This window comes from Methylobacterium crusticola (genome assembly GCF_003574465.1).
GTDB lineage: Bacteria > Pseudomonadota > Alphaproteobacteria > Rhizobiales > Beijerinckiaceae > Methylobacterium > Methylobacterium crusticola.
On sequence record NZ_QOWC01000026.1, the window covers coordinates 1 to 52,283 of the forward strand.

The 52,283-nt window shown below is 74.0% G+C and carries 44 protein-coding genes and 1 pseudogene; 28 read left to right on the forward strand and 17 right to left on the reverse strand.

Features of this window, described 5'->3' with window-relative positions; all coding sequences use genetic code 11:
* Nucleotides 1-336 (forward strand): annotated as a pseudogene (locus DT057_RS35490) (hypothetical protein); the annotation flags it as partial.
* 157 nt (nt 337-493) lie between these two features.
* Here the strand turns inward: DT057_RS35490 and DT057_RS14210 are convergent.
* Nucleotides 494-715 (reverse strand): hypothetical protein, encoded by a 222-nt coding sequence (locus DT057_RS14210; RefSeq protein WP_128562757.1) that lies wholly within the window; start codon nt 713-715, stop codon nt 494-496.
* Between the two features lie 393 nt (nt 716-1,108).
* Here DT057_RS14210 and DT057_RS14215 point away from each other — a divergent pair, with 393 nt between their 5' ends.
* Nucleotides 1,109-2,344, forward strand: a complete 1,236-nt coding sequence (locus tag DT057_RS14215) for an adenylate/guanylate cyclase domain-containing protein (protein ID WP_162501410.1) — start codon at nt 1,109-1,111, stop codon at nt 2,342-2,344.
* A 138-nt stretch (nt 2,345-2,482) separates the two neighbouring features.
* On the opposite strand, the gene DT057_RS14220 is transcribed toward DT057_RS14215, so the two are convergent.
* Complete coding sequence (locus DT057_RS14220; protein ID WP_128562759.1) at nt 2,483-2,716, reverse strand: hypothetical protein; 234 nt, start codon at nt 2,714-2,716, stop codon at nt 2,483-2,485.
* Nucleotides 2,717-3,152: 436 nt separating this feature from the next.
* On the opposite strand from DT057_RS14220, the gene DT057_RS14225 reads away from it, so the two are divergent.
* From DT057_RS14225 to DT057_RS14235, 3 genes are all read left to right on the forward strand, one after another.
* Nucleotides 3,153-4,262: an NAD-dependent epimerase/dehydratase family protein gene (locus tag DT057_RS14225; protein WP_128562760.1), complete on the forward strand. Its 1,110-nt coding sequence runs from the start codon at nt 3,153-3,155 to the stop codon at nt 4,260-4,262.
* A gap of 43 nt (nt 4,263-4,305) precedes the next feature.
* On the forward strand, nt 4,306-5,607 hold the full coding sequence (locus tag DT057_RS14230; RefSeq protein ID WP_128562761.1) for a TetR/AcrR family transcriptional regulator: 1,302 nt from the start codon (nt 4,306-4,308) through the stop codon (nt 5,605-5,607).
* 167 nt (nt 5,608-5,774) lie between these two features.
* Nucleotides 5,775-7,025, forward strand: a complete 1,251-nt coding sequence (locus DT057_RS14235; protein WP_128562762.1) for an acyl-CoA dehydrogenase family protein — start codon at nt 5,775-5,777, stop codon at nt 7,023-7,025.
* 75 nt (nt 7,026-7,100) lie between these two features.
* Here the strand turns inward: DT057_RS14235 and DT057_RS14240 are convergent, their stop codons facing one another.
* The 4 genes from DT057_RS14240 to DT057_RS14260 all read right to left on the reverse strand — a co-directional run bounded on the left by DT057_RS14240 (nt 7,101) and on the right by DT057_RS14260 (nt 13,038).
* A complete protein-coding gene (locus DT057_RS14240; protein ID WP_128562763.1) occupies nt 7,101-8,249 on the reverse strand; it encodes an acyl-CoA dehydrogenase family protein in 1,149 nt (382 codons plus the stop codon).
* A 45-nt stretch (nt 8,250-8,294) separates the two neighbouring features.
* Entirely contained in the window at nt 8,295-9,503 is a 1,209-nt protein-coding gene (gene pimC / locus DT057_RS14245) for a pimeloyl-CoA dehydrogenase large subunit (protein WP_128562764.1), read from the reverse strand.
* Nucleotides 9,504-9,700: 197 nt separating this feature from the next.
* Complete coding sequence (locus DT057_RS14255; protein ID WP_128562766.1) at nt 9,701-11,779, reverse strand: 3-hydroxyacyl-CoA dehydrogenase NAD-binding domain-containing protein; 2,079 nt, start codon at nt 11,777-11,779, stop codon at nt 9,701-9,703.
* Between the two features lie 56 nt (nt 11,780-11,835).
* Nucleotides 11,836-13,038, reverse strand: coding sequence for an acetyl-CoA C-acyltransferase (locus DT057_RS14260; RefSeq protein WP_128562767.1), 1,203 nt, complete (start codon nt 13,036-13,038; stop codon nt 11,836-11,838).
* A 231-nt stretch (nt 13,039-13,269) separates the two neighbouring features.
* Here DT057_RS14260 and DT057_RS14265 point away from each other — a divergent pair, with 231 nt between their 5' ends.
* Nucleotides 13,270-14,037: an SDR family oxidoreductase gene (locus DT057_RS14265; RefSeq protein ID WP_128562768.1), complete on the forward strand. Its 768-nt coding sequence runs from the start codon at nt 13,270-13,272 to the stop codon at nt 14,035-14,037.
* 50 nt (nt 14,038-14,087) lie between these two features.
* A complete protein-coding gene (locus tag DT057_RS14270) occupies nt 14,088-15,827 on the forward strand; it encodes a class I adenylate-forming enzyme family protein (RefSeq protein ID WP_128562769.1) in 1,740 nt (579 codons plus the stop codon).
* A 59-nt stretch (nt 15,828-15,886) separates the two neighbouring features.
* Here DT057_RS14270 and DT057_RS14275 read toward each other — a convergent pair whose 3' ends face one another.
* Together DT057_RS14275 and DT057_RS14280 are read right to left on the reverse strand one after the other, a co-directional pair.
* Nucleotides 15,887-17,398 (reverse strand): ATP-binding protein, encoded by a 1,512-nt coding sequence (locus tag DT057_RS14275; RefSeq protein ID WP_128562770.1) that lies wholly within the window; start codon nt 17,396-17,398, stop codon nt 15,887-15,889.
* 109 nt (nt 17,399-17,507) lie between these two features.
* Nucleotides 17,508-18,197, reverse strand: coding sequence for a glutathione S-transferase family protein (locus DT057_RS14280; RefSeq protein ID WP_128562771.1), 690 nt, complete (start codon nt 18,195-18,197; stop codon nt 17,508-17,510).
* A gap of 219 nt (nt 18,198-18,416) precedes the next feature.
* Here DT057_RS14280 and DT057_RS36155 point away from each other — a divergent pair, with 219 nt between their 5' ends.
* Nucleotides 18,417-18,593 carry a hypothetical protein gene (locus tag DT057_RS36155; RefSeq protein WP_203236278.1) on the forward strand — a complete coding sequence of 59 codons (177 nt, stop codon included), beginning with the start codon at nt 18,417-18,419 and terminating at the stop codon, nt 18,591-18,593.
* A gap of 230 nt (nt 18,594-18,823) precedes the next feature.
* Here the strand turns inward: DT057_RS36155 and DT057_RS14285 are convergent, their stop codons facing one another.
* Nucleotides 18,824-20,167, reverse strand: coding sequence for a globin-coupled sensor protein (locus DT057_RS14285; protein ID WP_128562772.1), 1,344 nt, complete (start codon nt 20,165-20,167; stop codon nt 18,824-18,826).
* Between the two features lie 242 nt (nt 20,168-20,409).
* Between DT057_RS14285 and DT057_RS14290 the strand changes: the two genes are divergently transcribed.
* The 3 genes from DT057_RS14290 (at nt 20,410) to DT057_RS14300 (ending at nt 23,203) form a co-directional block, all read left to right on the forward strand.
* On the forward strand, nt 20,410-20,829 hold the full coding sequence (locus DT057_RS14290; protein ID WP_128562773.1) for a CopG family transcriptional regulator: 420 nt from the start codon (nt 20,410-20,412) through the stop codon (nt 20,827-20,829).
* 137 nt (nt 20,830-20,966) lie between these two features.
* On the forward strand, nt 20,967-22,160 hold the full coding sequence (locus DT057_RS14295; RefSeq protein ID WP_128562774.1) for an extracellular catalytic domain type 1 short-chain-length polyhydroxyalkanoate depolymerase: 1,194 nt from the start codon (nt 20,967-20,969) through the stop codon (nt 22,158-22,160).
* 68 nt (nt 22,161-22,228) lie between these two features.
* Nucleotides 22,229-23,203: a quinone oxidoreductase family protein gene (locus DT057_RS14300; RefSeq protein ID WP_128562775.1), complete on the forward strand. Its 975-nt coding sequence runs from the start codon at nt 22,229-22,231 to the stop codon at nt 23,201-23,203.
* A 13-nt stretch (nt 23,204-23,216) separates the two neighbouring features.
* On the opposite strand, the gene DT057_RS14305 is transcribed toward DT057_RS14300, so the two are convergent.
* Both DT057_RS14305 and DT057_RS14310 read right to left on the reverse strand, forming a co-directional pair.
* On the reverse strand, nt 23,217-24,554 hold the full coding sequence (locus DT057_RS14305) for a sigma-54-dependent transcriptional regulator (protein ID WP_128562776.1): 1,338 nt from the start codon (nt 24,552-24,554) through the stop codon (nt 23,217-23,219).
* Nucleotides 24,551-26,353, reverse strand: coding sequence for a sensor histidine kinase (locus tag DT057_RS14310; protein ID WP_407068114.1), 1,803 nt, complete (start codon nt 26,351-26,353; stop codon nt 24,551-24,553). The genes DT057_RS14305 and DT057_RS14310 overlap by 4 nt, the downstream gene beginning before the upstream one ends.
* Nucleotides 26,354-26,705: 352 nt before the next feature.
* Here DT057_RS14310 and DT057_RS14315 point away from each other — a divergent pair, with 352 nt between their 5' ends.
* Nucleotides 26,706-28,046, forward strand: a complete 1,341-nt coding sequence (locus DT057_RS14315; RefSeq protein WP_128562778.1) for a dicarboxylate/amino acid:cation symporter — start codon at nt 26,706-26,708, stop codon at nt 28,044-28,046.
* 48 nt (nt 28,047-28,094) lie between these two features.
* On the opposite strand, the gene msrB is transcribed toward DT057_RS14315, so the two are convergent.
* The 3 genes from msrB to DT057_RS14330 all read right to left on the reverse strand — a co-directional run bounded on the left by msrB (nt 28,095) and on the right by DT057_RS14330 (nt 30,629).
* Nucleotides 28,095-28,517, reverse strand: a complete 423-nt coding sequence (msrB, locus tag DT057_RS14320) for a peptide-methionine (R)-S-oxide reductase MsrB (protein WP_128562779.1) — start codon at nt 28,515-28,517, stop codon at nt 28,095-28,097.
* Between the two features lie 101 nt (nt 28,518-28,618).
* Complete coding sequence (locus DT057_RS14325) at nt 28,619-29,782, reverse strand: YihY/virulence factor BrkB family protein (protein WP_128562780.1); 1,164 nt, start codon at nt 29,780-29,782, stop codon at nt 28,619-28,621.
* 190 nt (nt 29,783-29,972) lie between these two features.
* Nucleotides 29,973-30,629, reverse strand: coding sequence for a GntR family transcriptional regulator (locus tag DT057_RS14330; RefSeq protein ID WP_128562781.1), 657 nt, complete (start codon nt 30,627-30,629; stop codon nt 29,973-29,975).
* A 163-nt stretch (nt 30,630-30,792) separates the two neighbouring features.
* Between DT057_RS14330 and dctP the strand changes: the two genes are divergently transcribed.
* From dctP to DT057_RS14355, 5 genes are all read left to right on the forward strand, one after another.
* Nucleotides 30,793-31,812, forward strand: a complete 1,020-nt coding sequence (dctP, locus tag DT057_RS14335) for a TRAP transporter substrate-binding protein DctP (protein WP_128562782.1) — start codon at nt 30,793-30,795, stop codon at nt 31,810-31,812.
* Nucleotides 31,809-32,534, forward strand: a complete 726-nt coding sequence (locus DT057_RS14340; protein WP_128562783.1) for a TRAP transporter small permease — start codon at nt 31,809-31,811, stop codon at nt 32,532-32,534. Before dctP ends, DT057_RS14340 begins: the two co-directional genes overlap by 4 nt.
* Nucleotides 32,531-33,883, forward strand: a complete 1,353-nt coding sequence (locus DT057_RS14345; protein ID WP_128562784.1) for a TRAP transporter large permease — start codon at nt 32,531-32,533, stop codon at nt 33,881-33,883. The genes DT057_RS14340 and DT057_RS14345 overlap by 4 nt, the downstream gene beginning before the upstream one ends.
* A gap of 187 nt (nt 33,884-34,070) precedes the next feature.
* Nucleotides 34,071-35,504, forward strand: coding sequence for a malonyl-CoA decarboxylase (locus tag DT057_RS14350; RefSeq protein WP_128562785.1), 1,434 nt, complete (start codon nt 34,071-34,073; stop codon nt 35,502-35,504).
* A gap of 31 nt (nt 35,505-35,535) precedes the next feature.
* Complete coding sequence (locus DT057_RS14355; RefSeq protein ID WP_128562786.1) at nt 35,536-37,059, forward strand: malonate--CoA ligase; 1,524 nt, start codon at nt 35,536-35,538, stop codon at nt 37,057-37,059.
* Between the two features lie 26 nt (nt 37,060-37,085).
* Here DT057_RS14355 and DT057_RS14360 read toward each other — a convergent pair whose 3' ends face one another.
* Nucleotides 37,086-37,331 (reverse strand): hypothetical protein, encoded by a 246-nt coding sequence (locus tag DT057_RS14360; protein ID WP_128562787.1) that lies wholly within the window; start codon nt 37,329-37,331, stop codon nt 37,086-37,088.
* 98 nt (nt 37,332-37,429) lie between these two features.
* On the reverse strand, nt 37,430-38,050 hold the full coding sequence (locus tag DT057_RS14365; protein WP_128562788.1) for a ParB-like protein: 621 nt from the start codon (nt 38,048-38,050) through the stop codon (nt 37,430-37,432).
* Between the two features lie 468 nt (nt 38,051-38,518).
* Between DT057_RS14365 and DT057_RS14370 the strand changes: the two genes are divergently transcribed.
* From DT057_RS14370 to DT057_RS14380, 3 genes are read left to right on the forward strand one after another with little or no spacing between them, the layout of a single operon-like run.
* Nucleotides 38,519-39,835: an efflux RND transporter periplasmic adaptor subunit gene (locus tag DT057_RS14370; RefSeq protein WP_128562789.1), complete on the forward strand. Its 1,317-nt coding sequence runs from the start codon at nt 38,519-38,521 to the stop codon at nt 39,833-39,835.
* A gap of 25 nt (nt 39,836-39,860) precedes the next feature.
* Nucleotides 39,861-43,001, forward strand: coding sequence for an efflux RND transporter permease subunit (locus tag DT057_RS14375; RefSeq protein ID WP_128562790.1), 3,141 nt, complete (start codon nt 39,861-39,863; stop codon nt 42,999-43,001).
* Between the two features lie 51 nt (nt 43,002-43,052).
* The gene (locus DT057_RS14380; protein WP_308220153.1) at nt 43,053-44,636 is read left to right on the forward strand and encodes an efflux transporter outer membrane subunit; all 1,584 of its coding nucleotides are present in this window, start codon (nt 43,053-43,055) and stop codon (nt 44,634-44,636) included.
* On the opposite strand, the gene DT057_RS14385 is transcribed toward DT057_RS14380, so the two are convergent.
* Nucleotides 44,593-44,997 (reverse strand): winged helix-turn-helix transcriptional regulator, encoded by a 405-nt coding sequence (locus DT057_RS14385; protein ID WP_128562792.1) that lies wholly within the window; start codon nt 44,995-44,997, stop codon nt 44,593-44,595. The genes DT057_RS14380 and DT057_RS14385 overlap by 44 nt on opposite strands.
* Before the next feature lie 154 nt (nt 44,998-45,151).
* Between DT057_RS14385 and DT057_RS14390 the strand changes: the two genes are divergently transcribed.
* From DT057_RS14390 to DT057_RS36810, 8 genes are all read left to right on the forward strand, one after another.
* A complete protein-coding gene (locus tag DT057_RS14390) occupies nt 45,152-45,784 on the forward strand; it encodes an FMN-dependent NADH-azoreductase (protein ID WP_128562793.1) in 633 nt (210 codons plus the stop codon).
* A 198-nt stretch (nt 45,785-45,982) separates the two neighbouring features.
* Complete coding sequence (locus tag DT057_RS14395) at nt 45,983-46,921, forward strand: pirin family protein (RefSeq protein ID WP_128562794.1); 939 nt, start codon at nt 45,983-45,985, stop codon at nt 46,919-46,921.
* A gap of 173 nt (nt 46,922-47,094) precedes the next feature.
* Complete coding sequence (locus DT057_RS14400) at nt 47,095-47,412, forward strand: Dabb family protein (protein ID WP_128562795.1); 318 nt, start codon at nt 47,095-47,097, stop codon at nt 47,410-47,412.
* Nucleotides 47,409-48,470 (forward strand): maleylacetate reductase, encoded by a 1,062-nt coding sequence (locus DT057_RS14405; protein WP_238313678.1) that lies wholly within the window; start codon nt 47,409-47,411, stop codon nt 48,468-48,470. Before DT057_RS14400 ends, DT057_RS14405 begins: the two co-directional genes overlap by 4 nt.
* Nucleotides 48,471-48,588: 118 nt before the next feature.
* Nucleotides 48,589-49,464: an intradiol ring-cleavage dioxygenase gene (locus DT057_RS14410; protein ID WP_128562797.1), complete on the forward strand. Its 876-nt coding sequence runs from the start codon at nt 48,589-48,591 to the stop codon at nt 49,462-49,464.
* Between the two features lie 122 nt (nt 49,465-49,586).
* Nucleotides 49,587-50,873, forward strand: a complete 1,287-nt coding sequence (locus tag DT057_RS14415; RefSeq protein ID WP_128562798.1) for an MFS transporter — start codon at nt 49,587-49,589, stop codon at nt 50,871-50,873.
* 35 nt (nt 50,874-50,908) lie between these two features.
* On the forward strand, nt 50,909-51,778 hold the full coding sequence (locus tag DT057_RS14420; RefSeq protein WP_128562799.1) for an NAD(P)-dependent oxidoreductase: 870 nt from the start codon (nt 50,909-50,911) through the stop codon (nt 51,776-51,778).
* Between the two features lie 12 nt (nt 51,779-51,790).
* A partial coding sequence (locus DT057_RS36810) for a YciI family protein (RefSeq protein WP_244937380.1) occupies nt 51,791-52,283 on the forward strand: 493 nt, incomplete at its 3' end.

Below are 52,283 nucleotides of genomic sequence, written 5' to 3' on the forward strand. Positions count from 1 at the left end.
GAGGTCGCCAGGACGGCGCGGCGCGAGCCCGCGATCCGGCCCCGGCCGGTGGCCCGCGCGGCTCCCGCCCCGCGGCTCGCCGCGGCGGCGCGGGCGCGGAGCCGGCTGGCGGCGATCCAGCCGTTCCCGCCCCATCCCCTGATGATGCGGGCGATGCCCCGGGCGATCCCCGTCGCGGTCCGGCCCTGGCCCGGGCACGCCTGGAGCGACGAGCGGGCGATGCGGCTCCAGCAGGCGCGGGAGGCCGGCTTCCTGGTGATGCGCAGGACCACCTGGGAGGACCTGGACGGGCGCCGGATCCACACGCTGCGCCCCTTCGACGACGACGAGGAGTGAGGCCCCCCGCGGGCGCGGGCCGAGCCCGATGACGCGGGGCCTCCGGCGCCGGACCTGCCGCGGCGCGCACGCGCCGCCGGGCGATCAGGCCGGGAGCGAGCCCCTCGCGGGGTCCGCCTCCCGCGGGGTCCGGGGCCCCGTCGCGGCCGAGGGCGCCTCAGTCGCGGCCAGCGAGGTCCCGCAGCATCGTCTCGACGCTCGGCAGGGCCCGGGCGGGCTCGGGGTGGTCCGGCTCGACGGCGAGGACCCGCGGGCCGACGGACGCGTCGACCGGATGCCCCTCCAGCAGCAGGCCTGCCGCCAGGATCGCGAGCGCGATCGCCGCGTGGCCGAGGGCGCCGGGACCACCGGCCTGCGCGGGTTCGCTTCGCCGGGTCATGGCGACCTCCCTGGTTCGTGACTGAGGCCAGATCTTCGTGGCTGAGGCCAGCTTGCGGACCGGGGCAGGTCCCCACAAGCCGTAAGGCGCGAACCGAACCTTCGCGCCGGCCGAAGGCCCGGGCGGTCAAGCGGCCCGGCCTGCGGGGGCGCCATCTCCACGCCGGGGCGATTGCCGGGCGCCGGGGCTTCTCTATAACCGGGGGACGCTCAGCCATGACCGGCCGCCACTCCGCCCAGCGCGGGGACGCCCCGACTGGACGATCGGCCTTCTGGTGGAACCGGCGGAGTGCGATCCGGCATGGGCGGCGGGACAGATCCGGCGCGGGGGCGCCCCTGGTTTCCGGCGCTGCGCCGACGCGACGGGCGGCGGCCGTGGCCCGGCATCCAGAGGATGCGCGCGAGCTTCGCCCTCACGGCGGTCGGCGCGGTCCTGCTGCTCCTCGTCGGCTCGGCCAACGCCCTGCTGCTGATCTGGCAGAATACCGTGCAGGAGCGGATCGCGCGCACGCTGGCGGTGGACGGCCACCTGATGGAGATCCTGTCGGGCCTCCAGGACAGCGAGACGGGGCAGCGCGGCTTCCTCCTCAGCGGGGACCCGAGCTTCCTGGCACCCGCGGCCGAGGGCCGGGCCCGGGTCGTGGCCGACCTGCCCCACCTCGAGGCGGAGACGCAATCCGATCCCGGCCAGCAGGCGCGGCTCGCCGCGCTGCGACCGGCCATCGGCCTCAAGCTCGCGGAGCTGGACCGGACCCTCGACCTCGACCGCCAGGGCCGCCGGGACGAGGCCGTCGCCCTCGTGCGCGCGGGCGACGGCAAGGCGACGATGGACGAGATCCGGCGGATCATCGGGGCGATGCGGCGGGAGGAGGACGCCCTCCTCCTGACGCACCAGCGGCACGCCCACCGCATCGAGGCCCTGGTCGGCGTCGGCACCGCCCTGTCGACCGGGGTGATGGCGCTGCTGGCGGTCCTGGCCCTGCGGGAAGCCGGGCGGCGGGCGGCGCTGTCGCGCTTCCTTCCCGCCGAGGTGGCGCCGCTCCTCGAGCGCGGCGGCAGCCTGCGCCTCGGTCAGCGCCGGCGCGCCGCCATCGCGTTCGTGGACATCCGCGACTCGACCCTGATCGCCGAGCGCTCGGACCCCGAGGCGGTCGCGCTCTTCGTCACGGAGTTCCGGCGCTGCGTCGCCCAGGCCGCGCGGGCGACGGGCGGCGTCATCGACAAGTTCATCGGCGACGGCGCCCTGGTGGTGTTCGGCATCCCGCAGGCGCAGGACGACGACGCCGCCAAGGCGGTCGACTTCGCGCTCGCCCTCGAGCAGCGCGTCGCGCAGTGGAACCAGCGCACGGGCCGGGAGCCCCAGGTGCGCATCGGCATCGGGGTCCATTGCGGCGACGTGTTCGTCGGGGTGGTGGGGGACGACGACCGGCTCGAATTCACGGTGCTGGGCGATGCCGTCAACGTCGCAGCGCGCCTCGAGCAGGCCACCAAGGCGTTCGGCGCGACGACGCTGATCTCGCAGGCCGTCCTCGACGCCGCGCGGGTTCCGGCGGCGGAGTGGCGCGAGGTGAGCCGCGCCGCCCTGCCGGGCCGGCGCGAGGCGTTCCCGGTCTATGCCCGCGAAGGCTGACGCCGCCTCAGGCCCCCGGCCGGCGCGTGGGGCGGTGCCGGCCGGCTGATCGTCTGACCGCGGACGCAGGTTCGACGCGGCACGGTCCGGGCGGGCGCGTGGAGACCCGGGCGCGCGGGGTCCCGGGCCGGCCGCCCGCTAGCGCAGCCGACCCGGGCGGGTCGGCTCGAAGACGATCTTGCGGTGGAAAGCGCACCAGCTCTTGCCGTCCGGCACCGGGGCACCGCAGCACACCGCGCGGTCGTTGGGCTCGCCGATGATGAACTTGCAGACGAACGCCCCGGACTGCGCGAACGGGACGCGCAGCTTGGGGGAGGGTTCCTCGACGGCATCGGCGGCATAGAGATGCGACATGCGCACGAGCTGGTTCATCAGGAGCTGACTCGCTGGCCTTCCATCACCCTCGACGCGTAGGGCACCGGGCCGGTTTGGGGGTTCGACAGGGTTCGCCGCCCATGCGACCCAAGCGTACACGGGTCGCAGGGGCGGCGCGATCGTACAAATCTGGGGAGAGGAATGGCAGAACGCAAGCCCCTTAGGCATTTACACCGATTATTTCCCGGCCGGCAGCCGCCCCGGGACGCGGCCGCGGATCCGGCGCGCCGCCCCGCGCGGAACATCGCCCGGCGCGGAACGTCGCCGCCTGAGGCTCCCGGAGATCCGCGCGCCTCCCGGGCGCGCGACGTCCGGAGCGGGCGTTCCCGGGTGCGTCCGCGGGGGCTGGCGGGCGGGCGCCCGGGCGTGTAACCGCCCGGGGCGCGGGGGCGGCGCACGGCCCCCGCCGGAGACCTGCGCGGAGACCTGCCCCATGCGCTTCCTCGTGACAGGCACGGCCGGCTTCATCGGCTTCCACCTCGCCCGGCGCCTGCTGGAGGCGGGCCACACGGTCGCGGGCGTCGACGGCGTCACGGACTACTACGACGTCGGGCTCAAGCAGGCCCGGCTGGCGCGCCTCGCCGCCGCGCCGGGCTTCTCGGAGCACCGCTTCATGCTGGAGGAGCCCGGCGCCTTCGCGGCCCTGATGGCCGAGGCGCGGCCCGACGTGGTCGTGCACCTCGCCGCCCAGGCGGGCGTGCGCTACAGCCTGGAGCATCCGGAGGCCTACGTCGCGGGCAACATCGTGGGCACCTTCCAGGTGCTCGAGGGCTGCCGGGCGTACCCGGTGCGCCACCTCCTGTTCGCCTCGACCTCCTCGGCCTACGGCGGCAACCGCACTGTGCCGTTCCGCGAGACCGACCGGGCCGTGTCGCCCCTCACCATCTACGCCGCCTCGAAGCTCGCCGGCGAGGCGATGGCGCATTCCTACGCCCATCTCTGGCGCATCCCGACGACCGCGTTCCGGTTCTTCACCGTCTACGGGCCCTGGGGCCGGCCCGACATGGCGCTGTTCCTGTTCACGCGCAGGATCCTGGCGGGCGAGCCGATCGAGGTGTTCGACCACGGCCGGGCGGTGCGCGACTTCACCTACGTGGACGACCTCGTGGAGAGCATCGCGCGGCTCATCGACGTGCCCCCTCCCCCGCCGGGCGCGGCGCCGGTCTCGGCGGCCGACACCCTGAGCAGCGTCGCGCCCTACCGCCTCGTCAACATCGGCGGCGGGCGGCCGGTCACGGTCGCGGCGATGCTCGACACGCTCGAGGCCGCGCTGGGCCGGCGCGCCGTGCGCCTCCTGCGCGACCTGCCGCCCGGCGACGTGGAGCGGACGGAGGCCAGCACGGACCTCCTGCGCGACCTCGTCGGCTACGTCCCGGCGACCCCGATCGAGACCGGGATCCCGGCCTTCGTGCGCTGGTACCGGGGCCACCACGGTGGTGATCCGGATCACCACGGTGCCGATGCGGATCACCACGGTGCCGGTCCGGATCGCCACGGTGCCGATCCGGCGCGGGAGGGCGCCGATCCGGGCTCCTCGCCCTGACGGGCGGCTTGTCAGGCGCGGCGGGACGGTGCTCAATCCCCGCATGCCCCACCGCCTCGACACCGTGGACGATCCCGTGCCGCCGCCCGCCCGCGCGGCCGAGGCCGCGCCGCGCCAGACCCGGCGCTACGCCCAGAAGCGGGACGCGATCCTGCACGCCGCCGCCGCGCTGTTCAACGAGGCGGGCGTGAAGGGCACGACCCTGACCGACGTCGCCCGCAGCGTCGGGCTGATGACGAACAGCGTCACCTACTATTACCGCCGCAAGGAGGACCTGGCGGCCGCCTGCTTCCTGCACACGATCGGGGTGCTCGACGGCCTCGTCGCCCAGGCCGAGGAGGCCCCGACCGCGCCCGCCCGCCTCCAGCGCCTCCTCGATCTCGCGGTCGCCCACCGGGCCGCCCTGGCGGCCGGCGCGGAGCCCGACATCGCCGTCCTCAACGACGTGCGGGCCCTGCCGGCGCCCCAGGCCGAGAGCGTGTTCCGCGCCTACAACGCCCTGTTCCGGCGCCTGCGCGGCCTGTTCGACGACGGCGCCCTCGACCGGCAGGACCGCAACGCCCGCACCCACCTGCTGCTCTCGGTGCTCCACTCGACGCGGCTCTGGATCGGCCGCTACGAGCCGCGGGACTACGCCCGGGCGGCGCAGCGCATGGGCGACCTCCTGATCCACGGCATGACGGCGCCGGGATCCGCCTGGAACCCGCGCCTCCTGCCGGAGCCGGCCCGGCCCGAGGAGAGCGAGGTCTCGCCGGAGGCCTTCCTGCGGGCCGCCACCATCCTGATCAACCAGCAGGGCTACCGCGGCGCCTCGGTGGAGAAGATCTCGGGGCTGCTCAAGGTCACCAAGGGGTCGTTCTACCACCACAACGACAACAAGGACGACCTCGTCGCCAACTGCTTCGCCCGCAGCTTCGCGCAGATCCGCGCCGTGCAGGACGCCGCCGCCGAGGCGGGCGGCAGCGGCTGGGAGCGGATCTGCACCGCCTCGGCGACGCTCGTGCGCAACCAGCTCGGCCCCGGCGGCCCCCTGCTGCGGGTCACGGCCTTCAGCGCCCTGCCGGAGGCGCTGCGCACCGAGACCCGGCGCACCATGAACCGGCTCACCGAGCGCTTCGGCTTCTGCCTCGTCGACGGCATGGCGGACGGCTCGGTGCGCCCCCTCGACGCCGGCATCGCGGCCCAGCTCGTCTCCAGCATGGTCAACGCCGCCGCGGAGCTGCCCGCCTGGGTCCCGGGCATCACGCCCGAGACGGCGGCCGGCCTCTACGCCCGCCCGCTCTTCCTCGGGCTGTTCGCGCCGGCGGCCGTCGCGGCGCAGGCCGGGACGGCGCCGCGATCGTAGAACCGGTACGGTGCCCGGATGCGCCGTCCCGGCCGGGCGGAAGGGGCGCGGAGGCGGGGGCCCGGCGCCGTTTTCGAAGAGACGGTTTTGCTCCGCGCCGGTTGGCGCTAGGGTCCGCGGATGGGCGATGCCGGGGCGCGAGACCTCGGCCAAGGGAGGACGCAGGCATGGACTTCACCCTCTCCGAGCGGCAGCGGCACTGGCGCGACCGGGTCAAGGCCTTCATGGACGCGCATGTCCGCCCGTCCGTGCCGGTCTACCGGGACGAGATGGAGGCGTTCGGCACCGACCGCTGGCAGCCGGTGCCGGTGATCGAGCGCCTGAAGCCGATGGCCCGCGCGGAGGGCCTGTGGAACCTCTTCCTGCCCCCTTCCGGGCAGCACGACGACGGCGACTTCCACGGCGCCGGCCTGACCAACCTCGACTACGCGCTCTGCGCCGAGGAGATGGGCCGCATCTCCTGGGCCTCCGAGGTGTTCAACTGCTCGGCGCCCGACACCGGCAACATGGAGGTGCTGCACCGCTACGGCTCGCCGGCCCAGAAGGACCGCTGGCTGCGGCCCCTGATGGCGGGCGAGATCCGCTCGGCCTTCCTGATGACCGAGCCCGACGTCGCCTCCTCGGACGCGACCAACATCGAGACCCGGATCCGGCGCGACGGCGACCACTACGTCGTCAGCGGGCGCAAGTGGTGGTCCTCGGGCGTCGGGGACCCGCGCTGCGCCATCGCGATCGTCATGGGCAAGACCGATCCCGGCGCGGCCCTGCACCAGCAGCAATCGCAGATCCTGGTGCCCCTCGACACGCCCGGGGTCGAGGTGGTGCGGATGCTGCCGGTCTTCGGCTACGACGACGCCCCCCACGGCCACGCCGAGGTGATCCTCAACGACGTGCGGGTGCCGGCCGGGAACCTGCTCCTCGGCGAGGGCCGCGGCTTCGAGATCGCGCAGGGGCGCCTCGGGCCGGGGCGCATCCACCACTGCATGCGCACCATCGGGGTCGCCGAGGAGGCGCTGGAGAAGATGGCCCGGCGGCTGCTCTCGCGGGTGGCGTTCGGCAAGCGCATCTCCGACCACTCGGTCTGGGAGCAGCGCATCGGCGAGGCCCGCACCGACATCGAGATGACGCGGCTCCTGTGCCTGAAGGCCGCCGACATGATGGACAAGGTCGGCAACAAGGGCGCGAAGCTCGAGATCGCGATGATCAAGGTCGCCGGCCCCCGCATGGCCCTGAAGGTCATCGACGACGCCATCCAGGCCCACGGCGGCGCCGGCGTCAGCAGCGATGCGGGCCTCGCCTACGCGTACGCGCGCATCCGCACCCTGCGCCTGGCCGACGGCCCCGACGAGGTCCACAACCGCTCGATCGCCCGGCTGGAGCTCGCGCAGTACGGGAACAAGGAGCGGGCGAAGGGCTGAGCGCGGCGCAACCCGCGGACCCGGTCCGGCGACCCGGGTCCCCGGGGGCTCACCGCCCCGCGGTCCGGACGGGGTTCAGGCGGCGATCAGGCCGCCCATCCGGGCCACCCGGGCGAGGTGGTGGTCGGCGTCGCCGAAGAGCGCGTCGATCATCGTCACGCGCTTGAAGTAGTGGCCGACGCTGTACTCCATGGTCACGCCGACGCCGCCGTGGAGCTGCACCGCGCCCTGGCCGACGAGGCGGCCCGAGCGGCCGATCTGCACCTTCGCGCCGGAGATCGCGCGGGGGCGCTCGCCGGCATCGTCCTCGCCCGACATCATGGTGGCGAGGAACGACATCGAGCGGGCCTGCTCCAGGGCGACGAACATGTCGGCGGCCCGGTGCTGGAGCACCTGGAACGACCCGATCGGCACGCCGAACTGCTTGCGGGTCTTCAGGTACTCCACGGTCTGCCGGTGCATCTGGTCCATCGCCCCGACCGCCTCGGCGCAGAGCGCCGCGATGGCCTCGTCGGCGACGCGCTCGATCGCCGGCAGCGCGTCCTCGGCCGAGCCGATCACCGCCTCCGGGCCGATCCGGACCGAGGACAGGGAGACCTCGGCCGCCCGCATCCCGTCCTGGGTCGGGTAGCCGCGGCGCGAGACGCCCTCGGCGCCGGCATCGACCAGGAACAGGCCGATGCCGCCCCGGTCGCGGCGCGAGCCGGCGGTGCGGGCCGACACGATCAGCCGGTCGGCGCTGTCCCCGTGCAGGACCAGCGACTTCTCGCCCTCGAGCACGTAGCCGTCGCCGTCGCGCCGGGCCGTGACGCCGACGTCGGCGAGGTCGTAGCGGGCCTGGCGCTCGCCGTGCGCGAGGGCGTAGCGCGTCTCGCCGCCGATGAGGCCGGGCAGCCACGCGGCCCGCTGCCCGGGGCTCGCGGCGTGGCGCATGACGCCGCCCGCCAGCACCACCGTGGCGAGATAGGGCTCCAGCACCAGGGCGCCGCCGAACGCCTCCATGACGATCATCGTCTCGACCGGGCCGCCGCCGATCCCGCCCTCGTCCTCCGCGAACGGCACCGCCAGGAGGCCCTGCTCGGCGTAGGCGCTCCACATCGCCCCGGAGAAGCCCGCGGGCTCCCGGGAGGCGCGCCGGCGCGTCTCGAAGTCGTAGCGGTCGGCGAGGAGCCGCTCGACGCTGTCCTTGAGGAGGCTCTGCTCCTCGCTCAGATCGAAATCCATGGGGTCGCTTCCGTTCCAGCCGGGCGCTCGACGGTCCGGGGCTCGTCAGAGCCCCAGGATCGCCTTCGCGATGATGTTCTTCTGGATCTCGTTCGAGCCGCCGTAGATCGAGATCTTGCGCCAGTTGAAGTAGGTCGGCGCCGCCGGCGCGGCCCAGTCGGGGCCGATCGGGGGCTCGTTCGAGGGGTGCTCGGCCTCGTCCTCCTCGGGCGCGAAGGGCAGCACGTAGGGCCCCACCACCTCGAGCAGCAGCTCGGTGGTCGCCTGCTGGATCTCCGAGCCCTTGATCTTGAGGATCGAGGAGGCCGGGTCCGGCTTGCCCTTCTCGCGCTTGCGCTCGGCCGCGACGACGCGCAGCTGCGTCATCTCGAGGGCCTTGAGCTCGATCTCCAGGGCGGCGAGCTTCTCGCGGAAGCGCGGGTCCTCCAGGATCGGCGTGTCGCCGACCCGCTCCAGGGCCGCGAGTTCCTTGAGGCGCCGAATGCGCTGCTTGGAGACGCCGACGCGGGCGATGTTGGTGCGCTCGTTGCCGAGCAGGAACTTGGCGTAGTCCCAGCCCCTGTTCTCCTGGCCGACGAGGTTCTCGACCGGCACGCGCACGTCGTCGAAGAACACCTCGTTGACCTCGCGGCCGCCGTCGATGGTCTGGATCGGCCGCACCGTGATGCCGGGCGTCGTCATGTCGATGAGCAGGAAGCTGATGCCCTCCTGCTTCTTGACCGTGGTGTCGGTGCGCACGAGGCAGAAGATCCAGTCGGCGTACTGGCCGAGCGTGGTCCAGGTCTTCTGGCCGTTGACGACGTAGTGGTCGCCGTCGCGCACCGCGCGGGTCTTCAGCGAGGCGAGGTCCGAGCCGGCCCCGGGCTCGGAGAAGCCCTGGCACCACCAATCGTCGAGGTTGGCGATGCGCGGCAGGTAATGCGCCTTCTGCGCCTCGTTGCCGAACTGGGCGATCACCGGCCCGACCATGTAGACGCCGAACTGCAGCGGCGAGGGCGCCGGGAAGCTCTGCAGCTCGTCGAGGAAGATGTACTGGCGCACCGGGTCCCAGCCCGTGCCGCCCCACTCGACGGGCCAGTTCGGCACCGCCCAGCCCTGTCTGTTGAGGATCTTCTGCCAGGTGACGATGTCGTCCTTCGACGGGTGGCGCCCGTCGACGAGCTTCTGGCGGATCTCGTCCGGCAGGTTCTCCTTGAAGAAGCTGCGGACTTCCTCGCGGAAAGCCCGCTCCTCGGGGGTGAAGCGAAGGTCCATGGTTGCCTCCTTGAGGACGTGTCGCGCTGCCGCCCGCGACCGGGCGGCGCTCGGAAATCTGCTGTCGCGGGCGGGCCCGCCCCCGTTCGCGCCGGGGCCGGGCGCCGCCGAGGCTCCCCCGGGAGGCGCGCCCGGCCCGGCGCGAGGGGACCGGCCCGCCGCGAGGGCCCCCGGTCCGTTGCGGCCGGAACGCGGGCTCAGAGGTCCTTGAAGCCCTTGCCCTCGCCCGCCAGCCGCTCCAGCAGGGCCGCGGGCTCGAAGTCGTCGCCGTACTCGGCCTGGTAGGCCCGCAGGCGCTCAAGCACCTTCGGCAGCCCGATCGTGTCGGCCCAGAACATCGGGCCGCCGCGGTAGACCGGCCAGCCGTAGCCGTTGATCCACACGATATCGATGTCGGACGCCCGGATCGCCTTGCCCTCCTCCAGGATCTTGGCGCCCTCGTTGATCATCGGGTAGAGGCAGCGCTCGAGGATCTCCTGGTCGGATGCCGGCCGGCGCGCCACGCCCTGGCGCTCCGCCACCCGGGCGATGATCTCCTCGGTGACCCGCGAGGGCGTGGCCCGGCGCTTGGCGTCGTAGTCGTAGAAGCCGGCCGAGGTCTTCTGGCCGCGGCGGTCCTGCTCGCAGAGCAGGTCGCGCACGCTCTCGGACCGGTTGCTCTCGGGGCTCCAGCCGATGTCGAGGCCGGCGAGGTCGCTCATGGTGAAGGGCCCCATCGGCAGCCCGAACTCGTGGATCACCCGGTCGACGTCCCAGGGGGTCACGCCCTCGAGGATCAGGCGGTTCGCCTCGCGCTGGCGCTGGGCCAGCATGCGGTTGCCGACGAAGCCGTGGCAGACGCCGACCAGGACCGCGATCTTGCCGACCTTGCGGCCGGTCTGCATCGCGGTCGCGATCACGTCCTTGCCGGTTTTTGCGCCCCGTACCACCTCGAGCAGGCGCATCACGTTGGCGGGCGAGAAGAAGTGCATCCCGATCACGTCGCCGGGACGGCTCGTCATGCCGGCGATGGCGTCGATGTCGAGGTAGGAGGTGTTCGAGGCGAGGATCGCGCCCGGCTTCGCGATCCGGTCGAGCCTGGAGAAGATCTCCTTCTTGATCGCCATGTCCTCGTAGACCGCCTCGATCACGAGGTCGCACTCGGCCAGGGCCTCGAGCTCCAGGGTGTCCGTGAGGAGGCCCATGCGGGTCTCGACGTCCTCGGGCCGCAGGCGGCCCTTCCGGGCGGTGTTCTCGTAGTTCGTCCGGATGGTCCTGAGGCCGCGCTCGAGGGCCTCGCGCTTCATCTCGACGATCGTGACCGGGATGCCGGCGTTCAGGAAGTTCATCGCGATGCCGCCGCCCATCGTGCCGGCGCCGATGACGCCGACGCGGCGGACCGGGCGGGCGGGCGTGTCCTCGGGCACGTCCGGGATCTTGGCGGTCTGGCGCTCGGCGAAGAAGACGTGGCGCTGGGCCGCCGACTGCGTGCCGGAGACGAGCTTCAGGAACTGCTCGCGCTCGAAGGCGAGCCCCTGCTCGAAGGGAAGCCGGCAGGCCGCCTCGACGCTGGCGATGCAGGCCTCCGGCGCCTCGAAGCCGCGGGTCTTGCGGGCGTTCTCCTGGCGGAAGGCCTCGAACAGGCCGGGATCGTCGCGCCCCTCCGCGATCCGGTCGTCCCGGTCGCGGATCCTGGTCAGGGGGCGCCCCTCGGCGACGACCCGCTCCGCGAAGGCGACCGCGTGGGCGAGGAGGCCCTCCTCGGGCGCCAGCTCGTCGACCAGCCCCATGGCGGCCGCCGCCTCGGCGCCGATCGGCGACCCGCCCACGATGACCTCGAGGGCCTTGCGCGGCCCGACCACCCGGGGCAGGCGCTGCGTGCCGCCGGCCCCCGGCAGGATGCCGAGCTTGACCTCCGGCAGGCCGACCTTGGCGGAGGGCACCGCCACCCGGTAGTGGCAGGCGAGCGCCGTTTCGAGGCCCCCGCCGAGGGCGTTGCCGTGGATCGCCGCGACCACGGGCTTGCCCGTCGCCTCGATGCGGTTGAGGAGGTCGGGCAGCGAGATGCCGCTCTGCGGCCGGCCGAACTCGGCGATGTCGGCGCCGGCCGAGAACATGCGCCCGCCGCCGATCAGCACGATCGCCCTCACGGAGGGATCGTCGGACGCGGCCGCGACGGCGCCGCGGATGCCCTCGCGGAGCGCGGCGCCGAGGGCGTTCACCGGGCCGGAATTCAGGGTCAGGACCGCCACCGCGCCCTCGCGGCGGGTCGAGACCGGGGAAGTGTCTTGCGTCATGCCAGGTTCCTCCGGGCGGGCGCCCTCCCGGCGCCGTTCCGAGACGAGCGTGTCGGTCAGTAGATCTCGAACAGGCCGGCGGCGCCCATGCCGCCGCCGACGCACATCGTGACCACGCCGTACCTGGCGCCGCGGCGGCGGCCTTCCAGCAGGATGTGGCCGGTCATGCGCGCGCCCGACATGCCGTAGGGGTGGCCGATCGAGATGGCGCCGCCGTCGACGTTGAGCCGCTCGTCCGGGATGCCGAGGCGGTCGCGGCAGTACAGCACCTGGCTGGCGAAGGCCTCGTTCAGCTCCCAGAGGTCGATGTCGTCGACCGAGAGGCCGTGCTGCCGGAGGAGCTTGGGCACCGCGAAGACCGGGCCGATGCCCATCTCGTCGGGGTTGCAGCCCGCCACCGCGATGCCCCGGTAGGCGCCGAGGGGCTGGAGCCCGCGGCGCTCCGCCTCGCGCGCCTCCATCAGCACCACCGCCGCCGCGCCGTCCGAGAGCTGGCTGGCGTTGCCGGCGGTGATGAAGCGCCCCTCCTTCACCCGCTGGCCGTCCTTGAAGACGGGCTTGAGCCCCTGGAGGTCCTCGAGCCGGGTCTGGGGCCGGTTGCCCTCGTCCTGGGACAGGGTGACGTCCTTGTGGGAGACCTGGCCGGTCGCCTTGTCGGCCACCGCCATCCGGGTCGTCACGGGCACGATCTCGTCGGCGAAGCGGCCGGCCGCCTGCGCGTCGGCCGTGCGGCCCTGCGAGCGGAGCGCGTAGGCGTCCTGCGCCTCGCGGCCGACGCCGTAACGCTCCGCCACGGTCTCGGCCGTCTCGATCATCGTCATGTAGATCGCCGGCACGTGCGCGGCGAGCCAGGGATCGGCGGCGCGGAAGCGGTTGATCTTGTCGTTCTGCACGAGGGAGATCGACTCGAGGCCACCCCCCACCGCGACGTCGATCCCGTCGGTGATGATCTCCTTGGCGGCGGTGGCGATGGCCATCAGGCCCGAGGCGCATTGCCGGTCGAGGCTCATCCCGGCCACGCTCTCCGGGAGCCCGGCCCGCAAAGCCGCCTGGCGCGCGACGTTGCCGCCGGCCGAGCCCTGCTGGAGGGCCGCCCCCATCACCACGTCGCCGATCTCGGCCGGGTCGATGCCGGCGCGCCGGACGGCCTCCGCGATGGCGTGGCCGCCGAGCGCCTGCGCCTGCGTGTCGTTGAAGGCGCCCCGGTAGGCCTTGCCGATGGGCGTGCGCGCGGTCGAGACGATGACGGCTTCCCGCATCTTGAGTTTCCTCCCTAGGGCCCCGTCGCCCCTGTGGAGCCGGCGGGTCTCCGATCACTTATCGAGGATTGGGTATGGAGCCGCAAGACCCCGAAACGCGGGGCAAAACCAAGGGGCGCCGACCAGTTCCTCCCGTCCGTGCCGCCGCGTTTTCGAAAAGGCGGCTTGCTTAATCGCTATACAGAGCTAAGGTCCCGGCAAAACGCAAGACCTGATTTGGGAGAACGCGCCGTGCCGCTCTTCGATCTCTCCGGCCGCGTGGCGGTCGTCACCGGCTCGTCCCGCGGCATCGGGCGCGCCATCGCCGAGCGGCTCGCCGAGCACGGCGCCACGGTGGTGATCTCCTCCCGCAAGGCCGAGGCCTGCGCGCCCGTGGCGGCGGCCATCAACGCGGCCCACGGCGAGGGCCGGGCCGTCGTGACGCCGGCCAGCATCTCGTCGAAGTCCGACCTGGAGCGCCTCGCCCGCAGCACCGAGGAGCGCTTCGGCCGGATCGACGTGCTGGTCTGCAACGCCGCCTCGAACCCCTATTACGGGCCCATGAGCGGCATCGCGGACGAGCAGTTCCGCAAGATCCTCGACAACAACGTGGTGGCCAGCCACTGGCTGATCGGCTTCGCGGCGCCCGGGATGATCGCCCGGCGGGACGGGGCGATCATCATCGTGTCGTCGGTGGGCGGCCTGAAGGGTTCGGGGGTCATCGGCGCCTACAACATCTCCAAGGCCGCCGACTTCCAGCTCGCCCGCAACCTCGCGGTGGAGCTCGGGCCGCACAACGTGCGGGTGAACTGCATCGCCCCGGGCCTGATCCGGACCGACTTCGCCCGGGCGCTCTGGGAGGACCCGGCCTCCTACGCTGCCTACACGGCCCGCACGCCGCTCGGGCGCATCGGCCAGCCGGACGAGATCGCGGGCGCCGCCGTGTTCCTGGCGAGCCCCGCCGGGGCCTTCATGACCGGCCAGAGCATCGTCGTCGACGGAGGCCAGACCATCACCTGAGCCCGCGACAGCCGGAGAGCCGCGACCCCACGACGACCGAGAGCCCGCCGATGACCGAGCCGTCCGCCCCCGCGACGAAGCCCTGGCCCGCCCTGTCCCTGGCGGAGGCGACCGCGCGCCTGACGGCGCCCGGGTCGCCCTTCGCGATGGGCGAGGCCGTGATCCGCGGCGTGCCGACCCGGATCTGGACCGCCGCCCCGCCGACCCTGCGCGACGTCTTCCTGGCCGGCCGGGCGCACGGGCCGAAGACCTTCCTGGTCTACGAGGACGACCGGGCGAGCTTCGAGGCCTTCTCCCGCGCGACGCTCGCCCTCGCCGACGACCTCGTGCGCGGCGGCGTCAGGCCCGGCGACCGCGTCGCCATCGCGATGCGCAACCTGCCCGAATGGCCGGTGGCGTTCTTCGCCGCCCTCCTCGCCGGGGCGATCGCGACGCCGCTCAACGCCTGGTGGACAGGCCCCGAGCTCGACCACGGCTTCGCCGATTCCGGCGCCGTGGCGGCGATCGTCGACGAGGAGCGCCTCGCCCGCATCGCGGAGCGCCGCGGCGCCTACCCGGCCCTCGGCCGGGTGCTGGTCGCCCGGGCGCCGGCGCCCGCGGGGGCGCGGGGCGTCGAGAGCCTGACCGACGTGATCGGCCCGGTCGCGGCCTGGGCCGGGCTGCCCGAGGGCCGCCTGCCCGACATCGGAACGGAGCCAGAGGATCCCGCGACGCTGTTCTACACCTCGGGGACCACGGGCCGCTCCAAGGGCGCCGTCGGCACCCATCGCGGCGGCGCCTGCGCGGTGCTGGCCCACCCCTTCTCGGCGGCCCGCTCGTTCGTGCGCCGGGGCGAGCCGGTGCCGGCGCCCGACCCGGCGGCGCCCCAGAAGGTCGCGCTGCTCTCGATCCCGCTGTTCCACGTCACGGGCTGCTTCGCCACGCTGGTGACGAGCCTCCACCGCGGCTCGCGCCTCGTGATGATGCGGCGCTGGGACCTCGCGGGGGCGCTCGCGTTGATCGAGCGGGAGCGCTGCACCAGCGCGGGCGGCGTGCCGACCATCGCGTTCCAGCTCCTCGACGGGCGCGACGCCGGCACCCACGACCTGTCCTCCCTCGAGACCATCAGCTACGGCGGCGCCCCGGCCCCGGCCGAGCTGGTGCGGCGCCTGCGCGCCGCCTTCCCGCACGCCCAGCCGGCCACGGGCTGGGGCATGACCGAGACCTCCGGCACCTTCACGCACCACCAGGCCGAGGATTACGTCCACCACCCCGAGAGCTGCGGCCCGCCGCTGCCGATCTGCGAGGCGAAGTCCGTCGGCCCCGACGAGCGCGACCTGCCGCCCGGCGAGGTCGGCGAGCTGTGGGTCAAGGGCCCGAACGTGGTGGCGGGCTACTGGAACCGGCCCGAGGCCGACGCCCAGGTCTTCCGCGACGGCTGGATGCGCACCGGCGACCTCGCGCGCGTCGACCCGGAGGGCTTCGTCACCATCGTCGACCGGGCGAAGGACATGCTGATCCGCGGCGGCGAGAACATCTATTGCGGCGAGGTCGAGAACGCCCTGCACGAGCACCCGGCCGTGGTGGACGCCGCCGTGGTGGCGATCCCGCACCCGACCCTCGGCGAGGAGCCGGGCGCCGTCGTGGCGCTCGCCCGCGGCCGGGAGGCGACCGAGGAGGAGCTGCGCGCCTTCGTGGCCGGGCGCCTCGCCGCCTTCAAGGTGCCGGTGCGCATCCTGCTCCGGGACGAGACCCTGCCGCGCAACCCCAACGGGAAGATCCTGAAGAGCGAGCTGCGCAAGCTGTTCTGAGCCGGCGGACGCCGCTCCGGGAGGGCGGCCCGCGCGGGGCGGGCCGGCGGCGCCGCGCCCTACTCGGCCGCGAACAGCCCGGCCGGCTCCCCGGCCGCGCCCTTGGGATCGCCCGGTGCGGTCTCGCAGCCGAGGGCCGGCAGGGCGACGACGCGGTTGCCGCGGAAATCCGTGCGGCACACGGCGGCGCCCCGGCTCTCGACGTAGGCGAGGAGCCGGCGCGCCCGGCCGGGGGAGCGCGAGCCGATGGCCCGGGCGAGCGCGTCGTCCGAGGGACAGGGCGCGCCCGCCCGCGCCGCCCGGGCGAGCAGCAGGAACAGGCCCTGCACCTCCTCGGGCAGGCCGGCGCAGGCCGCCATGACGGCGTCCGCCTCCGCGCCGGCCTCCGGGCCGGCCTCGTCCACCCCGGCCCGCGCGATGGCGAGGCGGCGGCGGAAGCGGCCGAGATCGAGGGGCTCGGGCCCGACGCGGCGCATCCGGCAGCGCACCAGGAAATCCTGGTAGAGCACCGCGACCGGGTGGTGCGCGGCGTCCGGATCGGCCGCGATCTCCCGCAGGATCGCGGCGAGCGCCGCCTCGCGCTCCGCCCCGCCGAGGGCGGGCGCCTCCTCGGCCGGCGCCTGCGGCGGCCGGTACTGGGCGAGCTGCTGCAGGAGGTCGCCCGGCGAGGGCCGGGGCGCGGGCGCCGGGCGCGGCGCCGGCATCCAGGCGGCCTCGGCCTCGGAGGGCGTCAGGATCAGCTCCCGCAGGTCGCCGGCCGTCGGGCCCGGCAGGGGCACGAGCCGGGGGCTCGTCGAGCGGGCCGAGGTCTCGACCGGGCCGATGGCGAGCGGCAGCGGGCGCTTCGAGAGGGCCGGCCCCAGGGCGATGAACTGGCCGCGGGCGAGGTCGCGGAAGCTCTCGGCCTGGCGCCGCTCCAGGCCGAGGAGGTCGGCGGCCCGGGCCATGTCGATGTCGAGGAAGGTGCGGCCCATCAGGAAGTTCGAGGCCTCGGCGGCGACGTTCTTGGCGAGCTTGGCGAGGCGCTGCGTGGCGATGATGCCGGCGAGCCCGCGCTTGCGGCCGCGGCACATCAGGTTCGTCATGGCGCCGAGGGACGCCTTGCGGGCCTCGTCCGAGACCTCGCCGGCGGCTGCGGGCGCGAAGAGCTGCGCCTCGTCCACCACGACGAGCACCGGGTACCAATGGTCGCGCTCGGCCTCGAACAGCCCGCCCAGGAAGGCGGCGGCGGCCCGCATCTGCGCCTCGACGTCGAGGCTCTCCAGGGTCAGCACCACGGAGACGCGGTGCGCCCGCACCCGGGCGGCGATGCGCTGGAGGTCGGCCTCGCCGTGGTCGCCCTCGACCACCACGTGGCCGTAGCGCTCCGCCAGGGTGACGAAGTCGCCCTCGGGGTCGATCACCACCTGCTGCACGTGGGCGGCGCTCTGCTCGAGGAGGCGGCGCAGGAGGTGCGACTTGCCGGACCCCGAATTGCCCTGCACCAGGAGGCGGGTCGCCAGGAGCTCCTCCAGATCGAGGGCGGCCGGCTGGCCGCCGGTCGCCACCCCCATCTCGACGCTGATCGTCATCACGGCTCCACGCAAACGGCCCCGTGTCCCTAACACGCCCCGGCCGGGGGCGATCCGGACGCGGCCGCCGGGTCCACAGGAGTCCGCGCCCCCGGCCCTCCCGCGCGCCTCAGCCCGCGGTGAGCCGCCGGGCCTCGTCGCTCAGCCGCTCGAGCATCCGCGCGCGCCAGCCCGCGACCGGGTCGTCGTCGGGAAGGAGCCCGAGCGGGCTGACCCCGCGGGCCCACAGGAAGGCGCCCATGACCACGAAGTCGGCGTAGAGCGGCGCCGCGCCGCCGAGGAAGGGCTGGCCCCGGAGCGTCGCCCGCACCGGCGACAGGGCGCGGCGGAACGACGCCAGCTGCGCGTCCGGGTCGGGACAGACCGCCTCCAGGCTCGTGCCGAAGCGCGCCTCCCGGCTCTCGCGGAAGTAGCGGCGGTCCGGCTCGTCGAGGTGGCGGTGGACGTCGAGGAGGATCAGGGGCACGAGCGCGCCGTGCAGGACGAGGTCGGTCCAGCCGACGGTGAAGCGCGTCAGGGCCTCGCCGGCGCCGCCGCCGAACAGCGAGGGCCGGTCCGGGTAGGCCGCCTCCAGGTAGGCGGCGATGGCGGAGGAATCCGCCACCGTCCGGTCGCCGTCGACCAGCACCGGCACCTTGTCGCTGCGCGCGAACGCGATGGCGTCCTTCTCGGTGAAGCGCCAGGGCCGGCCCTCGAAGGGGAGGCCCTTGTGCTCCAGGGCGAGGCGGATGCGCCAGCAGAACGGGCTGAAGCGGCGGTCCGGATCGGCACCGGCGAGCTCGTAGAGCGTGATGGCCATCGGGTCTCCTCGCTCGGTCTCGCGCCGGCGCGCCGGGCTGGTTTAGGCGCCGCGGCGGGGCCCGCCAAGCCGGGCCCGGCGGGCCCTGCCGCGGGCGCCCGGAGCCCCGTCGGGGGTTCCGGGCGCGTATCGGGTTCGGGAGCTCGAAGCGAGGCCGCGGCCCGATTGCGCGGCCGCCCGGCCGGTGGCATCCTCGCTCCATCGAGGAGATTCCGCGGCATGGCCAAGAACAGCGGCGAGGGCAGTCGAGTCGGCCCGGTGAAGGAGCGCGTTCAGATCAGAAATCCCGTCACGGGACATTACGTCAAGCTGGACACGACGACGGGCCGCATCCTCGAGCAGAAGAAAAGTCCCGGACCGTACAAAGGCGTCCGTGATCTGACCAACAAAAGCTGATGCCGCTCGTCTTCTCGCCGTTGACCGAGGCGGTGTTGAGCACGCCGCCCAAGACCCTGCTGCCGCGGCATGCCTTCGTGATGCGCCAGCTCGGTGAGCCGGCCGCCATCGACCTCGCGATGACGGAGGTGCTGACGGGGACGCTGGCCCGTCCGGGAGCGGCCGCGGGCAGTCTGGACACGTGGCCTCAGGCCGCCCGCACAGCGGCCTCAGGCCGCCCGGACGCGGCCTCAGGCCGCCCGGACCTCGGCCAGGAAGGCCGCGACGGCCGCGCTCATCGCCTCGGCCTGCCGGCCGAGGTCCCGGGTCGCGCCGGTCACCTGCCCGGCGATCGCCGAGGTGCCGCCCGCATCCTCGCGCACGCGCTCGATCAGGACGCCGATCTCGTCGGTGCCGGCCGCGACGTCGCGGGTGCTGCGGGCGATCTCCGCGGTGGCACCGCTCTGCTCCTCGACGGCGGCGCTGATCGTGGCGCTGGTCTCGCTGATGCGCGCGATCGTGGCGCGGATGCGCTCGATCGCCTGGACGGAGGCGCCCGCCACCGATTGCATGCCGGCGATCTGGGTCACGATGGCCTCGGTGGCCTGGGCGGTCTGCTGGGCCAGGGCCTTGACCTCGGCGGCCACGACCGCGAAGCCGCGGCCCGAGGCGCCGGCGCGCGCGGCCTCGATGGTGGCGTTGAGGGCGAGCAGGTTCGTCTGGGCCGCGATGTCGGAGATCAGCTTGACCACCGTGCCGACCTGCTGCACAGCGCCGGCCAGGGAGGCGACGGTTTGGGTCGCCTGCCGGGACTCGTCCACGGCGTCCTCCGCGATGGTGCGGGAGCGCGCCACCTCGCCGGCGATCTCCTGCACGGCGGCGCGGAGCTGGTGGGCCGACTGGGCCACCTGCCCGACGCCCGCGGAGGCCTGCGCCACGGCGGCCGCCACCGACGAGGCCGCGTCGGTGGAGCGGATTGCCGTCTCGGACAGCCCGTCGACCGTGCCGTCGAGGGTGCGGGCCTGGGCCGTGACGGCGCCCATGATCGCCAGCACGCGCCCCTCGAACGCGTCGGCCAGGGCCCCGGCAGCCTGGTGCCGGCTCGCGCGCTCGGCCGCCGCGTAGGTCTCGAGCAGCACCTCGAGATCGAGCCACGCGACCTTGTTCAGGGTGGCCCGCAGGGCCGCCAGCTCGGTGTCGCCGCCGAACAGGCGCCGCGCGGGCGCGTCGAGGCCGAGCTCGGCGCTGATCCCGGCCACCACCGTCGCGTGGCAGATCGCCACCGCGTAGGCCGGCACGCCGTGCTCGTAGAAGAGGGAGGCCAGCCGCTCGGCGGATGCCAGGAAGGCCGGGCCGAAATCGCCGCCCGCGGCCCGGACCCAGTGCGCTACCCGGGCCTCGTGCACCGCCGGCACGCTCAGCGCGCCCTGGATCTCGGGCCAGGCCGAGAAGCGCGCGTTCCACGCCTCGAGCAGCGCGGGAAGCCGCGTCTCGGCGAAGGCCGCGTGCCGGCGCAGGCGGGCGACGTCGGCCGGCGTGATGCCGAAGGTGGCGAAGCGCCGGCGCTGCTCGGGCGAAAGGCTCGTCTGTTCCATGGCTTGGTTGTAATTCCCTCTCAATACAACCATCGCTAGCAACCGCATAAGATTGTCTTAAAAACCGCTCCGTTTCGCTTCGGAGTAACGGCCCCTGTCGGGCGGGCCGGCGACTCGCCGTCCCGCCTTGCGGCAGCGCCGCCGGCCCCGGGCCCCTGCGGCGGGCCCCGGCGGCGAACCCCTTGCACCCGGCCGGGCACGGCCCTACTTTCCATCCTACAGGATGGTGGGCGGATGGCGTCATGAGCGGCAGCGTGCAGGAGCTTCGGCCCCGGACGGGCGACAGCGAGAAGATCACGATCAATCTCGGCTACGTCGACCTCGGCCACGTCGACCTGCTGGTGCGGGACGGGTTCTACTCCAACCGCACCGACTTCATCCGCACGGCCATCCGCAACCAGATCGAGCGGCACGCCGAGGCGACGCGCCAGTCCGTCGCCCGCAAGAGCGTCGAGCTCGGCCTGCGCCATTACGGGCGGCAGGACCTCGAGGCCGCGGTCGCGTCAGGCCAGCGCCTCCACATCCGGGTGCTCGGCCTCGCGACCATCGCGTCCGACGTCACCCCCGCGCTCGCCCGCGAGGCGATCGCGTCGGTCGAGGTGCTCGGCGCCCTGCACGCCAGCGCGGCGGTCAGGGACGCCCTGCGGGACCGCATGGTCTGAGGCCGCGGGAGGCCAGCCCCGGCCTCCGCCGCCCGAAGAAACGCCGGGAAACCCCAAGGCTCGATCCGGGCCGGCCCGCGCCGGCCGGCCCGTCCACCGCGGCCGCCCGCCGGCGCCGCCCCGGAGAGATGAACCCCATGCGCAACAGGCTGCTTCCCGGCGTCACCGAGGCGACCCGGCTCACCCGCGCCGGCCGCCTCGGCGAGGCGCTGGCCCTGATCCAGAGCACGCTCGGCGGCAGGCCCGCCCCGGCGACGGACGGCGAGCCCCGGGAAGCTCCCCCGCACGGGCGGGAGGCGCCGCGCCTCGCGGGTCCGGCCGCCGGAGCCGCCGGGACGCCCGCCGCCGGGCCGGCCCGCGCGGCGCCCGACCCGCTCGCCGCCGGCCTGCCCGAGGGGCTGCGCGACCTCGTGCGGCAGGTCGGCCGCACCCTCGGCCCGGCCCTCGACGACTGGCTCAAGCCGGAGCCCGCCCCGGCCGGCAAGGTCGCGCCCGGGGCGGGCCGCTTCCTGTCGGCGCGCTTCGCCAACGCCGCGGGCGAGCGCGCCTACAGGCTCTACGTGCCGGGCCGCTATCGCGGCCGGCCGGTCCCGCTCGTCGTGATGCTGCACGGCTGCACCCAGTCGCCGGAGGATTTCGCCGCCGGCACCGGCATGAACCACCTCGCCGAGGCGGAGACCTTCCTGGTCGCCTACCCGGCCCAGGCGGCGGCCGCCAACCACGCCCGCTGCTGGAACTGGTTCAGCACCGCCGACCAGGGCCGGGACCGGGGCGAGGCCGCCCTCGTCGCCGGGCTCACCCGGGCCGTCATGGAGGCCTACGCCGTCGATCCGCGGCGGGTCTACGTCGCCGGGCTCTCGGCCGGCGGGGCCGCCGCCGCCAACCTCGCGGCGGCCTATCCCGACCTCTACGCCGCGGTCGGCGTCCATTCGGGCCTCTGCGCCGGGGCGGCGCACGACCTGCCCTCGGCGCTCGCGGCGATGCGCCAGGGCGCGGCCGGCCCGCGGGCGCAGGGCGCCGCGATCCCCACCATCGTGTTCCACGGCGACCAGGACACGACGGTGCACCCGCGCAACGGCGCCCACCTCATCGCGGCGACCGGGGGCGCGCCCCTGCGCGAGGAGGCCGGGCAGGCGCCGGGCGGCCACGCCTGGCGCCGCAGCCTGTTCGGCGACGCGGCGGGCCGCCCCGCCTTCGAGCACTGGGTGATCCAGGGCTCGGGCCACGCCTGGTCGGGCGGCGACGCGGCCGGGAGCTACACGGATCCCCGGGGGCCGGACGCCTCGCGGGAGATGTGGCGCTTCTTCGCGGAGCATCCGCGCGAGGGATGAGGGCGGAGGTTGATCCCGCGCCCGCCCGGGCGCCGGGACGGGAGCCGGTGCGGCAGGGGAGAGCGGTCATGACGAAGGCAGTGCGGCTCGACGCGTTCGGCGGCCCCGAGGTGATGGGCCTCGCGGACGTCGACCTCCCGGAGCCGGGACCCGGCGAGGCGCGCCTGCGCCAGACGGCGATCGGCTTCAACTACATCGACGTCTACCAGCGCAGCGGCACCTACCCGCTGCCCCTGCCGACGGGCCTCGGCCACGAGGCCGCCGGCGTGGTGGAGGCGGTCGGGCCCGGGGTCACGCAGGTCCGCGCGGAGGACAGGGCCGCCACCATGAATGCGGGGCTCGGCGCCTACGCGACGGCCCGGAACGTCGCCGCCGACCGGCTGGTGCCGATCCCGGCCGGCATCGACGACGCGACGGCCGCGACCGTGCTGTTCAAGGGCCTGACCGCCCAGTACCTCCTGAGGAAGACCCACGCGGTCCAGCCCGGCGACCTGATCCTGGTCCACGCCGCGGCGGGCGGCGTCGGGCAGATCCTCGCGCGCTGGGGCAAGGCCCTCGGGGCCGAGGTCCTGGGCACGGCCGGGGGCCCCGAGAAGTGTGCCGCCGCCCGGGCGGCCGGCTGCGACATCGCCGTCGACTACACCCGGCCCGACTGGGTGGCGGCCCTGCTGGAGGCGACCGGCGGCCGCAAGGCCCGGGTGGTCTACGATTCGGTCGGCCGCGACACCTTCCTGCACTCCCTCGACTGCGCGGCGCCCCACGGCCTCGTGGTGGTGTACGGCGGCGCCTCCGGCCCGGCGCCCGCGATCGCGCCCGAGCTCCTGGGCAGGAAGGGCAACCTCTTCCTGACCCGGCCGTCGGTGTTTCCCCACAACGCCGACGCGGCCGCCCTGCGGGCGAACGCCGCCGAGCTGTTCGAGGCGGTGGCCCGGGGGACCGTGACCGTGCCGATCGGCGCCCGCTTCCCCCTCGCGGAGATCGCGGCGGCGCACCGCGCCGCCGAGGCGCGGGCGACCACGGGCGCCATCCTGATCGAGCCCTGAGGCGCCGCGCCGCTCAGCGGAAGTCGTTCGGGTCGAGCCCGTGGCGGGCGAGCTTGTCGTAGAGGGTCTTGCGGGGCGTCCCGAGGGCCTCGGCGGCGACCCGGACGTCGCCGCCCGCCATGATCAGTTCGTCGCGGATCAGGCCGCGCTCGTGGCGGTCCATCTGCTCGGCGAGGCTCGCGGCCCGGGCGGGCCCGGCCGCCGCGGGAGCGGCCGGCACGAGGCCGAGGGCGCAGCGCTCGGCGAAGTGGCCGAGCTCGCGCACGTTGCCGGGCCAGGCGTGCCGGCCGAGATGGTCGCGGATCGCCGGCGTCACCGGGGGCGGCGCGCGGTTGAAGCGGGCGGCGGCCCGGCGCAGGAAGTGCTCGAACAGGAGCGCGACGTCCTCGCGCCGCTCCCGCAGGGGCGGGATCGCGATCGAGACCACGTTCAGCCGGTAGTAGAGGTCGTCCCGGAAGGTGCCCTGCGCGGCGGCCTGGCCGAGGTCGATCTTGGTCGCCGCCACCACCCGCATGTCGACCGGCTGCACCGCGTTGGTGCCCAAGGGCTCCACCACCCGCTCCTGGACCACCCGCAGCAGCTTGACCTGGAGGCCGAGCGGCATGCTCTCGATCTCGTCGAGGAAGAGCGTGCCCCCGTCCGCGTGGGCGATGCGGCCGACCCGGCGCTTCAGCGCCCCCGTGAAGGCGCCGGGCTCGTGGCCGAACAGCTCGCTCTCCACCACGCTGTCGGGCAGCGCGCCGCAATTCATGGCGACGAAGTGGCCCTTGGCGCGGCGGCTCCAGCGGTGGAGCGCGCTCGCCACCACCTCCTTGCCGGAGCCGGTCTCGCCCAGGACCAGCACGTCGACGTCGGCCTGCGCCACGTCGCGCACGAACCGGCGCAGCTCCGTGATCGCCGGCGAGACCCCCAGGAAGGCGGGGTCCTCCGCCACGGCGGCGTCGAGGCTGGCGCGCAGCGTCCGGTTCTCCAGCACGAGCTGCCGGCGCTCGAGGGCGCGGCGCACCGAGGCGACGAGGTGCTCGGCCGGGTAGGGCTTGGCGAGGAAGTCGTAGGCGCCGGCGCGCATCGCCCGCACCGCCATGGTGATGTCGCCGTGGCCGGTGATCAGGATCACGGGCAGCTCGGGATCGGCCTCCTGCACGGCCGCGAACAGCCCGAGCCCGTCGAGGCCCGGCAGGCGCACGTCCGTCACCACGACGCCCGGGGGCGCCGCCACGATGGCCTTGAGGGCGCTCTCGGCGTCCGCGAACGCCTCGACCGCGAACCCGGCGAGGTCGAGGCTCTGGCGGTTGGCCCGGCGCACCTCCTCCTCGTCGTCGACGAAGACGATCCGGCCGGCGGCGCTCACGCGGCCGCCTCGGCGGACGCCGCGAGCGGCAGCTCGATCCGGAACAGCGCCCCGCCCTCCGGGCCGGACGCCGCCGCGATGGTGCCGCCGCACTCCTCCACGATGCCGCGGGAGATGGCGAGCCCGAGCCCGAGCCCGTCCGTCTTGGTGGTGAAGAAGGCGTCGAAGACCTGCCCCGCCGCCTCGGGCAGGCCGCCGCCGTTGTCGCCGACCTCCAGCACCGCCTTCTCCCCCAGGGTCGCCACCGCGACGGCGATGCGCGGCTCCGGCCGGCCCGCCACCGCGTCGAGGGCGTTCTGCAACAGGTTGACCACCACCTGCTCGAGGCGCGGCCCGTCCCCCACCACATAGGGTGCCGGCTCCGGGACCGTGAGGGCCAGCGCGACGCCGGGCAGCCGCACCTCCACCACCTCCAGGCTGCTGCGGATCACCGCGGCGAGGGAGACGGGCTCGCGGCGGCCCGAGGCGCGGCGCGCGAACCCCTTGAGCTGGCGCGTCAGGCCCGCGATGCGCTCGGTCAGCCGGCCGATGGCGGAGAAGTTCTCGGCGGCCTCGGCCAGGCGCTCGCGCTGGATCAGGACCGCGGCGTTGTCGGCGTAGGAGCGGATCGCCGCGAGGGGCTGGTTGATCTCGTGGGCCATGCTGGCGGCGAACTGGCCCAGGGCGGCGAGGCGCCCGGCATGGGCGAGCTCGCGCCCGAGGCGCTGGCGCTCCGCCTCGGCGCGGCGGCGCTCCGCGATCTCGGCCCGCAGCTGCCCGTTGGCGTCGGTCAGCGCCTGCGTCCGCTCCCGCACCCGCGCCTCGAGCTCCGCGTGCCGGGCGGCGGCCTCGGCGAGGTGCGCCCGCAGCCGGCGCCGGCGGCCGAGGAGCCGGGCGGCGCCGAGGACCAAGAGGCCGGCGAGCAGGCCCGCGATGGCCTGCGCCTGGCTGCGCTCGCGCGTCACCGCGACCCCGACCCGGGTCAGGGCGTGCAGGCGCCACTCCGTCCCGGGGAGCGGCGCGTCGAGGTGCAGGAAGAGCCGGGCCGGGTCGGTCCCGCCCGCCACCCGGGTGAGCCCGCCCCCCGAGGCGAGCGGGTGGAGCGGCAGCGGATCGAGGGGCGCGGCCCCGAACTCGAGCCGCTCGCGGATGCGCTGGCGCTCGTCGGCCGCGATCGGCCGCAGCGCGCGCAGCCGCCAGCCCGGCTCGCTCGCCACGAGGACGATGCCGCGGGGATCGGCCGCGAACACCGTCTCGCCGCCGGCGCGCCAGGCCGCCTCGATCGCGTCGAACTCGACCTTGACCACCACGGCGCCGGCGCCGCCGGCCCCCGCGACCCGGCGGCTGAGGTAGAGCCCCGGCCGGCCGCTGACGGTGCCGAGGGCGAACTGCCGGCCGCTCCCCTCCTCCAGCGCCTGCCGGAAGTAGGGCCGGAAGGCGTAGGATTCCCCGACGAAGCTCCCGGGCCGCCCGGCATTGCTCGCCGCCACCGTGGTGCCGTCCCGGCGGATGACGTAGATCACCGCGGCGCCGGAGGCCTCGGCGATCTCGGCGAGGCGGCCGCTCACCCGGGCGAGCAGGGCCGGGTCGGGCCCCTCCGCCACGGCGGCGGTGATCTCGGGATCCGTCGCGAGGGCCAGCGGCAGCGAGCCCTGCTTCTGCATCTCGCTGCGCAGGGCGGCGACGTGGAGCGCCAGGGTGCCGGCGGCCGTGCGCCGCAGGTCTGCGAGCGCCGCCCGCTCCGCGAGGCGCCCCGCCGCGAGCACCGCGAGCGCGACGGCGGCGAGCCCGACGAGCCAGGGCAGGAGCGGGTGCGCCAGGAGGCCGGCGAGGCGGGCCCGGCGGGGCGGCGCGCTCACGGCCGGGTCCCGGCAGGGCCGCCGGGCCCGCCCGGTGCGGATTTCCGCACTCCGCCCCGGACCCGCGTGCGGCGCGCCGCACCGGCCCCGCTCGGGGATCCCGCTGCCATCCAGAAATTCCTTTCTCTCACAACGTCTTAATAAAAACTTCATGCTCCCGGAGCGCTGGCACGGCGGTTGCCATCCCGCTGCCGGACCGCATTCCGGCGCGCCGCCGCGCCGCGAGGCCAACAGCAAGAGCGAACCCGCGAGCCCGGAAGGCCCGTGCGGCGCCACCCCGAACCCGCGATGAGCCCCAAGGGAGAGACGTCCGATGGCCTCGATACCGTCCCCGCTGACCGCGCCGCACGCGCCGCCGGCGCCCAAACCCCTCTACAGGACCCTGTACTTCCAGGTGCTGGTCGCGGTCGCGGCCGGGATCCTGCTCGGCCACTTCTACCCCGGCCTCGGGGCCGAGATGAAGCCGCTCGGCGACGCCTTCATCAAGCTCGTCAAGATGATCATCGCCCCGGTGATCTTCCTCACGGTGGTCTCCGGCATCGCCGGCATGACCAACCTCGAGAAGGTCGGCAGGGTCGGCGGCAAGGCGTTGCTGTACTTCCTGACCTTCTCGACCCTGGCGCTCATCGTCGGGCTGATCGTCGCGAACCTGCTCCAGCCGGGCAACGGCCTCCACATCGACCCGAAGTCGCTCGACCCGAAGGCCGTCGCCACCTACGCCGGCAAGGCCAAGGAGCAGAGCATCGTCGACTTCCTGATGAACGTCATCCCGTCGACCGCGGTCGGGGCGTTCGCGGGCGGCGAGATCCTGCAGGTGCTGTTCTTCTCGGTGCTGTTCGGCTTCGGCCTCGCCTTCCTGGGCGACCGCGGCAAACCGGTGCTCGACATCATCAAGGTGCTGTCGGAGGCGATCTTCGGGGTCGTCAACATCATCATGAAGGTCGCACCCATCGGCGCCTTCGGCGCCATGGCGTTCACCATCGGCAAGTACGGCGTCTCCTCGCTCGCCAACCTCGCCTACCTGGTCTTCGCCTTCTACCTGACGTCGGCGATCTTCGTGTTCGTCGTGCTCGGCGCGGTCGCGCGCTACAACGGCTTCTCCATCGTCAAGCTGGTCCGCTACATCAAGGAGGAGCTGCTCCTGGTGCTCGGCACCTCGTCGTCCGAGTCCGCGCTGCCGACGCTCCTCGACAAGATGGAGCGGGCCGGCTGCTCGCGCCCCGTCGTCGGCCTCGTGGTGCCGACCGGCTACTCGTTCAACCTCGACGGCACCAACATCTACATGACGATGGCGGCCCTGTTCATCGCCCAGGCGACCGACACCCCGCTCTCCCTCGGCGAGCAGGCGCTGCTGCTGCTCGTCGCGATGCTGTCCTCGAAGGGCGCGGCCGGCGTCACCGGGTCGGGCTTCATCACCCTCGCGGCGACGCTCGCGGTGGTGCCCTCGGTGCCGGTCGTCGGCATGGCGCTGATCCTCGGCATCGACCGCTTCATGTCGGAGTGCCGGGCGCTGACGAACTTCATCGGCAACGCCGTCGCCTGCATCGTGGTGGCGCGCTGGGAGGGCGAGGTCGACGAGGCCCGGCTCAAGGCGGCCCTCGACGGCGCGCCGCTCCCCCCGGCGGCGGTGCCGGCCCTCCAGGCGGCCGAGTAGGGCCCCGGCGGGCCCGACCGGGCCGGGCCGGGGAGCCCCCGGCCCGCGTCAGTCCCGCGGCGCGAAGCCCAGGGCCGCGCCGTTCATGCAGTAGCGCTGGCCGGTCGGGGCCGGGCCGTCGTCGAAGACGTGGCCGAGATGGCCCTTGCAGCGGGCGCAGTGCACCTCGGTGCGGGTCATGAAGAAGGAGCGGTCGGCCTCGGTCTCCACCGCGCCCTCGATCGGGGCGAAGAAGCTCGGCCAGCCGGTGCCGGATTCGAACTTGGTGGCGGACTCGAACAGGGGCTGGCCGCACCCGGCGCACACGAAGGTGCCGGCCCGCGTCTCGGCGTTGAGCGGGCTCGTCCCCGCGCGCTCGGTGCCGTGCTCCCGCAGCACCCGGTACTGGGCGGGCGAGAGGATGCGGCGCCACTCCGCGTCGGTGCGGGCGAGATCCCCGTCCGCAGCCTTCTCCGTGCTGAACACACCCATCGGCTTCTCCTCGCTCGCTCTCTCGGCTCGCTCTCTCGGGCTTCCGCCCTCAGATGGGGTGGCGCGCGCCGGCCCGCGAGGTGGCGGGTTGGCTCAGGGCCTCAGGCCGGGGCCCCGACCGTGTCGGCCATCCGGGCGCGGCGGGTGCCGAGGGGCTGCTCGGGGCCGACCGTGGTGTCGTGGACCGTCTGGTGCTCGATCTCCGCGTTGACCTCGCCGCCGAGCAGCACGATCGTCGCCGAGATCCAGATCCAAGTCATGAAGCCGATGACGGCGCCGAGGGAGCCGTACGTCTCGTTGTAGTTGCCGAAGTTGGAGACGTACCACGAGAAGCCGATGGAGCCGACGAGCCAGACCACGCCCGCGATGAGGCTGCCGGGCGTGACCCAGCGCCACTGCGCGAGGTCGCGGCTCGGGCCGTAGCGGTAGAGGAGCGCCAGGACGGCGAGCAGGATCGCGAGCAGGATCGGCCAGCGCACGAGGGCGACGTACCAGGCCTTGGGGCTGATGCTGATCCCGACCGTGCCGAGGAAGTTGAGGACCACCGGCAGCACCACGATGCCGAAGAGGGCCACGACCACGAACAGGAGCGCGCCGACCGTGAAGGCGAGGGAGCGCAGGTTGAGCTGGATGAAGCTGCGCTTCTCGTCCTCCTCGTAGACGATGTTGAGCGCGTCGAACATCGCCTTCATGCCGGCATTGGCGCTCCAGAGCGAGATCGCCAGGCTGGTGAAGAAGGTGATCCCGAGCGTGGTGCCGCCCTTGGCGGTGATGCGCTTGACCTGCTCGCCGATGATCTCGAGGGCGCCCGACGGCATCACGCCCTGGAGCAGGGCGAGGTGGTCGTTGATGGTGGCCGGGTCGGTGAAGAGTCCGTAGAGCGAGACCAGCGCGGCGATCGCCGGGAAGAGGGCGAGCAGGGTGTAGAAGGTGACGCCCGCCGCGACCGAGAGCACCCGGTCCTTCTGGAACTCGAGGTAGACCCGGTAGAGCACGTCCTTCCAGCCCTTGCCGGGGATCTCGGTCGGGGTCGACGCCTTGCGGCCGCGGTCGCCCTCGGTGTCGGCGACCCGCTGGGCCGGGCGCCCCGAGTAGGACTTGGCGCCGCCGCCGAGGTGCTTCGTCGGGTCGGGCGGTCCCTCCGGCACCGGCGCGAGCCGCCGCGCCGTGACGAGGCGCACGAGGGCGAGGCCCAGGAACACGGTCCAGATGGCCGAGGTCACGCCGCCGGACGGCGCGGGGGCAGGATGGGATTCGGGCGGCATCGCGGTACACCGGGGATCGAGGCCAGACTCACAAGCGTGAGCAGTCCCGGTCACAACGTCGCGTCGCGGAGGGTCGTTCCGGACAAGCTCCCGCATCGCGGAAATGGCGCCGGGGCAAGGACTTGCCGGCCCGGAGGACTCGCCGGCCCGGAGGACTTGCCGGCCCGGGCGGCGGCCCGGCGCCCGCGCCTCAGGCCGCGGCGCTGTCGCGGCTGAGGCTGAAGAGCAGGTCGGAGAAGCGGTCGCCCTGCACCAGCACGTGGGCCCGCAGGCGCTCGGCCGCCAGGGACTCGTCCCCCGCCAGGATCGCCTCGACGGCGCCGGCGTGCTCGGCGAAGGACTGGCCCAGGCGGTTGCGGGCGCGCAGCTGGATGCGTCGGAACGGGGCCAGGCGCCGGCTCAGCGCGGAGGCCTGCTCGCACAGGAACCCGTTGCGCGAGGCCCGGTAGATCACCGCGTGGAAGACCGCGTTCTCGGCATAGTAGGCGGTGGTGTCCTGGCTCTCGGCGGCGAGCCGGCAGGCCTCGAGCGCGGCGGTGAGGGCGGCCTGGTGCTCGGGCGTCAGGCGCCGCGCGGCGAGGCGGCCGCACGACGCCTCGACCTCCGCCATGGTCTCGAACATCTCGAGCAGGCGCGCGGGATCGGGCGTGCTCACCACGGCGCCGCGGCGCGGCTTGACCTCGATCAGGCCCGTCACGGCGAGCTGGAGCAGCGCCTCGCGGATCGGCGTGCGCGAGACGCCGAAGCGCTCGGCGAGCTGGACCTCGTCGAGCCGGTCGCCCGGCCGCAGGACGCCGTCCACGATCTCGTCCTCGATCGTCTGGCGCAGCCGCTGTGCGTGATTCATGGCCAACCCCGACCGGACCTCCACCCTTATGCTTAGTATGCACCCGGGTTGACAAAATATACAAGGTGCTGCTTCCTGACGGTCAAGAACCCGGGGGTTGCACAATCCGATGGCGCCATCTCGCACGAGCGGGGCCGCCGGGACCCCGACGGAGGAACACGCCATGACGCTCACCCGCCGCTCCCTCGTGGCCGCCGGCCTCGCCGCCCCCGCGCTCCTGACCCTCGGCCGCGGCGCGCGCGCCGCCACGATCCTGAAGCTCTCGCACCAGTTCCCGGGCGGCACGATCGAGGAGGGCGATTTTCGCGATCGCATGTGCCGCAAGTTCGCGCTCGCCCTGAAGGAGCGCTCGAAGGGCGCCCTCGAGGTCCAGGTCTATCCCGGCTCGTCGCTGATGAAGACCAACGCCCAGTTCAGCGCCCTGCGCAAAGGGGCGCTCGACATGAGCCTCTATCCCCTGCCCTACGCCGGCGGCGAGGTGCCGGAGACCAATATCGGCCTGATGCCGGCCCTGGTGACCTCCTACGCCCAGGCCATGGCCTGGAAGAGCGCCCCGGTCGGGCGCAAGCTCACCGAGATCCTGCTGTCGAAGAACATCGTCCTGGTGTCGTGGGTCTGGCAGGCCGGGGGCGTGGCGAGCCGCGAGCGCCCGCTGGTGCGCCCGGAGGACGCCCGGGGCCTCAAGGTCCGGGGCGGCTCGCGGGAGATGGACCTGATGATGAAGGCGGCCGGCGCCGCGACCCTCAGCCTGCCGTCGAACGAATCCTACGCCGCGATGCAGACGGGCGCCTGCGACGCGGTCATCACCTCCTCGACGAGCCTGATCTCGTTCCGGCTCGAGGAGCTGTCGAAGTCCCTCACCTCGGGCCGGGGCCGCTCCTACTGGTTCATGCTCGAGCCCATCATGATGTCGAAGCCCCTGTTCGACGGCCTGCCCAAGGACCAGCGGGACCTGATCATGGCGGTGGGCGCCGAGCTCGAGGGCTTCGGGCAGGACGGCGCCAAGGCCGACGACACCCGCGTCGAGCAGATCTTCGCCAAGGCCGGCGCCAAGGTCGAGACGCTCGACGAGGCCACCCTCGGCAAGTGGCGCGACATCGCCCGCGAGTCGGCCTGGAAGGACTACGCCGCCAAGTCGAGCTCCTGCGCCGAGATGCTCAAGCTGGCGGAGGCGGTCGCGTGAGCCACGCCTTCGACGCGGCCTCGGCCGCCGCCGCGCCGGAGCGCGCGGCCGCCGCGGCCCGGCCGCCGGGGCTGCTCGGGGCGATCGAGGCCGCCATGCGGGGCCTCAACCGGCTGATCCTGCTGCTCGGCGGGGCGGCGCTCGTCGCGGCCTGCCTGGTGCTCTCCTACAGCGTCGTGGTGCGCTACCTGCTCAAGGTCCCGACCGAGTGGCAGGACGAGACGGCGGTGTTCCTGATCGTCGGCGCGACCTTCCTGTCCGCCGCCGCCGTGCAGGCGCGCCGGGGCCACGTCGCCATCGAGGCCGTCACCGGGCTCCTGTCGGCGCGCGCCAACCGCGTCCGCCTGATCGTCGCCGACCTCGTCAGCCTGCTGTTCGTGGCCTTCTTCGCCTGGAAGAGCTGGACCCTGCTGCACGAGGCCTGGATCGACGGCCAGATCTCGCAATCCACCTGGGGCCCGCCCCTGTGGATCCCCTACGGCCTGATGTCGGCCGGCATGACGCTCCTGAGCCTGCAGCTCCTGCTCCAGCTCGCCGAGGCCCTGGCGCGCGGCCCCGGCGCCGCGGGCTTCGCCGACCCCAAGATCGGGCTGGCGGCCGACCTCAATCCCGGCCTGCCGCAGGCCGAGCTCAATCCCGGCCTGCGGCAGGCCGAACTCGATTCCGGCCTGCCGCAGGCCGGCCCCGGGCGCGAGCCGCCGCGGAAAGGACCCGCCCGATGAGCACGACCGTCGTCGGATTCCTGTACGCGGGCGCGACCCTCGGCGCGATGCTGGCCGGCATCCCGATCGCCTTCGCGCTCGGCGCGGTGGCGCTCGCCTTCATGCTCGCCTTCATGCCGGGCGCCTCCCTCGATACGGTGGCGCAGAACGTCTACGAGGAGATGGCCTCCATCACCCTCCTGTCGATCCCGCTCTTCATCCTCAAGGGCGCGGCGATCGGGCGCTCGAAGGCGGGCCAGGACCTCTACTCGGCCATGCACGCCTGGATGCACCGCATCCCGGGCGGCCTCGGCATCGCCAACGTGTTCGCCTGCGCGCTGTTTGCCGCCATGGCGGGGTCGAGCCCGGCCACCTGCTCGGCCATCGGCTCGGCCGGCATCCCGGAGATGCGCCGGCGCGGCTACTCGGGGGGGTTCGCCGCCGGCATCATCGCGGCGGGGGGCACCCTCGGCATCCTCCTGCCGCCCTCCATCACCATGATCCTGTACGCGGTCGCGGCCGAGCAGTCGCTCGGCCGGCTCTTCCTCGCCGGCATCGGCCCGGGCCTCCTGCTGGTCGGCCTGTTCGCCGCCTACGCGGTCTGGCGCTTCCGGCGCGAGTTCGCCCGCGCGCGGGCCGCCTACGCCACGGGCGGTCCCTCGCACCCGATCCTGGCGCAGGACCGCTACTCGATGGCGGAGCGCTTCTCGACCCTGCCGCGGGTGCTGCCCTTCGTGATCCTGCTCACCGGCGTGATGGTGGCGCTCTACGGCGGCTACGCCACGCCCTCCGAGACCGCGGGCCTGGGCGGCCTCCTGGCGCTCGCCCTCATCGCGGCGATCTACGGCGTCTGGCGGCCGCGGGACATCGACCCGATCCTGACCGCGACGCTCCGGGAATCCACCATGCTGATGCTGATCATCGGCATGTCGCTGCTCTACGCCTACGTGATGAGCTACCTGCACATCTCCCAGGCCGCCGCCGCCGCGATCGTGGCGATGCAGCTCTCGCCCTGGGTGCTGCTCGCCACCATCCTGCTCCTGGTGATCGGGCTCGGCTTCTTCCTGCCGCCGGTCTCGATCATCCTGATGACGGCGCCGATCATCCTGCCGCCCCTCAAGGCGGCGGGCTTCGACCTCGTCTGGTTCGGCGTCGTGATGACCATCACGATGGAGATGGGCCTGATCCACCCGCCGGTCGGCCTCAACATCTTCGTGATCAAGAACATCGCGCCCGACATCCCGCTCTCGGAGATCATCTGGGGCACCCTGCCCTTCGTGCTCCTGATGGCGCTGGCGGTGGTGATCCTGTGCGTGGCGCCCGGCATCGCCCTCTGGCTGCCGGACCTGCTCCTGCCGACGATCAAGTAGAGGCGCGGCATGCCCGACACGCCCCGGGGCGCCCCCCCCGCGCGACGCCGTGCCGCCCGCAACGGGCTGGGGACGGCGGCTGCGCGCGCCCTCGGCGTCCCGGGACAATCCCCATATTCGACAAGGCGCGGGCGCGGCAGGAGACTTGCCCCGTCGGCGCCGGCGGCACGGACTTGAGCAGGGCGACATGGCGGCGATCTCGTTCCTCGGCGACCTCCTCCAGAGCATCTCCGACCGGGGCCGCGGGCTGATCGCCTTCGGCCGCAGCGACGCGCTCGCCAGGGCGAGCGTGCCGGACCTGGTCAAGCTCTGCGAGGACCTCATCTCCCGGCGCGGCGAGGCCTCCGGGGTGGCGCTCGCGCGCATCATCCTCGACCGCTACGCCACGTTCTCGGGCGAGGAGCGGCACGACTTCCTGCGCCGCATCGCGCTCGATTTCGGGGCCGACCACGCCGGGGTCGAGAGCGCCATCGCGGCCTACCGGACGGCGCCCTCGCGGGCGGCCCTCGGCCACCTGCACGAGGCGGCCGAGCCGCGCTCGCAGGAGCTGATCCGCCGCCTCAACCTCGCCCGCGACGGCACGATCGCCCTCGTGCGGATGCGCGAGGACCTGTTCTCGCTGCGCGACGCCGCCAAGGTGCCGCAGCGCGACGCCGGCGGGCGCGCCGGCACGCCCGACCCGGCCCTGGCGGAGGCCGTGGAGAGCCTGGATTCCGACTTCGAGCACCTGTTCGCGTCGTGGTTCAACCGCGGCTTCCTGGTCCTGCGCCGCATCGACTGGACCACGCCCGCTCACATCCTCGAGAAGATCATCCGGTACGAGGCGGTGCACGCGATCTCGGGCTGGGACGACCTGCGCCGGCGCATCGAGCCGCCGGACCGGCGCTGCTTCGCGTTCTTCCATCCCGCGCTGGTCGACGAGCCGCTGATCTTCGTCGAGGTGGCGCTGACGACGGGGATCGCCTCGGCCATCGGCCCGATCCTCGCCCACGAGCGCCAGCCCCTCGCCTCCCGGGAGGCGACGGCGGCGATCTTCTACTCGATCTCGAACTGCCAGCGGGGCCTCGCCGGGGTCACGTTCGGCAACTTCCTGATCAAGCAGGTGGTCGAGGACCTCTGCCGCGAGATGCCGGCGCTCAAGACCTTCGTGACGCTGTCGCCGGTGCCGGGCTTCCGCGCCTGGCTCGACCGCGAGCGCCGGGCCGACGCCCCCCAGGGGCTGACGCGCGAGGACGTCGAGACCCTGCGCCTCCTCGACCAGCCCGACTGGCACGCCGACAAGGCCGCGGCGGACGCCGTGCGCAAGGCCCTGCTGCCGGCCGCCGCCTACTACTTCCTGCGGGCCAAGACCCCGCGCGGCAAGCCCGTCGACCCGGTGGCGCGCTTCCACCTCGGCAACGGCGCCCGGCTCGAGCGCCTGAACTTCCTCGGCGACGTCTCGCCGAAGGGGGTCGGGCAGGCCTACGGCCTGATGGTGAACTACCTCTACGACCTCGGCGCCATCGAGAAGAACCACGAGACCTACGCCAACCTCGGCACGGTCTCGGCCTCGATCACGGTCAACCGCGAGCTGCGCCAGAACCTGCCGCCCGCCCGCGCGGTCGCGCTGGCCGAGACGTAATCCCTCGAAGGTCTTCACGAGGCCCGACCCCATGTCCAACCACTTCTTCGACCTCGTCCGCTCCCGCCTGCCCGCCGACCCGGCCGGGCGCCTCTTCCTCGAGACGCCGGAGGGCCTGCGCTGGAGCTACGCCGACCTCGTCGCCGCCTCGGGCCGCTACGCCGCCGCGCTCGCGGGCCTCGGGGTGAGGCCGGGGGACCGGGTCGCCGTGCAGGTCGAGAAGAGCCCGGCCGTGATCGCGCTCTACCTCGGCTGCGTGCGGGCGGGCGCCGTCTTCCTGCCCCTCAACACCGCCTACACCCCGGCCGAGATCGCCTACTTCCTGGGCGACGCCGAGCCGGCGCTGTTCGTCTGCGACCCGGCGCGGGCCGGGGAGCTCCGGTCGGTGGCCTCGAGCGCCGGGGTGGCGCAGGTCGGCACCCTCGACGCGGCCGGCGAGGGCACCCTGGCGGCGGAGGCGGCCGGCCAGACGGGCGACTTCGCCGACGTCGCCCGGGCGGGCGACGACCTCGCGGCGATCCTCTACACCTCGGGCACCACGGGCCGCTCGAAGGGCGCGATGCTGACCCACGACAACCTGGCCTCGAACGCGCTCACCCTCGTCGCGTACTGGCGCTTCACCGCCGACGACGTCCTGATCCACGCGCTGCCAGTGTTCCACACCCACGGGCTCTTCGTCGCCACCAACACGGTGCTGATGGCGGGCGCCGCCATGATCTTTCTGCCCAGGCTCGACGCGCCCCTGATCCTGTCCCTGATGGGGCGGGCCAGCGCCCTCATGGGCGTGCCGACCTTCTACACCCGCCTGCTCAAGGAGCCCGGCCTGACGCGGGAGGCCGCCCGCGGCATGCGCCTGTTCGTCTCCGGCTCGGCGCCGCTCCTCGCCGAGACCCACCGCGCCTGGCAGGACCGCACCGGCCACCCGATCCTCGAGCGCTACGGCATGACCGAGACCAACATGAGCACCTCGAACCCCTACGACGGGGACCGGGTCGCCGGCACGGTCGGGTTCCCGCTGCCGGGTGTCTCCCTGCGGGTGGTCGATCCGGAGAGCGGAGAGCCTCTCGGCACGGACGCGGTCGGGATGATCGAGGTGCGCGGCCCGAACGTGTTCAAGGGCTACTGGCGCATGCCGGAGAAGACCGCGGCCGAGTTCAAGGCCGACGGCTTCTTCATCACGGGCGACCTCGGCAAGGTGGACGCGCGCGGCTACGTCCACATCGTCGGGCGCGGCAAGGACCTCATCATCACGGGCGGCTACAACGTCTACCCCAAGGAGGTCGAGGCCGAGATCGACGGGCTGCCGGGGGTGCTCGAATCGGCGGTGATCGGGCTCGCCCACCGGGATTTCGGGGAGGGCGTCACCGCCGTGGTGGTGCCCCGCGGGGACGCCCGCCCGAGCGAGGCCGAGATCCTGGGCGCCCTCCAGGCCCGGCTCGCCAAGTTCAAGCTGCCCAAGCGCGTGCTCTTCGTTGACGAGCTGCCCCGCAACACCATGGGCAAGGTGCAGAAGAACCTGCTGCGGGACGCCCACAAGGACCTGTACGGCGTCTGACGGCGGCCGGGGGCGGCCGCGCCCCCTCAGCCGCCCTGGAACATCCCGTGCGGCGCGAGCGCGAAATGCCGCTCGTAATCCGGCTCCAGCGTCTCCCAGGGCATCAGCACCACGCCGTGCATCGGCGGGGTGCCGCCCGAGAGGGAGCCGAAGCGCCGCAGGATCAGCGCCAGCTCGTAGGCCGTGATGTCGGGCTTGGGCACGAACTTGTAGAAGTGCGTCTCGTTGTCCATCCGGTCGCCGCCGATGCTCTTCAGCAGGGTTTCGAACATCGCGGGCACTCCCGGCCTGGTTCCCGGGCGCAGGCCTCTGCGCCGGACGCCGACATTATGAACCGGGACGCCGCGACCGCAATCTATACGCCAGTATGTCAGGCGTCGCCGAGCGGGCCGCACCAGCCCGGCAGGTAGCCGGCCTCCTTTCCCCGCGCGAGGGACAGGGCCTCCTCGAGGGCGGCGGAGAAATCGCCCTCGACGGACTTGCGCTTGATGCGCCGGCGCAGGAAGTCCGCCCACAGGAACTCGCTGAACGGCGTCGTGTCCTTGGCGAAGCCCCCGGCCCGGCGCAACTCGCCCGCGAGGCTGCGGAAGGGATCGTCGGCGAGGTCCCCGATGCGCTTGGGCAGGTCGCCGATGCCGCGCCGCACCCCCTCCGGGTCGTAGGGATGGACCCAGGCGCGGTGGTCGGCCACGACCCAGAACGCGTCCTTGTCGAGGGCGTGCAGGTCGGCCACCACCGTGGTGAGGACGTGCTCCACCCCCTCCTCCGCCAGGGCCCGGGCGAGGTGGTGGTGATCGATGACGTAGCGGCGCTTCTTCGGCCCGAGCAGGACCGGGATCATGTGGGAGCCGAGGAACGCCGCGCGCTCCGCGTCCGGGATCCGGCGCCAATGCCGGCGCTTCGCCTCGACCTCCCGGTAGCCGACCGTCATCTGGGTCGGCCTGAGCTCGGCGATCGGGACGGAATGGAGAAGGGGCTCCCGGACGGTCATGCGAGGCTCGGCGGTTGGGGCAGGATCCCCGAGCCTCGGGCGCCGGGGCCGTCAGCGTCAAGGCGCCGGCCGGCGGCCGAGGCCGTCCGGCCTAGCACGGCGGCGCCGCCTCGGACCGGACGGCCTAAGACCAGCCCCGGCACGGGCCGCTAAAACCTTGCCGAGCGCCGGATTTCGGTGAGTATCGGGGGGCGGCGCCGGCCCGCCGACCATCGCACCGCCTTGACTCGCCTCGGCTTTGCTCATCAAGACACCGCCGGTCCGGCGGAGCCGGGAGCGGCCGCCGGGGACCCGAGGAGAGGCGCGATGGCCTTGCGCGGCGGAGCGAGCGGCGTCACGGAATTGACGCAGGGTCGGGTCAGAGAGGCGAACGCTCCCGCGGCGGGCCCGGCGCGCCGCGCCGGCGGCGCGGGACCCGGGCTTGCTCGGGGCCCGGCGATCCTGGTTCGATAGGCGGTCGGTCGCGGCATGGACACCAACAACCCCCTGGTCTCGGAGGCGACGACGCGGCGGCGGCGCGGGCGCGGCGCGCTGCTGCTCGTGCTCGTGCTCGTGCTCCTCGCCGCCGGCGCCGGCGCCGCGCTGCTCGCCGGGTACGGGTCCGTCCTCGCGCCGCTGCGCGACCGCCTCGCCGCCCTCCTGGGGGAGGCGGGCGGCCCCGCCCCGGAGGCGCCGGCCGCCCCCGACGCGGGCCGCGAGCGCGTCTTTCGCCCGACGAAGCAGCAGCGGGCCGGCTTCGTGATCGAGACGGTCGAGGCCCGCGAGTTCCGGCCCGAGGGGTTCGCGGAGGGGCGCATCACCGTCAACGAGGACGACAACGTCCCGGTCTACACGCCCTACGCGGGCCGCGTCACCCGGGTGAACGTGCGGGCCGGGGAGCAGGTCAAGGCCAGGGACGTCCTGTTCACCATCGAGGCCGCCGACATGGTGCAGGCCGAGAACGACTACCAGGCCGCCCTCAACGCGCTCGCCAAGGCCGCGGCCCTGCTCAAGCTCAACCAGACCGTGGCGGCCCGCCTCCAGGAGCTCTACCAGGCCAAGGCCGTGGCCCTGAAGGACTGGCAGCAGGCCCAGAACGACGTCATCGCGGCGACGAGCGACCAGCGCTCGGCGGAGGCGAGCCTCCAGGCGGTGCGCAACCGCCTGCGCATCCTCGGCAAGTCCGACGCCGAGATCGACGCCTTCGCGCGGAGCGGCACGATGAGCCCGGAGACCGAGATCCGGGCGCCGATCGCCGGCACCATCGTCCAGCGCAAGGTCGGGGTCGGCCAGTACCTGGCCTCCGGCAGCGACGCGGCCTTCATCATCGGCGACCTCTCGACCGTCTGGCTCGTCGCCAACGTGCGCGAGAGCGAGGCGCCGCGGATCCGGGTCGGGCAGGAGCTCGAAGCCCACGTCCTCGGCTTCCCCGACCGGGTGTTCAAGGCCCGCATCGCCTACATGGCGGCGGCCTTCGACCCGGCGACCCGGCGCCTGCCGGTGCGGGCCGAGGTCGACAACGCCGAGGGCCTGCTCAAGCCCGAGATGTTCGCGACCTTCACGATCCTGACCGGGCGCGACGAGCGCGCCCCGGCGGTGCCGGCCTCGGCGGTGGTCTACGAGGGCGCCCGGGCGCACGTCTGGGTCGAGCGGCCGGACGGCGCCATCGAGGCCCGCCGGGTCCGCCTCGGCCTCACCGGCGGCGGGGTCGTGCAGGTCGTCGAGGGGCTGGCGGCGGGCGACCGGGTCGTGACCCGCGGCAGCCTGTTCATCGACCGCGCCGCCACGGGCGACAAGCCGTCGTGACGCCCGCACCGGACCGCGCCGCGCCATGAACCGCCTGATCGACTTCGCCCTGCGCCAGCGGGTGCTGGTGGTGCTGCTCTTCGCGGCGGTGCTCGCCATCGGCTACGGCAGCTTCCGCCAGCTCAACATCGAGGCCTACCCGGACCCGGTGCCGCCCCTCGTCGACGTGATCACGCAGAGCTCCGGCCAGTCGGCCGAGGAGATCGAGCGCTACATCACGATCCCGCTCGAGGTGCAGCTCGCCGGCATCCCGAACGCCACCGTGGTGCGCACCATCTCGGTGTTCGGCCTCTCGGACGTGAAGATCCAGTTCACCTACGACTTCACCTACTACGAGGCGCTCCAGCGGGTCCTCAACCGGCTCTCGCAGCTCGCGCCCCTGCCGGGCAACGCCCAGCCGCAGATCTCCCCGACGAGCCCGATCGGCGAGATCATGCGCTACAAGGTGGTGGGGCCGGAGGGCTTCTCCACCACAGACCTCAAGACCCTGCAGGACTGGGTGCTCCAGCGCCGCTTCAAGGCGATCCCGGGCGTCGTCGACGTCACGGCCTTCGGCGGCAAGACCAAGGAGTTCGAGGTCGCGGTCGACCTGCGCAAGCTCCAGGCCCAGGGGCTGACCCTGGTGCAGCTCGTCAGCGCCCTCAACAACTCGAGCACCAACGTGGGCGGCCAGACCCTCAACGTCGGCGAGCAATCGGCGGTGGTGCGGGGCATCGGGCTGATCCGGGACGTGGAGGACATCCGCAACACCATGCTGACGCAGGTGGGCGGGGTGCCGGTGCTGATCCGGGACGTGGCGGAGGTGCAGGTCAGCAACGCGCCCCGCCTCGGCATCGTCGGCCACGACCGCGACGGCGACATCGTCGAGGGCATCGTGCTGCTGCGCCGCGGCGGGCAGAGCCTGCCCACGATCCGGCGGGTCGAGGCGGAGATCGACAAGATCAACGGCAGCGGCATCCTGCCGCCGGGCGTCCAGATCGTGCCGATCTACGACCGCAGCGCCCTCATCCACACCACCACCCACACGGTGCTGCACAACCTGGTGTTCGGCGTCGTGCTGGTGTTCCTGGTGCAGTGGCTGTTCCTCGGCAGCCTGAAGAGCGCCATCATCGTGGCGGCCACGATCCCGTTCGCCCTCGGCTTCGCCATCACCATCATGGTGGCGCGGGGCGACTCGGCGAACCTCCTGTCGCTCGGCGCGATCGATTTCGGCCTGATCGTCGACGCCACGGTGATCATGGTGGAGAACATCTTCCGCCACCTCGCCGAGCACCAGGGCACGGGCCCGCGCGGCGGCGCGGTCAAGCTCCGGCTGGTGGCGACCGCCGCCCACGAGGTCAACCGGGCGATCTTCTTCTCCGCCTCGATCATCATCGTGGGCTTCCTGCCGCTCTTCACCCTGACGGGGGTCGAGGGCCACATCTTCGGCCCGATGGCCAAGACCTACGCGTACGCGCTGATCGGGGGCCTGCTCGCCACCTACACGGTGTCGCCGGCCCTGAGCGCCATCATCCTGCCCAACCACGTGGAGGAGCGCGACACCTTCGTGGTCAAGGGGCTGCGGGCCATGTTCCGGCCGCTCCAGCGCTTCACGCAGGCGAACCGGGTCCTGACCGTCCTGGCGACGCTCGCGGTGCTCGGGGCGACGGGCGTCGGCATCCGCTCCCTCGGCCTCGAGTTCCTGCCCAAGCTCGAGGAGGGCAACCTCTGGATCCGGGCCACCATGCCGGCCTCGATCTCCCTCGAGGCCGGCAACCCCTACGTCGAGCGCATACGCGCCCTGATCGGCTCCTACCCGGAGGTGACCACGGTGGTGTCGCACCAGGGCCGGCCCGACGACGGCACCGACGCCACGGGCTTCTTCAACGTCGAGATCCTGGCGCCCCTGAAGCCCGCCGACGAGTGGCGCCCCGGCATGACCAAGGAGAAGCTCGTCGACGCGATGTCGGCGCGCCTCGCGGCCGAGCTGCCGGGCGTCGAGTTCAACTTCTCGCAGTACATCCAGGACAACGTCCAGGAGGCCGCCTCGGGCGTGAAGGGCGAGAACTCGGTCAAGATCTACGGCACCGACCTCGCCGAGCTCGCCCGCACCGCCGACGACATCAAGGCCGCCCTCGCCACCGTGCCGGGCGTGACGGACCTCGCGGTCTTCACCTCCCTGGGCCAGCCCACGGTGCGCATCGACATCGACCGCGCCCGGGCGGCGCGCTACGGCCTGACGCCGGGCGACATCGCCACCACGCTCCAGGCCGCGATCGGCGGCCAGACCGCGGGCGACCTCTACGAGTACGGCAGCGACCGGCACTTCCCCATGCGGGTGCGGCTCGCGCCCGAGTACCGCCGCTCCCTCGAGACCATCCGCAACATCACGGTGGGGGCCGCCACCCCGAACGGCGGCGTCGTGCAGGTCCCGCTCACCGAGATCGCGCGGGTCGAGCTCGTCTCGGGCGCCGCCTTCATCTACCGGGAGAACCAGGAGCGCTACATCCCGGTGAAGTTCAGCGTGCGCGGGCGCGACCTCGGCAGCGCCGTGCTGGAGGCGCAGGCCCGCGTCGCCGAGGCCGTGCAGATGCCGGCGGGCTACCACCTCGAGTGGGTCGGCGAGTTCAGCAACCTCCAGGGCGCGATCGAGCGGCTGAAGCTCGTGGTGCCGCTCACCATCGCGCTGATCGCGCTCCTGCTCTACGTCAACTTCGCCTCGCTCACCGACACGCTCCTGACCCTCAGCGTGATCCCGATGGCGCTCATCGGCGGCATCTTCGCCCTCGTCGTCACCGGCACGGCGTTCTCGGTCTCGGCCGCGATCGGCTTCATCGCGCTGTTCGGCATCTCCACCATGGAGGGCGTGATCCTGCTCTCCTACTGCAACCAGCTCCTCGACCAGGGCTGGGCCCGGGCTCAGGCGATCCGGCACGCCGCCGACGTGCGCATGCGGCCCGTGATGATGACCTGCGTCGCCGCCTGCGTCGGCCTGCTGCCGGCGGCGATCTCCACGGGCATCGGCTCGCAGGTGCAGAAGCCGCTCGCGCTCGTCGTGGTCGGCGGCATCCTGCTCGCCCCGATCCTGATCCTGGTGGTGCTGCCGGTCCTGATCGCGGCCTTCTCGCGCCACCGCGTCCGCACGGCGCCTGTCGCCCCCGCGCGACAGCCCGAGCCGGCCGAATAGGCTATGCAGCCCGGACGCCGCGCGCCCGCGCCCCCTCTCGCCGACAGACCGGTGCCCGCCCTCTCCCCCCGTCGACCGACCGACACCCGCCCGCGCGGCCGGGCCGCGGCCCTGGCCGCCCGCCCCCGGGCCGCGGTCAGGGCCCTGGCGGCCGCGCTCCTGCTCGCCTCGGTCTCCGCCTGCATGGTCGGGCCCGACTTCCGGGGCGCCGCCCCGCCGCCCGTCGGGCGCTACACCCGCGAGCCCCTGCGCGACCCGGAGGTGCCCGCGGGCGCCCGCGAGGGCGGCGCCGTGCGCCAGACCTTCGCGCCCGGCCTCGACGTCCCGGGCGCCTGGTGGACGCTGTTCCGCTCCAAGGCCCTCACCAGCCTCGTCACCGAGGCGCTCGCGCGCAACCCGACCCTCGAGGCGGCCCAGGCCTCCCTGCGCGCCGCGCGGGCCAACGCCGAGGCGCAGCGCGGCGCGCTCTTCCCCCAGGTCGCCTTCGGCGGCCAGGCCTCCGCCAACAAGGCGCCGGGCGGGGACCTGCAATCGCCGCTGAACGACAACTCGCTCACCTACAGCCTCGTCACCCCGCAGGTGACCGTGAGCTTCGTGCCCGACGTGTTCGGGGGCACGCGGCGGGCGCTCGAATCGCTCGAGGCCCAGACCGAGGTCCAGCGCTGGCAGCTGGAGGCGGCCTACCTCAGCCTGACCGCCAACGTGGTGGCGGCGGCGATCCAGGAGGCGGCCCTGCGGGGCCAGATCGCCGCCACCGAGAAGGTGATCCAGGCCCAGACCGACCTCCTCACCCTGATCACCAAGCAGTCGAATGCCGGGCAGGTGGCGGGCGCCGACGTGGTGCAGCAATCGGCCCTGCTCGCCCAGTCCCAGCAGCTGCTGCCGCCGCTCCAGCGGGCGCTGGCGCAGCAGCGCAACCTCCTGACGGCGCTCGTGGGCCGCCTCCCGAGCGAGGAGGTGAGCCAGACCTTCACCCTCTCCGCGCTGCACCTGCCCCGCACCCTGCCGGTCAGCCTGCCCTCGCGCCTGATCCAGCAGCGCCCCGACGTGAAGGCCGCCGAGGCCGCCGTGCACGCGGCGAGCGCGCAGGTCGGCGTCGCGGTGGCGGCCCGCCTGCCGCAATTCACGCTCTCGGGCGTGGCGGGCGCCAGCGCCACGAACTTCGCGAACCTCCTCAACCCGGCGGCGAGCCTGTGGACGGTGGCGGGGGCGGTGGCCCAGCCCCTGTTCGACGCCGGCACGCTGTTCCGCCGCCAGCGCGCCGCCGAGGAGGGGCTGGTCCAGGCCCAGGCGCAGTACCGCGCCACCGTGATCACCGCCTTCCAGAACGTCGCCGACGCCCTGCGGGCGCTGCAGGCCGACGCCCGCGCCGTGGCGGCGGCCGGCGCGGCCCTGACGGCGAGCCAGCAGAGCGTCGAGCTCGTGCGCAAGCAGTTCTCGCTCGGGGCCGTCAGCAGCGCCTCCCTGCTGATCACGCAATCCGCCTACCTGCAGGCCCTGGTGAGCCAGAGCCAGGCCCAGGCCAACCAGTACGCCGACACCGCCGCCCTGTTCCAGGCCCTCGGCGGCGGCTGGTGGAACCGCCAGGACGTCAGGCCGGCCCGCGAGCCGGCCGATCCCGCGCCGTTCCTGTGAGGGCGGGCGCGTCGTCCGGGCCGGCCGGCGCCGCGGCCGCGGCCGACATCCAGCGGTCGGCCCAGACCTCGATCGAGGCCATGATCGGCGCGAGGGACTGCCCCTTCTCGGTCAGCGCGTAGGCGACCCGCACGGGCGTCGAGGGCACGACGCGGCGCGTGACCAGGCCCTCGGCCTCGAGCTCCTTGAGCCGCTCGGCCAGGATGCGGTCGCCGACGACCTCGAGCCGCTGCGCCAGTTCGCCGAAGCGCAGCGGCCCGCCGGAGAGGACGCGCAGGATCAGCCCGTTCCAGCGCTTGCCGAGGAGGTCGAGGGCGCGCTGGTAGCGCGGGCAGAGATGGGGCGACAGGCGGGGGGCCATGGTCCTGGAGATAGCGCCCCGCGCCGCCGCTCCAAGGCGCGGGCGGCCCGGCCCGGGCGATCGCCGCCGGGGCTTGTGCGCCAGTGCACTTCCTTTTAGGAAGCAGCTTCCTATCTGGATGTCCGCCGGGGCGACCGGCGCAGGGACGACCGCCATGACCCGCCTCCTCCACATCGACAGCTCGGCCTCCGGCGAGGCCTCGGCCTCGCGCCGGCTCACCGGCGCCCTCGTGCGCGCCTGGCGCCAGGCGGATCCGGGCCTCGCCGTCGTGGCGCGCGACCTCGGCGCGCACCCGGTCCCGCACCTCGGCGAGGACGGCGTCGCGGCCCTGCGGCGGGGCGAGACCGCGAGCCCGGCGCAGGCCGAGGTCCGCCGCGTCTCCGACGCGCTCCTCGACGAGGTCGAGGCCGCCGACGTGCTGGTGATCGGCTCGCCGATGTACAATTTCAGCCTCTCGACGCCGCTCAAGGGCTGGTTCGACCACGTGCTCCGGGCGGGCCGCAGCTTCCGCTACACGCCGGAGGGCCCGCAGGGCCTGCTCGGGGGCCGGCGGGCGATCCTGGTGATGACCCGCGGCGGGCTCTACTCCGAGGGCTCGGGGCTCGCGCGCAACCACCAGGAGCCGTACCTGCGCTCGCTCCTGGGCTTCGTCGGCATCACCGACGTGACGGCGATCGTCGCGGAAGGGCTGGGCCTGAGCCCCGAGGGCCGCGACGCGAGCCTGGCCCGGGCCGAGGCCGCGATCACCGACCTCGTGGCGCGCGAGCGCGCGGGCGCCGCGGCCTGAGGGCGATCACCGGACCTGAACCCTCGGCGCCGCGCTCGAGGGCCCGCCGCGGCGGCGCCACGATCCCGGCGGCGGGGGCCCGCTTTCAGGCAGCGCCGCCGGCCGGGCCGGGATAGGCTCGCGGCCGCCCCGGCGCGGGCGCGCCGCCGGGATGCGCCGGCGCCGGGGCGAGGCCGACGTCACACGAGGAGGAACCCCATGAGCTGGCACGGTGCCGAGGACCCGATCCCGGGCCATCCCCTGAGCTGCGAGGCGATCGAGACCCTGATCGTGCCGCGGGCCCGCGACATCGGCTCGTTCGAGGTCCGGCGGGCGCTGCCCTCGGCCCAGCGGCAGATGGTCGGGCCGTTCATCTTCTTCGACCAGATGGGACCGGCGGAGTTCCTGCTCGGGCAGGGGATGGACGTGCGGCCCCACCCGCATATCGGCCTCTCGACCGTCACCTACCTGTTCGACGGCGAGATCATGCACCGCGACAGCCTGGGGACGGACCTGCCGATCCGCCCCGGCGAGCTCAACTGGATGACGGCCGGGCGCGGCATCACCCACTCGGAGCGGACCGCGGCCGGCCTGCGCCGGACCGGGTCGCGCCTGTTCGGCATCCAGGCCTGGGTGGCGCTCTCGGCCCGGGACGAGGAGCGCGACCCGGGCTTCGTGCACTACGATGCCGACGCGCTCCCGATCCTCGCGGGCGAGGGCAAGACCGTCCGGCTGATCGCCGGCGAAGGGTTCGGGGCGCGCTCGCCGGTCGCGACGTCGAGCCCCCTCGTCTACGCCGACGTGCAGCTCGAGGCCGGGGCGAGCCTGCCCCTCGACCCCGATTACGACGAGCGGGCGCTCTTCACGGTGTCGGGCGCGATCGAGATCGCGGGCGACGGCTTCGGGCCGGGGCAGCTCCTGGTCTTCCGGCCGGGCGACCGCATCACCGTGCGGGCCCGCGAGGCCGCGCGCTTCATGGTGCTGGGCGGCGAGCCGATGGACGGGCCGCGCCACGTCTGGTGGAACTTCGTCTCCTCGCGCCCGGAGCGCATCGAGCAGGCCAAGGCCGACTGGAAGGCAGCCCGCTTCGACAGCGTGCCGGGCGAGACCGAGTTCATCCCGCTGCCGGAGCCGGTCCGGGTGCGGGCCGCGACCTGATTCGGGCCCGCCGGGACCGCCCCGCGGCGTCCCGGCGGGCCGGCATTTTTCCGCCAGCCGGAAAGCTGTTGCCCGCCCGCCGCGACTTATCGCCTCGATTCGCAAGAGCTATCACGCTGGGACGGCGCGAGGGGAGACCGGCAAGGGCCTCGGCGCGGGAGGGACGGCGATCGATGATCAAGCACATCGTCATGTGGACGGTCGCCGGCGGCACGCCCCACGAGAAGGCCCTCAACGCCGGCCGCATCCGGGACGCGTTCGAGAGCCTGCGCGGCCGGATCCCGGGCCTCCTGCACCTCGAGGTCGGGGTCGACGTCAGCCGCATCGACTACGCCTGCGACGTCGTCCTCTACAGCGAGTTCGACACGCCGGATTCCCTGGCGCGCTACGGCGCGCATCCCGAGCACCAGCGGGTGCGCTCCGAGATCGAGGGGCTGCGGGTCGGCCGGCACCAGGTGGACTACCCGGTCGGCGCCGCGGGAGGCCTGTGATGGACGCCTTCGTGTACAATGCGGCGCCCACGCGGGTGATCTTCGGCAGCGGCACCCTGGCGGCGCTGCCCGGGGAGATCGAGCGCCTCGGCCGCCGCCGGGCGCTCGTCCTGTCGACCCCGCACCAGCGCGGCGAGGCCGAGGCCCTCGCCGCCGCCCTGGGCGGCCTCGCGGCCGGATCGTTCAGCGAGGCCGCCATGCACACCCCGGTCGCCGTCACGGCGGCGGCGGTCGAGCGCGTGCGGGCCCTCGGGGCCGATTGCACGGTCGCGGTCGGGGGCGGCTCGACGACGGGGCTCGGCAAGGCCGTCGCGCTGCGCACCGGTCTCGACCAGATCGTGGTGCCGACGACCTACGCGGGCTCGGAGATGACGCCGATCCTCGGCCAGACCGAGGACGGGCTGAAGACCACCGAGCGCGCAGAGGCGATCCGGCCCGAGACGGTGATCTACGACGTCGACCTGACGCTGTCGCTGCCGGTGGCCCTCACGGTGACGAGCGGCATGAACGCCATCGCGCACGCGGTCGAGGCGCTCTACGCGCGGGACGGCAACCCGGTGATCGGCCTGATGGCCGAGGAGGGCATCAGGGCGATGGCGGGCGCCCTGCCGCGCCTCGCCGCCGACGGGGGCGACCGCGCGGCGCGCTCCGACGCGCTCTACGGCGCCTGGCTCTGCGGCACCTGCCTCGGGGCCGTCGAGATGGCCCTGCACCACAAGCTCTGCCACGTCCTCGGCGGCAGCTTCGGGCTGCCGCACGCCGAGACCCACTGCGTCGTGCTCCCGCACGCCACCGCCTACAACGCCGAGGCCGCGCCCGACGCCGTGGCACGGGTCGCCCGGGCGCTCGGCACGCGGGACGCGGCGGGCGGGCTCCACGACCTGGCCCGGGGGCTCGGGGCCCCGACCGCCCTCGCGGCCCTCGGCCTGCGCGAGGCCGACCTCGACCGCGCGGCGGAGATCGCCGCCGCCAGGCCCTACCCGAACCCGCGGCCGGTGGCGCGCGACGCCATCCGGCGGCTCCTCGGCGAGGCCTGGCAGGGCCGGCGGCCGATTTGAGGATCGAGACGCGGCCCGGCCGGGTCCGGGCCACGGCGGGCGGCCCGGGCGGGGGCGGGCCGCCCGCGGGCGTGCCGGACGGCCCCGACCGAGACACCACGAACCGGGAGGAGATACCATGCGCGACGCCGACGAGTTCAGCATCACCCGCGCGGTGATCGAGCGCTTCGCCGACACGCCCGATCCGCGCCTCAAGCAGCTCGTGACGAGCCTCGTCACGCACCTGCACGCGTTCGTGCGGGAGGTCGAGCCGAGCTTCGCCGAGTGGCGCGCCGGGATCGAGTTCCTGACCCGCACGGGCCAGATCTGCGACGCGCACCGCCAGGAGTTCATCCTCCTGTCGGACACACTCGGGGTGTCGATGCTCGTCGACGCGATCAACCACCGCATGCCCGAGGGCACCACCGAGACGACGGTGCTCGGGCCGTTCTACGTCGAGGCGGCGCCCGAGCACCCGAACGGGGCCGACATCGCGGGCGGCCTCGCCGGGGAGCCCCTCCTCGTCACCGGGACGGTCGCGGGCGCCGACGGCGCGCCCCTGCCGGGCGCCGTCGTGGACGTCTGGCACGCGGACGACGACGGGCACTACGACGTGCAGCAGCTCGAGGCCCTGGGCGGGCTCGCCGGCCGGGCGCGGTTCCGCGCCGACGCGGCCGGACGCTTCCACTTCTGGTCGATCAACCCGAAGCACTACCCGATCCCCGCCGACGGGCCGGTGGGCGAGATGCTGGCGGCGACGAACCGCCACCCGAACCGCCCGGCCCACGTGCACTTCATGATCGCCGCCCCGGGCCACGAGACGCTGGTGACCCACGTCTTCGCGCAGGACAGCCCCTACCTCGACTCGGACGCGGTGTTCGGGGTGAAGACTTCCCTGATCGCCCCCTTCGCCGACGCGCCGGCGGGCACCGCCCCGGACGGGCGCCGGATGGAGACCCCCTACCGGCACCTCGACTACCGGTTCGGCCTCAAGGCGGCCGCCCCGCGGGCCTGAACCCCGACCCGAGAGATCCGGCCTCGCGGCCGCAACGACGACCGGGGCGCGCACCCCGGCGAGGCGAGAACCCGCGCCGCGGGCGTGGGCCTGCATCCATCACCCGGAAGGAGACGACCCCCATGACCGACACGACCACGGGCGGCGCCGTCGCGCCCGTCCCGACGACGGGCCCGACCACCTGGATCTCGGAGCTGGCGCCAAAGGAGCGCCGCACGCTCTGGGCCTGCGTCGGGGGCTGGGCGCTCGACGCCATGGACGTCCAGCTCTACAGCTTCGTCATCCCGACGCTCATCGCCACCTGGGGCGTCAGCCGCGGCGAGGCCGGGGCGCTCGGCACGGCGGCGCTGCTCACCTCGGCCCTCGGCGGCTGGCTCGCGGGCTTCCTCGCCGACCGCATCGGCCGGGTGCGCACGCTCCAGATCGCCATCCTGTGGTTCGCGGTCTTCACCTTCCTGTCGGGGCTCGCGCAGAGCTTCGGCCAGCTCTTCGTCGCCCGGGCGCTCATGGGCTTCGGCTTCGGCGGCGAGTGGGCGGCCGGCGCGGTGCTGCTCGGCGAGACGATCCGGGCCGAGCACCGCGGCAAGGCGCTCGGCACCATGCAGTCGGGCTGGGCCATCGGCTGGGGCGCGGCGGCGCTCCTCTACACGCTGTTCTTCTCGCTCCTGCCGGCGGAGACCGCCTGGCGCGTGCTGTTCTTCGTCGGCGTCGCCCCGGCCCTGCTGGTGTTCGTGCTGCGCCGCTTCATCGAGGAGCCGGAGGTCTACCGGGCCTCGCAGGCGCAGATCGCCGCGAGCGGCGACAAGCCGTCCTTCCTCGAGATCTTCCGGGGCCCGCTCCTGCGGACCACGCTCCTCGGGGCCATCATGGGCACCGGCGCGCAGGGCGGCTACTTCGCCGTGACGACGTGGCTGCCGACGTTCCTGCGCACGGAGCGCGGCCTCTCGGTGGTGAATTCCGGCGCCTACCTGTGCGTGCTGATCGCCGGGTCGTTCATGGGCTACCTCACGGGCGCCTACCTGGCGGACCGGATCGGCCGGCGCGCCACCTTCCTGGTCTTCGCCGTCGGGGCCGGCGTGGTGGTGCTGACCTACACCATGGTGCCGTTCGGCGATGCCGTGATGCTGGTGCTGGGCTTCCCCCTCGGGTTCTTCGCCTCGGGCGTGTTCAGCGCCATGGGGGCCTTCTTCACCGAGCAGTTCCCGACCCGGGTGCGCGGCGTCGGCCAGGGCTTCGCGTACAATTTCGGCCGCGCCACCGGGGCCCTGTTCCCGACCCTCGTCGGCGTGATGTCGGCCTCGATGCCGCTGGGCCAGGCGATCGGCCTGTTCGCGGCCGGCGCCTACGCGATCATGGCGGTGGCGGCGTTCCTGCTGCCCGAGACCCGCGGCAAGGTGCTGACGGCGTGAGCCCGCGGGAACGACCCACGCAAGGGAGAGAGATCATGCGGATCGCCTGGATCGGCGCCGGCAAGCTCGGCGCCCCGATGGCCCGCCACGTCGTGGCGGCCGGCCACGACGTGGCCCTCGCGGACACCGACCCGGCCCGCCTCGCCCTGGTGCCGGGCGCCCGCCCGGCCCGGGACGCCGCCGGGGCGGCGGACGGCGCCGGGCTCGCCGTCACGAGCCTGCCCGACGACCGCGCCCTGCGCGCGGTCGTCCTCGAGGGCGGCCTCCTCGCGCGCCTGCGGCCGGGCGCGGTGCTCGTCGACACCAGCACGGTCTCGCCGCAGGCCTGCGAGGCGGTGCGGCGGGAGGCCGAGGCGCGGGGCGTCCTCTACCTCGCCGCGCCGGTCTCCGGCAGCACCGCGACCGCGGAGGCGGCGGCCCTGACGCTGCTCGCCTCCGGGCCCGCCGCGGCCCTGGAGCAGGCCCGGCCCGCGCTGGCGACCTTCGCCCGGGCGATCCACCACGTCGGCGAGGGTGCCGAGGCGCGCTACCTCAAGCTCGCCGTCAACCACTTCGTCGGCTCGACCGCGCAGGTCGCCGCCGAGGCCCTGACCCTCGCCCGCCGGGGCGGCGTCGCCTGGGACACCATCCTCGACGTGCTGGGCAGCTCCGCCGCGGCCTCGCCCCTCATCGCCTACAAGCTCGATCCCCTGCGCCGGCGCGACTTCGCCCCGGCCTTCTCGGTCGCCCAGATGCGCAAGGACATGAGCCTGTGCGTCGCGGCGGGCGAGGCGGTCGGGGTCGCGATGCCGGTGGCCGACCTGGTGCGGGCGGCCTACGCGCGCCAGGAGGCGGATCTCGGCGCCCTCGACTTCTTCGCCGCCGTGCTCGAGGCCGAGCGCGGCGCCGGCCTCGGCGAACCGTGAGGACACCCGGCAATGCCCCACTTCATCGTCCACTGCCTCGACCATGCCGGCGCCGCGGAGCGCCGCCTCGCGCACTACGAGGCCCACAAGGCCTACCTCGCCGGGCCACTCCCGGTGGAGACCCTGGTCTCCGGCCCGCTCCTGGCCGAGGACGGCGCCACGATGATCGGCAGCCTCTTCCTGCTCGAGGCCCCGGACCGCGCCGCCGTCGAGGCGTTCCACCACGCCGACCCGTTCCGGGCGGCGGGGATCTGGGCCGAGGTGCGCATCCACCCGTTCCTCAAGCGGGTGGACCGGCGGGGCGGCGCGGAGGCGCGCTGGCCTCCCGGATTTCCCGGGTGCCGGCTCGCCGCGGCCCCGGTCGGGTCCCGGGCGCCCGCGCGGTCCGGCACGCGGGCAGGGGGCGCCGCCCTCTGCCCGCACGCATCGACGGTCTCGCGCGCCGCCATCGCGGCGGCGCTCCGGGGTCTCACGCGCCGCCGCCGCGGCGGCGCTCCGGGGTCTC

Coding starts and splice junctions, on each gene's coding strand:
- DT057_RS14290 (WP_128562773.1), top strand. CDS start 20,410: ATGAGCGGCAGCGTGCAGGAGCTTCGGCCCCGGACGGGCGACAGCGAG.
- DT057_RS14365 (WP_128562788.1), bottom strand. CDS start 38,050: ATGACCGTCCGGGAGCCCCTTCTCCATTCCGTCCCGATCGCCGAGCTC.
- DT057_RS14385 (WP_128562792.1), bottom strand. CDS start 44,997: ATGGCCCCCCGCCTGTCGCCCCATCTCTGCCCGCGCTACCAGCGCGCC.
- DT057_RS14420 (WP_128562799.1), top strand. CDS start 50,909: ATGCGGATCGCCTGGATCGGCGCCGGCAAGCTCGGCGCCCCGATGGCC.
- DT057_RS14410 (WP_128562797.1), top strand. CDS start 48,589: ATGCGCGACGCCGACGAGTTCAGCATCACCCGCGCGGTGATCGAGCGC.
- DT057_RS14395 (WP_128562794.1), top strand. CDS start 45,983: ATGAGCTGGCACGGTGCCGAGGACCCGATCCCGGGCCATCCCCTGAGC.
- DT057_RS14360 (WP_128562787.1), bottom strand. CDS start 37,331: ATGTTCGAAACCCTGCTGAAGAGCATCGGCGGCGACCGGATGGACAAC.
- DT057_RS14315 (WP_128562778.1), top strand. CDS start 26,706: ATGGCCTCGATACCGTCCCCGCTGACCGCGCCGCACGCGCCGCCGGCG.
- DT057_RS14275 (WP_128562770.1), bottom strand. CDS start 17,398: ATGACGATCAGCGTCGAGATGGGGGTGGCGACCGGCGGCCAGCCGGCC.
- DT057_RS14295 (WP_128562774.1), top strand. CDS start 20,967: ATGCGCAACAGGCTGCTTCCCGGCGTCACCGAGGCGACCCGGCTCACC.
- DT057_RS14375 (WP_128562790.1), top strand. CDS start 39,861: ATGAACCGCCTGATCGACTTCGCCCTGCGCCAGCGGGTGCTGGTGGTG.
- DT057_RS14230 (WP_128562761.1), top strand. CDS start 4,306: ATGCCCCACCGCCTCGACACCGTGGACGATCCCGTGCCGCCGCCCGCC.
- DT057_RS14390 (WP_128562793.1), top strand. CDS start 45,152: ATGACCCGCCTCCTCCACATCGACAGCTCGGCCTCCGGCGAGGCCTCG.
- DT057_RS14350 (WP_128562785.1), top strand. CDS start 34,071: ATGGCGGCGATCTCGTTCCTCGGCGACCTCCTCCAGAGCATCTCCGAC.
- dctP (WP_128562782.1), top strand. CDS start 30,793: ATGACGCTCACCCGCCGCTCCCTCGTGGCCGCCGGCCTCGCCGCCCCC.
- DT057_RS14285 (WP_128562772.1), bottom strand. CDS start 20,167: ATGGAACAGACGAGCCTTTCGCCCGAGCAGCGCCGGCGCTTCGCCACC.
- DT057_RS14370 (WP_128562789.1), top strand. CDS start 38,519: ATGGACACCAACAACCCCCTGGTCTCGGAGGCGACGACGCGGCGGCGG.
- DT057_RS14270 (WP_128562769.1), top strand. CDS start 14,088: ATGACCGAGCCGTCCGCCCCCGCGACGAAGCCCTGGCCCGCCCTGTCC.
- DT057_RS14225 (WP_128562760.1), top strand. CDS start 3,153: ATGCGCTTCCTCGTGACAGGCACGGCCGGCTTCATCGGCTTCCACCTC.
- DT057_RS14345 (WP_128562784.1), top strand. CDS start 32,531: ATGAGCACGACCGTCGTCGGATTCCTGTACGCGGGCGCGACCCTCGGC.
- DT057_RS14255 (WP_128562766.1), bottom strand. CDS start 11,779: ATGACGCAAGACACTTCCCCGGTCTCGACCCGCCGCGAGGGCGCGGTG.
- DT057_RS14235 (WP_128562762.1), top strand. CDS start 5,775: ATGGACTTCACCCTCTCCGAGCGGCAGCGGCACTGGCGCGACCGGGTC.
- DT057_RS14215 (WP_162501410.1), top strand. CDS start 1,109: ATGCGCGCGAGCTTCGCCCTCACGGCGGTCGGCGCGGTCCTGCTGCTC.
- msrB (WP_128562779.1), bottom strand. CDS start 28,517: ATGGGTGTGTTCAGCACGGAGAAGGCTGCGGACGGGGATCTCGCCCGC.
- DT057_RS14300 (WP_128562775.1), top strand. CDS start 22,229: ATGACGAAGGCAGTGCGGCTCGACGCGTTCGGCGGCCCCGAGGTGATG.
- DT057_RS14210 (WP_128562757.1), bottom strand. CDS start 715: ATGACCCGGCGAAGCGAACCCGCGCAGGCCGGTGGTCCCGGCGCCCTC.
- DT057_RS14280 (WP_128562771.1), bottom strand. CDS start 18,197: ATGGCCATCACGCTCTACGAGCTCGCCGGTGCCGATCCGGACCGCCGC.
- DT057_RS14260 (WP_128562767.1), bottom strand. CDS start 13,038: ATGCGGGAAGCCGTCATCGTCTCGACCGCGCGCACGCCCATCGGCAAG.
- DT057_RS14240 (WP_128562763.1), bottom strand. CDS start 8,249: ATGGATTTCGATCTGAGCGAGGAGCAGAGCCTCCTCAAGGACAGCGTC.
- DT057_RS14325 (WP_128562780.1), bottom strand. CDS start 29,782: ATGCCGCCCGAATCCCATCCTGCCCCCGCGCCGTCCGGCGGCGTGACC.
- pimC (WP_128562764.1), bottom strand. CDS start 9,503: ATGGACCTTCGCTTCACCCCCGAGGAGCGGGCTTTCCGCGAGGAAGTC.
- DT057_RS14400 (WP_128562795.1), top strand. CDS start 47,095: ATGATCAAGCACATCGTCATGTGGACGGTCGCCGGCGGCACGCCCCAC.
- DT057_RS14415 (WP_128562798.1), top strand. CDS start 49,587: ATGACCGACACGACCACGGGCGGCGCCGTCGCGCCCGTCCCGACGACG.
- DT057_RS36155 (WP_203236278.1), top strand. CDS start 18,417: ATGGCCAAGAACAGCGGCGAGGGCAGTCGAGTCGGCCCGGTGAAGGAG.
- DT057_RS14330 (WP_128562781.1), bottom strand. CDS start 30,629: ATGAATCACGCACAGCGGCTGCGCCAGACGATCGAGGACGAGATCGTG.
- DT057_RS14355 (WP_128562786.1), top strand. CDS start 35,536: ATGTCCAACCACTTCTTCGACCTCGTCCGCTCCCGCCTGCCCGCCGAC.
- DT057_RS14220 (WP_128562759.1), bottom strand. CDS start 2,716: ATGAACCAGCTCGTGCGCATGTCGCATCTCTATGCCGCCGATGCCGTC.